General features: G+C 60.4%; 59 protein-coding genes (2 of these 59 cut by a window edge). 23 read left to right on the forward strand and 36 right to left on the reverse strand.

The window, feature by feature from the left end; genetic code table 11:
* The 3 genes from RI101_13540 to RI101_13550 all read right to left on the reverse strand — a co-directional run.
* On the reverse strand, positions 1-261 hold the 5' portion of the coding sequence (locus tag RI101_13540) for an ATP-binding protein (protein MEC4891072.1). Its footprint begins 2,244 nt before the window's first position; the window shows 261 of its 2,505 coding nt (coding positions 1-261); its start codon is at positions 259-261; its stop codon lies off the left edge, out of view.
* 49 nt (positions 262-310) lie between these two features.
* Positions 311-637, reverse strand: a complete 327-nt coding sequence (locus RI101_13545) for a DMT family protein (GenBank protein MEC4891073.1) — start codon at positions 635-637, stop codon at positions 311-313.
* A gap of 224 nt (positions 638-861) precedes the next feature.
* Entirely contained in the window at positions 862-3,456 is a 2,595-nt protein-coding gene (locus RI101_13550) for an ATP-binding cassette domain-containing protein (protein ID MEC4891074.1), read from the reverse strand.
* 71 nt (positions 3,457-3,527) lie between these two features.
* Here RI101_13550 and RI101_13555 point away from each other — a divergent pair, with 71 nt between their 5' ends.
* The 6 genes from RI101_13555 (at position 3,528) to RI101_13580 (ending at position 11,248) form a co-directional block, all read left to right on the forward strand.
* Complete coding sequence (locus RI101_13555; protein ID MEC4891075.1) at positions 3,528-4,292, forward strand: class I SAM-dependent methyltransferase; 765 nt, start codon at positions 3,528-3,530, stop codon at positions 4,290-4,292.
* A gap of 74 nt (positions 4,293-4,366) precedes the next feature.
* Positions 4,367-6,010 carry a radical SAM protein gene (locus tag RI101_13560; protein MEC4891076.1) on the forward strand — a complete coding sequence of 548 codons (1,644 nt, stop codon included), beginning with the start codon at positions 4,367-4,369 and terminating at the stop codon, positions 6,008-6,010.
* A gap of 169 nt (positions 6,011-6,179) precedes the next feature.
* A complete protein-coding gene (locus RI101_13565; GenBank protein ID MEC4891077.1) occupies positions 6,180-8,273 on the forward strand; it encodes a universal stress protein in 2,094 nt (697 codons plus the stop codon).
* Positions 8,273-9,670 carry a radical SAM protein gene (locus RI101_13570; protein ID MEC4891078.1) on the forward strand — a complete coding sequence of 466 codons (1,398 nt, stop codon included), beginning with the start codon at positions 8,273-8,275 and terminating at the stop codon, positions 9,668-9,670. Before RI101_13565 ends, RI101_13570 begins: the two co-directional genes overlap by 1 nt.
* Before the next feature lie 89 nt (positions 9,671-9,759).
* A complete protein-coding gene (locus RI101_13575) occupies positions 9,760-10,269 on the forward strand; it encodes a hypothetical protein (protein MEC4891079.1) in 510 nt (169 codons plus the stop codon).
* A gap of 565 nt (positions 10,270-10,834) precedes the next feature.
* Positions 10,835-11,248, forward strand: coding sequence for a hypothetical protein (locus RI101_13580; GenBank protein MEC4891080.1), 414 nt, complete (start codon positions 10,835-10,837; stop codon positions 11,246-11,248).
* Between the two features lie 86 nt (positions 11,249-11,334).
* Here RI101_13580 and RI101_13585 read toward each other — a convergent pair whose 3' ends face one another.
* From RI101_13585 to larC, 8 genes are all read right to left on the reverse strand, one after another.
* Positions 11,335-12,102 carry a 2OG-Fe(II) oxygenase gene (locus RI101_13585; protein ID MEC4891081.1) on the reverse strand — a complete coding sequence of 256 codons (768 nt, stop codon included), beginning with the start codon at positions 12,100-12,102 and terminating at the stop codon, positions 11,335-11,337.
* A 41-nt stretch (positions 12,103-12,143) separates the two neighbouring features.
* Positions 12,144-12,857: an outer membrane lipoprotein carrier protein LolA gene (locus RI101_13590; GenBank protein MEC4891082.1), complete on the reverse strand. Its 714-nt coding sequence runs from the start codon at positions 12,855-12,857 to the stop codon at positions 12,144-12,146.
* Complete coding sequence (locus RI101_13595; GenBank protein MEC4891083.1) at positions 12,854-15,274, reverse strand: DNA translocase FtsK 4TM domain-containing protein; 2,421 nt, start codon at positions 15,272-15,274, stop codon at positions 12,854-12,856. The genes RI101_13590 and RI101_13595 overlap by 4 nt, the downstream gene beginning before the upstream one ends.
* Positions 15,275-15,350: 76 nt before the next feature.
* Complete coding sequence (gene rsmA / locus RI101_13600) at positions 15,351-16,154, reverse strand: 16S rRNA (adenine(1518)-N(6)/adenine(1519)-N(6))-dimethyltransferase RsmA (GenBank protein ID MEC4891084.1); 804 nt, start codon at positions 16,152-16,154, stop codon at positions 15,351-15,353.
* 3 nt (positions 16,155-16,157) lie between these two features.
* Positions 16,158-16,484, reverse strand: a complete 327-nt coding sequence (locus RI101_13605; protein ID MEC4891085.1) for a hypothetical protein — start codon at positions 16,482-16,484, stop codon at positions 16,158-16,160.
* Positions 16,481-17,548 carry a 4-hydroxythreonine-4-phosphate dehydrogenase PdxA gene (pdxA, locus tag RI101_13610; protein MEC4891086.1) on the reverse strand — a complete coding sequence of 356 codons (1,068 nt, stop codon included), beginning with the start codon at positions 17,546-17,548 and terminating at the stop codon, positions 16,481-16,483. Before pdxA ends, RI101_13605 begins: the two co-directional genes overlap by 4 nt.
* An 11-nt stretch (positions 17,549-17,559) precedes the next feature.
* The gene (locus RI101_13615; GenBank protein ID MEC4891087.1) at positions 17,560-18,567 is read right to left on the reverse strand and encodes a hypothetical protein; all 1,008 of its coding nucleotides are present in this window, start codon (positions 18,565-18,567) and stop codon (positions 17,560-17,562) included.
* Positions 18,564-19,769 (reverse strand): nickel pincer cofactor biosynthesis protein LarC, encoded by a 1,206-nt coding sequence (gene larC / locus RI101_13620; GenBank protein MEC4891088.1) that lies wholly within the window; start codon positions 19,767-19,769, stop codon positions 18,564-18,566. The genes RI101_13615 and larC overlap by 4 nt, the downstream gene beginning before the upstream one ends.
* A 257-nt stretch (positions 19,770-20,026) precedes the next feature.
* Here larC and RI101_13625 point away from each other — a divergent pair, with 257 nt between their 5' ends.
* A complete protein-coding gene (locus tag RI101_13625; protein ID MEC4891089.1) occupies positions 20,027-20,608 on the forward strand; it encodes a hypothetical protein in 582 nt (193 codons plus the stop codon).
* 55 nt (positions 20,609-20,663) lie between these two features.
* Here RI101_13625 and larB read toward each other — a convergent pair whose 3' ends face one another.
* Together larB and RI101_13635 are read right to left on the reverse strand one after the other, a co-directional pair.
* Positions 20,664-21,431: a nickel pincer cofactor biosynthesis protein LarB gene (gene larB, locus RI101_13630; protein MEC4891090.1), complete on the reverse strand. Its 768-nt coding sequence runs from the start codon at positions 21,429-21,431 to the stop codon at positions 20,664-20,666.
* The gene (locus RI101_13635) at positions 21,428-22,447 is read right to left on the reverse strand and encodes an NAD(P)H-dependent glycerol-3-phosphate dehydrogenase (GenBank protein MEC4891091.1); all 1,020 of its coding nucleotides are present in this window, start codon (positions 22,445-22,447) and stop codon (positions 21,428-21,430) included. Before RI101_13635 ends, larB begins: the two co-directional genes overlap by 4 nt.
* 120 nt (positions 22,448-22,567) lie before the next feature.
* On the opposite strand from RI101_13635, the gene RI101_13640 reads away from it, so the two are divergent.
* A complete protein-coding gene (locus RI101_13640) occupies positions 22,568-22,924 on the forward strand; it encodes a hypothetical protein (protein MEC4891092.1) in 357 nt (118 codons plus the stop codon).
* 16 nt (positions 22,925-22,940) lie between these two features.
* Here the strand turns inward: RI101_13640 and RI101_13645 are convergent, their stop codons facing one another.
* From RI101_13645 to RI101_13655, 3 genes are all read right to left on the reverse strand, one after another.
* Entirely contained in the window at positions 22,941-23,741 is an 801-nt protein-coding gene (locus RI101_13645) for an arginine deiminase-related protein (protein ID MEC4891093.1), read from the reverse strand.
* Positions 23,738-24,982 carry a TIGR00300 family protein gene (locus tag RI101_13650; GenBank protein MEC4891094.1) on the reverse strand — a complete coding sequence of 415 codons (1,245 nt, stop codon included), beginning with the start codon at positions 24,980-24,982 and terminating at the stop codon, positions 23,738-23,740. The genes RI101_13645 and RI101_13650 overlap by 4 nt, the downstream gene beginning before the upstream one ends.
* A gap of 111 nt (positions 24,983-25,093) precedes the next feature.
* The gene (locus RI101_13655) at positions 25,094-26,152 is read right to left on the reverse strand and encodes a tRNA pseudouridine(13) synthase TruD (protein MEC4891095.1); all 1,059 of its coding nucleotides are present in this window, start codon (positions 26,150-26,152) and stop codon (positions 25,094-25,096) included.
* Between the two features lie 77 nt (positions 26,153-26,229).
* On the opposite strand from RI101_13655, the gene RI101_13660 reads away from it, so the two are divergent.
* Positions 26,230-26,907, forward strand: coding sequence for a hypothetical protein (locus tag RI101_13660; GenBank protein ID MEC4891096.1), 678 nt, complete (start codon positions 26,230-26,232; stop codon positions 26,905-26,907).
* 14 nt (positions 26,908-26,921) lie between these two features.
* Here the strand turns inward: RI101_13660 and RI101_13665 are convergent, their stop codons facing one another.
* A complete protein-coding gene (locus tag RI101_13665) occupies positions 26,922-27,560 on the reverse strand; it encodes a HEAT repeat domain-containing protein (protein ID MEC4891097.1) in 639 nt (212 codons plus the stop codon).
* Between the two features lie 120 nt (positions 27,561-27,680).
* Here RI101_13665 and RI101_13670 point away from each other — a divergent pair, with 120 nt between their 5' ends.
* Positions 27,681-28,139: a MarR family transcriptional regulator gene (locus RI101_13670; GenBank protein ID MEC4891098.1), complete on the forward strand. Its 459-nt coding sequence runs from the start codon at positions 27,681-27,683 to the stop codon at positions 28,137-28,139.
* Entirely contained in the window at positions 28,139-28,894 is a 756-nt protein-coding gene (locus RI101_13675) for a ribonuclease Z (protein MEC4891099.1), read from the forward strand. Before RI101_13670 ends, RI101_13675 begins: the two co-directional genes overlap by 1 nt.
* 31 nt (positions 28,895-28,925) lie before the next feature.
* Here the strand turns inward: RI101_13675 and RI101_13680 are convergent, their stop codons facing one another.
* Genes RI101_13680 through RI101_13695 form a run of 4 tightly spaced genes read right to left on the reverse strand, consistent with a single transcriptional unit; the run spans position 28,926 to position 32,263 of the window.
* Positions 28,926-29,807, reverse strand: coding sequence for a transglutaminase-like domain-containing protein (locus tag RI101_13680; GenBank protein MEC4891100.1), 882 nt, complete (start codon positions 29,805-29,807; stop codon positions 28,926-28,928).
* Positions 29,808-29,810: 3 nt separating this feature from the next.
* Positions 29,811-30,590: an ABC transporter permease gene (locus RI101_13685; GenBank protein MEC4891101.1), complete on the reverse strand. Its 780-nt coding sequence runs from the start codon at positions 30,588-30,590 to the stop codon at positions 29,811-29,813.
* A gap of 8 nt (positions 30,591-30,598) precedes the next feature.
* Positions 30,599-31,573 carry an ATP-binding cassette domain-containing protein gene (locus RI101_13690; protein ID MEC4891102.1) on the reverse strand — a complete coding sequence of 325 codons (975 nt, stop codon included), beginning with the start codon at positions 31,571-31,573 and terminating at the stop codon, positions 30,599-30,601.
* Positions 31,574-32,263: an LON peptidase substrate-binding domain-containing protein gene (locus RI101_13695; GenBank protein ID MEC4891103.1), complete on the reverse strand. Its 690-nt coding sequence runs from the start codon at positions 32,261-32,263 to the stop codon at positions 31,574-31,576.
* 183 nt (positions 32,264-32,446) lie between these two features.
* Here RI101_13695 and RI101_13700 point away from each other — a divergent pair, with 183 nt between their 5' ends.
* Positions 32,447-33,586, forward strand: coding sequence for a lipocalin-like domain-containing protein (locus RI101_13700; GenBank protein ID MEC4891104.1), 1,140 nt, complete (start codon positions 32,447-32,449; stop codon positions 33,584-33,586).
* A 42-nt stretch (positions 33,587-33,628) separates the two neighbouring features.
* Here RI101_13700 and RI101_13705 read toward each other — a convergent pair whose 3' ends face one another.
* Together RI101_13705 and RI101_13710 are read right to left on the reverse strand one after the other, a co-directional pair.
* On the reverse strand, positions 33,629-33,913 hold the full coding sequence (locus tag RI101_13705) for a HigA family addiction module antitoxin (protein MEC4891105.1): 285 nt from the start codon (positions 33,911-33,913) through the stop codon (positions 33,629-33,631).
* Between the two features lie 12 nt (positions 33,914-33,925).
* On the reverse strand, positions 33,926-34,204 hold the full coding sequence (locus RI101_13710; protein MEC4891106.1) for a type II toxin-antitoxin system RelE/ParE family toxin: 279 nt from the start codon (positions 34,202-34,204) through the stop codon (positions 33,926-33,928).
* Between the two features lie 471 nt (positions 34,205-34,675).
* On the opposite strand from RI101_13710, the gene RI101_13715 reads away from it, so the two are divergent.
* Positions 34,676-35,128, forward strand: a complete 453-nt coding sequence (locus tag RI101_13715) for a phage tail protein (GenBank protein MEC4891107.1) — start codon at positions 34,676-34,678, stop codon at positions 35,126-35,128.
* A 27-nt stretch (positions 35,129-35,155) separates the two neighbouring features.
* On the forward strand, positions 35,156-35,608 hold the full coding sequence (locus tag RI101_13720) for a phage tail protein (protein MEC4891108.1): 453 nt from the start codon (positions 35,156-35,158) through the stop codon (positions 35,606-35,608).
* Positions 35,609-35,655: 47 nt separating this feature from the next.
* Here RI101_13720 and RI101_13725 read toward each other — a convergent pair whose 3' ends face one another.
* The gene (locus RI101_13725) at positions 35,656-36,150 is read right to left on the reverse strand and encodes a DUF4190 domain-containing protein (protein ID MEC4891109.1); all 495 of its coding nucleotides are present in this window, start codon (positions 36,148-36,150) and stop codon (positions 35,656-35,658) included.
* A gap of 647 nt (positions 36,151-36,797) precedes the next feature.
* Here RI101_13725 and RI101_13730 point away from each other — a divergent pair.
* The gene (locus tag RI101_13730) at positions 36,798-37,826 is read left to right on the forward strand and encodes a hypothetical protein (protein ID MEC4891110.1); all 1,029 of its coding nucleotides are present in this window, start codon (positions 36,798-36,800) and stop codon (positions 37,824-37,826) included.
* Here RI101_13730 and RI101_13735 read toward each other — a convergent pair.
* Complete coding sequence (locus tag RI101_13735) at positions 37,823-38,308, reverse strand: hypothetical protein (GenBank protein MEC4891111.1); 486 nt, start codon at positions 38,306-38,308, stop codon at positions 37,823-37,825. The genes RI101_13730 and RI101_13735 overlap by 4 nt on opposite strands.
* Before the next feature lie 89 nt (positions 38,309-38,397).
* Between RI101_13735 and RI101_13740 the strand changes: the two genes are divergently transcribed.
* Positions 38,398-38,742 carry a hypothetical protein gene (locus RI101_13740; protein MEC4891112.1) on the forward strand — a complete coding sequence of 115 codons (345 nt, stop codon included), beginning with the start codon at positions 38,398-38,400 and terminating at the stop codon, positions 38,740-38,742.
* Here the strand turns inward: RI101_13740 and RI101_13745 are convergent.
* Positions 38,732-39,361 (reverse strand): hypothetical protein, encoded by a 630-nt coding sequence (locus RI101_13745; protein ID MEC4891113.1) that lies wholly within the window; start codon positions 39,359-39,361, stop codon positions 38,732-38,734. The two genes, RI101_13740 and RI101_13745, sit on opposite strands and share 11 nt — an antisense overlap.
* Positions 39,362-39,619: 258 nt before the next feature.
* Here RI101_13745 and RI101_13750 point away from each other — a divergent pair, with 258 nt between their 5' ends.
* Positions 39,620-40,339, forward strand: a complete 720-nt coding sequence (locus tag RI101_13750; GenBank protein MEC4891114.1) for a methyltransferase domain-containing protein — start codon at positions 39,620-39,622, stop codon at positions 40,337-40,339.
* Between the two features lie 97 nt (positions 40,340-40,436).
* On the opposite strand, the gene RI101_13755 is transcribed toward RI101_13750, so the two are convergent.
* Positions 40,437-41,255: a hypothetical protein gene (locus tag RI101_13755; GenBank protein ID MEC4891115.1), complete on the reverse strand. Its 819-nt coding sequence runs from the start codon at positions 41,253-41,255 to the stop codon at positions 40,437-40,439.
* Between the two features lie 29 nt (positions 41,256-41,284).
* The gene (locus RI101_13760) at positions 41,285-42,136 is read right to left on the reverse strand and encodes a hypothetical protein (protein MEC4891116.1); all 852 of its coding nucleotides are present in this window, start codon (positions 42,134-42,136) and stop codon (positions 41,285-41,287) included.
* A 185-nt stretch (positions 42,137-42,321) separates the two neighbouring features.
* Here RI101_13760 and RI101_13765 point away from each other — a divergent pair, with 185 nt between their 5' ends.
* The 4 genes from RI101_13765 (at position 42,322) to panC (ending at position 45,774) form a co-directional block, all read left to right on the forward strand.
* Positions 42,322-43,008, forward strand: coding sequence for a type 1 glutamine amidotransferase (locus RI101_13765; GenBank protein MEC4891117.1), 687 nt, complete (start codon positions 42,322-42,324; stop codon positions 43,006-43,008).
* An 82-nt stretch (positions 43,009-43,090) separates the two neighbouring features.
* The gene (locus RI101_13770; GenBank protein MEC4891118.1) at positions 43,091-44,266 is read left to right on the forward strand and encodes an LL-diaminopimelate aminotransferase; all 1,176 of its coding nucleotides are present in this window, start codon (positions 43,091-43,093) and stop codon (positions 44,264-44,266) included.
* 93 nt (positions 44,267-44,359) lie between these two features.
* Complete coding sequence (folK, locus tag RI101_13775) at positions 44,360-44,914, forward strand: 2-amino-4-hydroxy-6-hydroxymethyldihydropteridine diphosphokinase (GenBank protein ID MEC4891119.1); 555 nt, start codon at positions 44,360-44,362, stop codon at positions 44,912-44,914.
* The gene (gene panC, locus RI101_13780; GenBank protein MEC4891120.1) at positions 44,911-45,774 is read left to right on the forward strand and encodes a pantoate--beta-alanine ligase; all 864 of its coding nucleotides are present in this window, start codon (positions 44,911-44,913) and stop codon (positions 45,772-45,774) included. Before folK ends, panC begins: the two co-directional genes overlap by 4 nt.
* 45 nt (positions 45,775-45,819) lie before the next feature.
* On the opposite strand, the gene RI101_13785 is transcribed toward panC, so the two are convergent.
* The 6 genes from RI101_13785 to RI101_13810 all read right to left on the reverse strand — a co-directional run bounded on the left by RI101_13785 (position 45,820) and on the right by RI101_13810 (position 53,335).
* Positions 45,820-46,314, reverse strand: coding sequence for a PilZ domain-containing protein (locus RI101_13785; GenBank protein MEC4891121.1), 495 nt, complete (start codon positions 46,312-46,314; stop codon positions 45,820-45,822).
* Positions 46,311-46,733: a MazG nucleotide pyrophosphohydrolase domain-containing protein gene (locus RI101_13790; protein ID MEC4891122.1), complete on the reverse strand. Its 423-nt coding sequence runs from the start codon at positions 46,731-46,733 to the stop codon at positions 46,311-46,313. The genes RI101_13785 and RI101_13790 overlap by 4 nt, the downstream gene beginning before the upstream one ends.
* A 10-nt stretch (positions 46,734-46,743) precedes the next feature.
* Positions 46,744-48,132 (reverse strand): DNA recombination protein RmuC, encoded by a 1,389-nt coding sequence (rmuC, locus tag RI101_13795; protein MEC4891123.1) that lies wholly within the window; start codon positions 48,130-48,132, stop codon positions 46,744-46,746.
* Between the two features lie 161 nt (positions 48,133-48,293).
* Positions 48,294-50,921: a PEP/pyruvate-binding domain-containing protein gene (locus tag RI101_13800; protein MEC4891124.1), complete on the reverse strand. Its 2,628-nt coding sequence runs from the start codon at positions 50,919-50,921 to the stop codon at positions 48,294-48,296.
* Between the two features lie 14 nt (positions 50,922-50,935).
* Positions 50,936-52,270, reverse strand: a complete 1,335-nt coding sequence (locus RI101_13805) for a glycerate kinase (protein MEC4891125.1) — start codon at positions 52,268-52,270, stop codon at positions 50,936-50,938.
* A 9-nt stretch (positions 52,271-52,279) separates the two neighbouring features.
* A complete protein-coding gene (locus RI101_13810; GenBank protein MEC4891126.1) occupies positions 52,280-53,335 on the reverse strand; it encodes a lytic transglycosylase domain-containing protein in 1,056 nt (351 codons plus the stop codon).
* Between the two features lie 121 nt (positions 53,336-53,456).
* Here RI101_13810 and RI101_13815 point away from each other — a divergent pair, with 121 nt between their 5' ends.
* Entirely contained in the window at positions 53,457-54,206 is a 750-nt protein-coding gene (locus tag RI101_13815) for a uracil-DNA glycosylase (protein ID MEC4891127.1), read from the forward strand.
* On the opposite strand, the gene fsa is transcribed toward RI101_13815, so the two are convergent.
* A complete protein-coding gene (fsa, locus tag RI101_13820) occupies positions 54,163-54,810 on the reverse strand; it encodes a fructose-6-phosphate aldolase (GenBank protein MEC4891128.1) in 648 nt (215 codons plus the stop codon). The two genes, RI101_13815 and fsa, sit on opposite strands and share 44 nt — an antisense overlap.
* A gap of 192 nt (positions 54,811-55,002) precedes the next feature.
* On the opposite strand from fsa, the gene RI101_13825 reads away from it, so the two are divergent.
* Positions 55,003-55,314, forward strand: coding sequence for a hypothetical protein (locus RI101_13825; protein MEC4891129.1), 312 nt, complete (start codon positions 55,003-55,005; stop codon positions 55,312-55,314).
* A gap of 1,130 nt (positions 55,315-56,444) precedes the next feature.
* On the opposite strand, the gene dapB is transcribed toward RI101_13825, so the two are convergent.
* On the reverse strand, positions 56,445-56,663 hold the final stretch of the coding sequence (gene dapB / locus RI101_13830) for a 4-hydroxy-tetrahydrodipicolinate reductase (GenBank protein MEC4891130.1). Its footprint extends 585 nt past the window's final position; 219 of the gene's 804 nt are visible here — the last part of the coding sequence; its start codon lies beyond the right edge, outside the window — the gene reads right to left on this strand; the stop codon is at positions 56,445-56,447.

The following is a 56,663-nucleotide window of genomic DNA, read 5'->3' on the forward strand; positions in this document are numbered from 1 at the left end:
CTTGGGATCGATGATGAGGGCGGGAATCCCGTCAATCGCCGCCTCTTCAAGCAGTGAGAGACAGAGGCCCGTCTTGCCGCTGCCGGTCATACCGACACAAACCGCATGGGTGACCAGATCCTTGGAATCGTAGAGCAGCCAACCCGGCTTCGCCTGTTTCGCCGCCAGATCGTACGGACGGCCAAGATAAAAAACGCCGAGCCCTTCAAAGTCCTGGCTTGCCTGCTGATCCGTCCCCACCGCCTTCTTCGCCTTCGCCATTCTCCCTCTTCCCCCTTGCCTCTAACCCCATGCCCCTAGCCTTGACCTACTACTCCTTAAATATGAGAAAGACCGCGCCGATCATCAGGCCAAACCCAGCCAGATAATTCCACTTCAGCGGCTCTTTCAGGTACAGCACTGAAAAGACACAAAACACGACGAGGGTAATCACCTCTTGAATGGTTTTCAACTGCGCCGCGCTGAACTCATAGTGACCAATCCGATTCGCCGGCACCTGGAAGCAATACTCGAAGAAGGCAATGCCCCAACTCGCCACAATCACGATCCACAAGGGCGAATCCTTGTACTTCAAATGCCCATACCACGCGAAGGTCATGAAGATGTTGGAGATGGTCAGCAGAAGAATAGTGTGCATGGGTCTCCTCTTTACCCTCTTACCTGTTCATTCCCCGCAGTGGGGGGAGGGTGGAGCGTTTGGGAGTCGCCATAGCGGGCGCAGCCAGATGACAGCCACGAGAGTGCCGAGTGCGACGGCATGCGATTCTTATCGCGCCTTAGAGTCGCACGCGGCCAATGGTAAGAGACCAGTAGCAGACTCTATCCCTCGCATCATGGCGACTCCCGAACGCTCCGCCCTTCCTAAATCCCCGCTTCCCTCAACACCTGCCCCGTATACGACCGTTTCGACTTCGCCACTTCGCGGGGCGGACCTTCGACGACGATCTCGCCGCCTCGGTCGCCGCCTTCTGGGCCGAGATCGATGATCCAGTCGGCATTCTTAATGACATCGAGATTATGCTCAATCACAAGGACGGTATTGCCCGCTTCCACTAATCGGTCCAGCACGTCGATCAGCCGCTGCACATCGGCAAAATGAAGCCCGGTCGTCGGCTCGTCCAGGATATACAACGTCCGCCCGGTGGGCCGCTTCGACAGCTCGCGTGACAGCTTCACCCGCTGCGCCTCGCCGCCAGACAACGTGGTGGCCGACTGGCCAAGCTTCACATAGTGCAAGCCAACATCGTGCAGCGTTTCCAGCTTCCGTTTGATGAAGGGGATGTGTTCGAAAAACTCTACGGCGTCGTCCACCGTCATGTTCAACACATCGGCGATGCTCTTGCCCTTGTGATGAATCTCCAGCGTTTCGCGGTTGTACCGCTGGCCCTTGCAGACTTCGCAAGTCACATAGACATCCGGCAGGAAATGCATCTCGATCTTGATGAGCCCGTCACCCTGGCAAGCCTCGCAGCGCCCGCCCTTCACGTTGAAACTGTACCGTCCCGGCTTATAACCCCGCACCCGCGATTCGGGCAGATTCGAGTAGAGATCGCGGATAAAGCTGAAGAGGCCCGTATAGGTCGCAGGGTTGGATCGGGGTGTGCGGCCGATCGGCGATTGATCGATATCGATGACCTTATCGAGCGCCTCGACGCCGAGCAATTCCTTGCACCCATCCAGCTTCACGACTTTCCGCTTCCGAGCCGGCCGGCCTTCCTCCTGCCGCAGGCCGCGTGCCGCCTGACGAGACGGTGGCTGATCGCCCGGCACAGACGCCTCTTTCCCCAGCGTCTGCATGAGCGAATGAAAGAGCACTTCCAACACCAGCGTACTCTTGCCTGAACCGGACACGCCGGTCACACAGGTCATCAGGCCCAAGGGAATTTTGGCCGAGACATTCTTGAGGTTATGCTTGTTCGCTCCCACGACCGAGAGATAGCCCTTGGGCTTGCGGACGCGCTGCGGCAGGGACACGATTTGCGTCCCGCGCAGGTATTGCCCTGTGATGGAGTCGGGATTGCCCATCACCTCCTGCGGCGTGCCCTGCGCAATGACATGCCCGCCATGCGTCCCGGCCCCAGGCCCCATGTCGAGGAGGTGATCCGCCGCCATCATCGTTTCGGCATCGTGCTCCACGACCACGACTGTGTTGCCGAGATCGCGCAGGCGGAGCAACGTCTGCAACAGGCGGCGATTGTCCCGCTGATGGAGTCCGATCGAGGGCTCGTCGAGGATGTAGAGCACCCCGACGAGGCCCGAGCCAATCTGCGTGGCCAGCCTGATGCGCTGTCCCTCGCCGCCCGACAAGGTCGCGGCGGCGCGATCCAAGGTCAAGTAATCGAGGCCGACGTTGACCAAGAAGCCCAGCCGCTCGCGGATCTCCTTCAGAATGCGATGCGCGATGACCAGCTCCCGGTCGGTAAACTTCAGCGAGACAAAAAACTCCGCCGCCGCCCTGATCGACAGACTCGTCACTTCTGCAATGGATTTCTGTTCGAGCTTGATCGCGAGGCTTTCCGGCTTGAGCCTGGCCCCCTGGCAGACTTCACAGGCATCGAGCAGCGTGAAATCTTCGTCCTCGGGACAGCCGGGCGTCACCTGATAGCCGATGCCGTCACAGGCCGGGCAGGCTCCATGCGGACTATTGAACGAAAAGATCCGGGGCTCGACTTCCGGATAGCTCACGCCGCACTTGATGCAGGCCAGCTTGTCGCTATAGAGCCGGGTCTTGCCATCGTCGGTCAGGACCGCGACCAGCCCCCCGGTCAGCTTCAGCGAGGTCTCGACGGAATCGGCGAGGCGCCGCATCAGCGCCTCGCCCGCCTTCATCACCAGGCGATCGACGATGATCTCAATGGTGTGCTTTTTCTGTTTATCAAGGACGATGTCTTCGCCGAGATCGACCATCTCGCCGTTCACGCGTGCCCGCACATACCCGGCCCGGCGCATCTCCAGCAGCTCTTTGCGATATTCCCCTTTGCGCCCCCGGGCAATCGGCGCCAAGATCTGAAATTTGCTGCCCTCAGGAAGTCCCGCGATCGCATCGACCATCTGTTGGACGGTCTGGGCGGCGATTTCTTCTCCGCACTGAAAACAGTAGGGCCGCCCGACTCGCGCGAACAGCAGCCTCAGGTAGTCGTAAATCTCCGTCACCGTGCCGACCGTGGACCGGGGATTATGGCTGGTGCTCTTCTGTTCGATGGAAATGGCCGGCGAGAGGCCTTCAATAGAATCGACGTCCGGCTTGCCCATCTGTTCGAGGAACTGCCGGGCATAGGCCGAGAGGGATTCAACATACCGCCGCTGGCCTTCGGCGTAGATCGTGTCGAACGCCAACGACGATTTCCCTGATCCGCTCAAGCCCGTAATGACGACCAGCTTGTCACGCGGAATGGTGACGTCAATGTTCTTGAGATTGTGCTCGCGTGCGCCCTTGATGATGATCGAATGGCTCATAGGGGCGGGATTATACCATGTGCAGCCGGTTACCTTGACAAAGGCGGAAAGCAGGTGCTACCACGACTGCCATGGTACAAGCGGAACAGACGACGACTTCCCCCGCTCCCCAGGCGGTCTCTACCTGGACCGGGTCCGCGCGCGAACAGGCTGTGCAGCGGATGTTCACGGCCATCGCCGGGGTCTACGATCTTAATAACACGCTACTCAGCTTCGGGCTCCATTACCGTTGGAAGAAAATCACCGCTTCATTGGTCCCAAAAGTCGAGCAGGGGACTGCGCTTGACGTGGGAGCTGGCACAGCCGACCTGGCCCTGCTCGTGGAGCCCCGCATGGGTGCCAATGGTCGTGTGGTCGCCTCCGATCTCAATCACGCCATGCTCGCCGAAGGCCTGAGAAAGGTTGCAGGCAAGGGACTCGCGGGAAAAATTACTTGTTTGCAAGCCAACGCGGAACACTTGGGATTTGCGGATAACACGTTTGACGCGGTGACCACCGGCTTTTGCATGCGCAATGTCGGGAATCTGCCGCAAGCGGTCGGCGAGATCCGCCGGGTGATGAAGCCGGGCGGGACCTTTGTCTGCCTGGAGTTCTCCCGGCCGGTCTTCGGCTGGCTGCGGGCGCTCTATGATTGGTATTCATTTAAATTACTGCCCTGGATTGGGACGAAAGTCGCGCGGGACACCACCGGCGTCTATGAATATCTGCCCGCTTCGATCCGCACGTTCCCCGATCAGGAACGGCTCTGCCAGGTGCTGCGCGACGTCGGCTTCCGCCAGGTGTCCTATAAGAACCTGACGGGCGGAATCGTGGCGATCCATGTGGCAACAAAATAGGCGAGAGACGCGAGGCTAGAGGCGATGGGCACGCGATTCCCTTTCTTACCTCTCGCCACTTGCCCAGAATTAACATGAATTCTATCTTATACGTCTTTCTGCCCTGCAAAAAGGTCTATCCGATCGGGATCACCTATCTGGCCGACTTCATTCATCGCCGGAGGCCGGAGGTGCGCCAGCAGATCCTGGATCTCTCGCTCTTTCCCGCGTCCCAGCGCAGCCAGGCCCTCCGGGATGCGGCGACGGCCTTCAAGCCGGACTTGGTCTGTTTCTCCTGGCGCGATATCCAGATCTTCTCGCCCCATGAAGGCGACTCGTCGCTGGAACATGCGTTCAATTTTTATTTTGCGAGCAACCCGATCAAGCGGGTCGCCGCCTCGTTCGCGGGATTGAAGCAGCTCTACCGCTATTACAGCCACATCTACACGATCCTGTCGTACCCCTGGCTGATGCGAAAAGAGTTTCCCAAGACGCAGATCATGATCGGCGGCGGGGCGTTTACGGCCTTTGCCGATCAGCTGATTGAGAAGCTCCCCGAAGGCACGATCGGGATTCTCGGCGAGGGCGAAGACGCCATCCTAAAAATGGTCGAAGGCCAGTCGCTTGAGGGGGAACGCTATATCGTCCGGGAAGGGAAGAATATCCGCAAAGGCCAGCAGGGCACGATGGCCTTGCTCGACGCCCTCACTGTGGATCTCCCCTATCTAACCTCCATCTTCCCTCAGTACCGGGAATTCCAGAACGAGTCCATCGGGGTACAGACGAAGCGCGGCTGCCCCTACGACTGCGCTTTTTGCCTCTACCCCTATATTGAAGGCAAGCGGGTCCGGTACCGTCCCCCTTCCATGGTCGTGAAGGACATTTCCCAGCACTACCATCAGTGGGGAGCGCGGCGGTTCTGGTTTACCGATGCGCAATTCATTACCGGGAAAGAGGCCTATCCTCAATGCACGGAAATTCTCGAACGGATCATCAGTGAAAAGCTGGAGATCGAGTGGTCGGGCTATATTCGCACCTCGCTCATTACCCCCGAGTTGGCCAAGTTAATGGTCCGGTCGGGGGTCGGCGATCTTGAAGTCGCCATCACGTCAGGCTCTCAGGAGGTCTTAAACAACCTCCACATGGGCTTCAAGCTGGAGCGGCTCTACGATGGATGCCGCTACCTGGCGGAAGCAGGCTTCAAGGGAAAGGTGATCCTGAACTACTCGCTCAATTCCCCCAAGGAGACGGAAGAGTCCCTCTTACAGAGCGTGGAGTCCTATAAAATGGTCGCCTCCATCCTGGGAGAAGAACGGGTCTTCCCCTTGATGTTCTTCCTGGGCATTCAGCCCAATACCGATCTCGAACAGCGGCTTCTTGAAGAGGGCTACCTCTCCGCCGGGTATAATCCGCTGATGCTGACGCCCACCAGCATCCGAAAGCTGCTCTATAACCCCGCGCCACTGAACAAGATTATCGCCAAAGCCTGTTTGAAAGCCTGGGAACGAAAAGCCGGCAGCCGGGACCCCAGAAAATGGACCGGCTCCCTCTCTCAGACGGCCACTCCCACGACAACCGCTCAACCAGCTCAGTATGCCGACAAGAGCTTGTCCAAAGGAATCGAAGGGAATTCGGGGCGGGATGCCCTCCTGACTCTTGAGGAGATCCTTCGCTCTCGAAAAGCTCCACCCACGGCAGTATCGTCAGACTCAAAATCAGTGGCGCCCCCGACTTCCTAACCTTGCCCGGCAAGGCAACCCGTGAGCCTCATAGTCGCCTTGCAATCCAGTTCAGGCTAGTGCTATCATCCGTCCTCTTTTATGCTGGGGATCATAGGCAACTGTTTGGTTTTTCTGACAATTATCAGAATCACCCCCGGCGGTTAGCGGGCCTAGAGGAGGCGTGTTCATGTATAAGACGATCTACGTCCCGGTCGATAATTCCGACCATTCCAATACAGCCGTCGATGTCGGCGTCGAGTTCGCGAAAACCTTTGGCTCCAAGATTGTCGGCAGCCACGTCTACGCGGCGAAGATGCACGACAAGCGCTTCAAGCAAATGGAAGCGGGATTGCCCGAGGAATACCATGATGAGAAGGAACTGGACCGCCAGCGGCAGATCCACGACTCGCTGATTACGCGCGGGTTGCAGATCATCACGGACTCGTACCTCGACTATGTCGACAAGAAGTGCAACGAAGCCAACCTCCCGGTCGAGCGCCGCTCTCTTGAGGGCCGCAACTGGAAGGCGCTGGTCGAAGACATCAATACCAACGCCTACGATCTGGTGATCATGGGCGCGCTGGGCGTCGGCGCGGTGAAGGATAGCGTGATCGGCAGCAATACCGAGCGCGTGATCCGCCGGATCCGCAACTCGGACATGTTCATCATCAAGAACACCGAGCCGATGAACAACGGCAAAATCGTCGTCGCCGTGGACGGCAGCCCCTACTCGTTCGGCGGTCTCATGACCGGCCTCGCGCTGGGCAAAGCCTTCAACCGCCCGGTCGAAGCCATCTCCGCGTTTGACCCTTATTTCCATTACGCCGCGTTTCATAGCATCTCCGGCGTCCTGAACGAAGAAGCCGGGAAGGTCTTCCGCTTCAAAGAACAGGAAAAGCTGCACGAAGAAATCATCGACAGCGGCCTCGCCAAGATTTACCAGTCCCATCTGGATATCTCCCGCGAGATTGCCCAGGCCGAAGAATCCGATATCAAGACGACCCTGCTCGACGGCAAAGCCTTTGAAAAGATCATTCAATATGTCCGCAAGGACGTGCCCTGGCTCCTGATCGTCGGCCGCATCGGCGTCCATAGCGATGAGGACATGGACATCGGCAGCAACACCGAGAACCTCTTGCGGAGCGCGCCCTGCAACGTGCTGGTGTCGAACCGCAAGTATGTGCCGCCGATCGATACCCAAGCCGAGTACACGATCGCCTGGACGGAAGAAGCGCTGCGGCGCATGGAAAAGATTCCGGTCTTCGCCCGTGGCGTCGCCAAGACGGCGATCCACCGGTACGCGATCGAAAAGGGGCATACGATCATCAGCAATACCGTCGTGGATTCGGCCGTCGGCCACATCCTCCCCAAAGGCGCCATGGATGCCATGCGCGCGCTGGGCGGCAACCTGGACGCCGCCGGGATCGACCGGGACAAAATGCAGGCGGACGACTCAGTGGCGAAAGACCTCATGGGCAACACCCTCAGCGGGATGATGACCCAGGTCGTCGAGGAAAAGCCTACGAACAGCCCGTCCACGCAAGCATATCTCGACCGGATGAGCCAGAACTACTTCGTCTGCGACGGCTGCGGCTACATCGGCAAGGGCGAAACGCCGGTCAAGTGCCCGGTCTGCGCGGCGGAAGGCAACCGCTTCAAACAAGTCGACAAGACGATCTTCGACGCCGCGGCGAAAACCGAAGGCGAACTGGAAACCGACCTCGCCTACGACGATGTGCCAATGCAGTGGACGAAGGATGCGAAGGAAGCGATTCGCGCCGTCCCGGCGGGATTCCAACGCCGCCGTGCGAAAGCCAAGATCGAAAAGACCGCCCGGAAGCTCGGCATGACGACCATTACGCTCGAATACGCCGCGCCCATGATCAAGGAAGCGGCGGATGAAGATTATCAGCCGATCTTTGCGAACAAGGACGCCGGCACGTCGCAGGAAGCGGAAGAAACGCTCGCGGCCGTCACCAATGGCACAAACGGAAACGGCCAGGGGAATGGAAACGGCCATGTTGAAGCCGCCTCTCCCTACACCTGGACCGCCGACGCGCAAGCCCGTCTGGAGCGCGCCCCCGAAGGATTCATGCGGGAGTGCACGAAGGCGTTGATCGAGAAGCATGCGGAAAAGATCGGCGCGACCCTGATCACCATCGAAGTGGCCACCGAAGGCATTGAGCAGGCCAAAGGGTATATGGCGGATGCCATGAAAACCGGCAATTTGAAAGACATGATTGCCAACCTGACTGGGCCAAAGTCCGGGGCCAGCCACTAATGGGAAAATCGCTTCCGATCCTCAATATTCCGTCCATGACGGGATCGTTGGGGGCATTCCAACAACAGATTACGCAGTTCTTCACCCCTGGCCCCAAAGGCCAAGGGGTGAACGACGGGCGGACCGTTGACGACTTCAAGCCCTACCTTGTCGCGCTGAACCTCACCAAGCGCTGCAATCTGAAATGCGACCATTGCTACCTCGACGCCACCACCAAAGCGGCGGGCGGGGACGACGAACTGAGCACGGAAGAGTGCTACAAGCTCATCGATCAGATTGCCGAGGTGAACAAAGGCTGTCTCCTGGTCATCACGGGCGGTGAACCGCTGGTGCGGCCTGATATTCTGGACATTGCCCGGCATGCGGTGAAGCTCGGCTTCATGGTGGTCTTCGGCACCAACGGCATGCTCATCAACGATCAGATGGCCAAGACCTTGGTCGAGATCGGTGTGATGGGTGTGGGCATCAGCATCGATTCACTGGATGCGGCGAAACACAACCAGTTCCGCGGAGTCCCCGGGGCCTGGGAAGCGGCGGTCGCAGGCATCGAAGCCTCCAAACGCAATGGGCTGCAGTTCCAAGTCCATTTCAGCGCCCAGCCCATGAACTATCAAGAATTGCCCGCGGTCCTTGAATGGTCTCACAACCTCGGCGCCCGTGTCTTGAACGTCTTCTTCATGGTCTGTACCGGCCGTGGCGAGGAACTCACCGATATCACACCGGCTCAATATGAAGAAGTCCTGGGCTATCTGATCGACTGCCAGGACAATTACAAAGGCATGCTGGTCCGCGCCCGTTGCGCCCCCCATTTCAAGCGGCTGGCCTACGAGAAGGATCCCAACTCGCCGATTACCAAAGCGACCGGCTACATGGGCGGAGGCTGCCTCGCTGGAACCAATTATGCCCGCGTGACACCGAATGGCGAACTGACCCCCTGCCCCTACATGCCGCTGTCGGCCGGCAATATCCGCGAGAAGAGCTTCGTCGACCTCTGGGAAAAATCCGATGTCTTCAACTCATTCCGCTACCCGCAACTGAAGGGGAAATGCGGCGACTGTGAATACACCGACATCTGCGGAGGCTGTCGGGCCCGTCCCTATGTGGATCATGGCGATTGGCTGGACGAAGACGAATGGTGCCTCTACACCCCCAAGGGTGGCGAAAAGATCAAAGTGGCCTTTAACACCCCGGAAGAATCGGAAGTCGCCTGGGATGAGGCCTCCTCACTCAGACTCAGCCGCATCCCCTATTTCCTCCGGGCGATGGTCAAGAAGGGCGTCGACAAGCATGCCCGCGAGAATAATGTCCCGCTGGTCACCATCGAATTGATGGAAGAATTGCGGAAGAAACGCTTTGGCAATGACGCGCCGGTCTTCAAATTCGACCGTGAGACGTAATACGTGAAACGTAAGCTGATCACAATCCAAGACTCTTGGATAGCTCCTTGCGTTTCACTTTTCACCTTTCACGCTTCACGAGCCTAAACATGGACGCCCTCCAAAGTTTTTTCGTCGATCTCAATACGCTGATCCCGATCATCAATCACTGGTTTCACCTCTTGTCCGCCGTGATTTGGATCGGAGGGCTCGCGTTTCTCGTCATGGCCGTGACGCCAGGACTGAAAAAAACCGTCGCAAAGGACCAGATCAAGCCCATTACGGATGTCTTCTATCAGCACTATAAGAAAGTGGCCGGCATTCTCCTGGTCGTGCTGTTGTTTACAGGAGGCGTCAACCTCCACTATGTGAATCAGGTCATGACATCCCAGACCCAACTGGGCATCCAGCACAATGCCAAGTACCTGACCATATTCTTTATTAAGCTCGGCCTCGTCCTGTGCCTCTTGACCCTCTTCCTCTACACCGTGATCTTCAAGTCAGATGAGGATGACGACGAAGAAGTCGAGTACGAGGCCATTCCCTACCAGCGCGCCGCCCTCTGGATGGGCTTCTTCATCATTCTGTGCGCATCCGCCCTGAAGCATCTGCATCAATAGAGCTATCCCCACTCCCTCGCTCGCCCTTCTCAGTCGCTTCGCCTGTATCTAACAAGATACCTGGCGTACCATTTTGGATACGCCGCATAACGCCATTTCCATTTCTCTTTTTCCGCTCCGTTCTCCATCTATTACACGCATTATTGAAATCAACCACTTAGATATTTGTGATAGCTATTGACCATTTCGAAATACTGGTATGACCATTGCTGAAGAGCAAGGACAGCATTAACGTATGTCTTACCAATAATTTGTATTTGGATATGGCTTTGCTGCAAGAGCTCCCGACAGAAGCATCCCCTTCTCCCAACTCACTATGGCATGGACTGAAGCCGTCGGCCTTCCATCATGATCTTGAGGGTTCCCCTCTACATGATGCTGTCGCTGCGAGATTGTGCCCATCTCACAACGCACTGACGCCTTTACCCATGGCCATGAGCGCCGTGCCTCCACCAGGAGGCACGGCCTGCTTCCGCCATTCACAGCTTTGGACGGCGATGCCAGAGCCACGCGTTCCTCTCCCTCAACTCATCGTGATCATGCGCCAGCATGCGAAAGGACTCTCATGTTGATCGGCGAATCACCCAGACAAAAGACCGTCAATCCGACAAAACGGTTGCGCCAGCGTGCAGTCGCGCCACAAGCGAAAACGACCAGGCTCACCATTACGCTCCCTTCCCATCTGGTCGAGCAATTGCGGGATGTCGTGTATTGGAACCCGCAGACGACCTTGGCCTGGCTCGTCGAAGGCGCCCTGCTGGCGGAAATCAAAAAGATGGAGCACGCAAACAAGGGGCCGTTCCCTCGCCGAACCGCCGAATTAAAATCGGGCCGTCCACGGATCAGCAACAGTTCTGTACGCAACCCTGCTTCGATGATCCTGCCCGCGGCTGCGCTGCAACCGCCGGAACAATCAGGAACGCCGCACCGATTGATTATTTCGACACCGCTCGAGGCCAACACGGAATGCGAGCATTAGCGATACCCCGCCTCGGTACCACTCTCCGTCCCCCGAGGACAGAGTCATCGATCAAGGGCGAACCGCTAGAGTTCTGTGGCAGAAGGTCAGGAAGAGGACCGGCCGGAAAAGGCCCGCTTAAAAACGGTCTTCAAGCCGAAGTAGGCAAACGAGTCTTTGAGATTTGAGTAGAGCCGCTTGAATCGGCCCATCTCGGGATTCGTAACATATTCCATAGTTAGGACAATGCGCTCCTCTCCCTCTCCCAAGGGAGTCACGGCATGCCAGAGCTTATCCCCGTTGAAGATCACCATATCGCCTGGCTCGGTAATCAGTTCGAGATGCCGGGTTTCTTTTGTCGGATCGTCCTTGAATAGATCACACACGAGTTTGCACTGCGCCGACCGATCGACCAGCCCCAACAAGATCGTATAGCGCGCCCCCTTGTAGTACGACGTATCGTAGTGGAACCCGATATGATCTCCCGGCTCTGTATAGTAGTAGAGCGCGCAGGAATGCGGATCGTTGTCTGGGCAGAGCAACAGATCGGCGTGCACCAGCCGATTGAGGAAGCCGCGATAGGACGCCGACCGATAGAGATCGAGAAAGAGCGCGGACTGTTCGAGCACCGTATAGTAGCTGACGCTGCCGCCCTTTTTGTGCCCTGGGATATAGTTCCGGTTCAGACTGGGCTGCAGCCCGTGGGCCTGCGGCACCAACACCTCTTCCACAAACGACCGCGGGAGAAATTGCTTGATGACGAGAAATTCGTTTTGCGCCCAGTACGTTTTGTGCGCCTGCTCGAAATCGATCGCCGCCACCGCTTGATCGATCCTGTCACTCACGACACGCTTCTGTTCAGCTTGCATGCTCATCGCTCACCTGCGTTGCGCTTCCTCTTACCCCTATTCCGGCGTTAATTCAGCACCGGGGCCTTGACCACCTCAACATCAGGCGGCGTTTTGAAATCGAAGACCTCGTTTCCCAGCCCGACATTCGGCTTCAGCGACGAAAACTCAAATGTCGCCACATTCCCATTCACCTCATAGAGCCAAACCGTTCGGATGAAATAGGTCTTGGGGAACACCTCCACCACAATCCGCTGCACTGGACGAGCGGGGTCGCCTTCCTGTCCTTTCGGCGTGAGGCTCAGCAACCGCAGCCCCCCCACCCCCCGGTCCTTTTTCCCCGTTGCCGGAGCCACCTCGAACGACTCTTCCAGCTTGGCCGCGCCCTGCAAGAGTTCGAGCGGCGCTTGCGAAGCCGCCATGCGCGTCAGCTTCCCCACCAGCACTTGCTTGTGTTCCGGCACATACACTTTCACATCGTCCTGGTTCACGTAGATCTGCTCGGTCGCCGGTTCGAGGTAATCCCATCGCAACCGGCCTGGTTTCTTGATGTAGACCTTGCCGGACGATGTCACCGGCCGCTCAAACCCTTCGATCCTGGTCTGTTGGGTAAAGTCCGCTTGAAGATCTTTCGTTTTCTCGTATCGGGCCTGAAGCTGTTTCACGATGTCCTGCACTTCCACCAGCGCCTTGTCGTCGATGGCGAAATCACCCGCCCACGCGGTTCCCGCCAGAACCATGCAACCGGCACAGACAACCGCCCGCATCAGTCTCACCATCATGCTTCAGCCGCTCCCACCGGCCCTCGACGGCCCAACACTTCCCGCCGGCCGTCACGGCCCGCGGCGCCCACAATCCCGTCCGCCTCCATCTGCTCGATCATGCGCGCGGCACGGGGATAGCCCACCCGCAACCGCCGTTGAATCAACGACGCCGACGCCTGCCCGGTCGACAGCACCAAGTCCTTGGCCTGTTCGTACACCTCGTCCTTGGCCTCCTCCTCTGCCGCGTCCTCCTGCTTGAGCGATTGCAGCTCGGGATCGTACTTCGGCAGCGCCTGCTTCTTCACAAACTCCACAACCCGCCGCACATCGTCATCGGAGACAAACGATCCATGCAAACGAGCAAGCCGGCCGGTCCCGGAGGCGAGATACAGCATATCCCCGCGCCCGAGAAGCGCCTCGGCGCCGTTGGCATCGAGAATCGTGCGCGAATCGGTTTTCGACGACACTTGGAAGGCAATGCGTGCCGGAAAGTTGGCCTTGATGAGTCCGGTCAGCACATCCACCGACGGCCGCTGCGTGGCCAGCACCAGATGGATGCCGGAGGCTCTGGCCATTTGCGCCAACCGCGCGATCTTATCCTCTACATCCTTGGGGGCCACCATCATGAGATCCGCCAACTCGTCGATCATCACGACAATGTACGGAAGCGGTTCCGGCGGAGTCGGCCGGTCACGCGGGCCAGGATTCACCTCGGGGTCGGTGGACTCGCCGGCGGCCAAACGCGCTTCCTCGGTCAAAAACTGCATGGGCAATTCAGGCTGATTGGCCGCCGCCGTCTCTTCCGCAAAGGCTTCATGCAGCCCGGCCACCTTGCGATTGTACGCATCGATGTTCCGGACACCCGCTTCCGAAAGCAGTTTGTAGCGGCGCTCCATCTCGGCTACCACCCATCCCAACCCACGCGCCGCAGACTTTGCATCGGTGATGACCGGCCGCAGCAAGTGAGGGATGCCGTCGTAGGCCGAAAACTCCAGCATCTTCGGATCGATCAAGAGGAGCTTGACCTCGCTCGGCCGCGCAGAAAAGAGAATGCTCAACAACATCGTGTTGAGCCCGACGCTCTTGCCGGCCCCGGTCGCGCCGGCCACCAGCAAATGCGGCATGGTTTTGAGATCCGCCGTCGCCGGGGCGCCGAAGATATCCTTGCCCAGCGCCAGCGTGAGCTTCGAGCGGGCCTTCGTAAAGATCTCGCTCATCACGACTTCTTTCATCGACACCGTCTCGCGAGCCAGGTTGGGCACTTCGATCCCGACCACCGACTTCCCCGGGATCGGCGCAACAATGCGCAAGCTCGTCGCCTTCAGCCCAAGCGCCAGGTCATCGGCCAAGTTGACGATCCTCGCGACTTTGGTGCCGGGCGACGGCTCAAACTCATACATCGTCACGACCGGGCCCGGCCGCACCTCCGTCACCTTCCCCTCGATGCCAAAGCTCGTCAAGGCCCGCATCAACACATCCGACTGCGCTTTCAACTCGTCATCCGACATGCGGGTGACCGGACCGCTGGGATCGGTCAACAGCTCATCCGGATCGGGCAGCTGATAGTCGCCCGCATCGACGGATACCGGAGCAATCTCCGGCTCCGACTCCGTAGCGTCCGCAGAAGAGGTCACCGCCTGCAAAGGCGGCTGGATGACCGGCCATTCGGTCGGTGGATTGGGAACCGCCTCTTCCGCAGAAATGGCAGCCACATCAACGCTCTCCTGAGAAACAGCCGGCTTGGCGGCTTTCCCTCTCTGTCTCCGATTCGCCGTGTCCGCAACGGCCGGTTCGGCCCGTTCAGGCAGCACCGCCGCCAATCGTTCGCGCAGCGCCGCCCAGCGGGCGGGAACCGCATGAATGAACTCGGTGAGGGAAAGCGGCGTCGTAAACAGCAGCGATACGAGAAATCCGGCGATAATCAATATGTGCGCGCCCGTGCTGGCAAACCATGCCCGCAGCCCCTCGGCCACCATCTGGCCGCACAGCCCTCCGGCAACCCCGCGATAGACCAAGCCGCTGGTGAAGGTCGGCACGGCGGTCGCTTCCAGATGCAGAAAGGCGCTGAGAAAGAGCACCGCGGCGAGGGAACTCCCCGCCGTGCGCAAGCGGATGCTGACAGGACTCTGCGAAAAGCAGCGCAGGCCCACCCGCCCGAGTAATAGGGGGAAGAGATAGGCTGCGCCGCCGATGAGATAAAAGAATCCGCCGGCGAGCACCGCGCCGAATGATCCAATGAGATTGCGTGGAGGATTCGCCGCCGGCGCCCCCGCCGCGACCGTCTTGGCCTCACCCGGCACGAACGAGAGCAGGCTGAGCAGCGTGAGCAGGCTCAACGCGATCAGCACCACCCCAATCACTTCACGCTGGATGTGGGAAGGAGGAGACGGGGCCCGGCGGGCTTCGCCCCGCTTCGAGGACGTAGTAGCTCCCATGGGCGGATGCTAACACAGGGGCGACATCGTTTCAAACGATGGACCGGAAGATGCCGGTGATCAGCCCCACACCGCCTCAACCGCGAGAAGCGATGGCCCTTGTCAACTGTATCAACTGGTCGAGCGTGAGCACTTCGGCCCGGACAGCAGCGGGAAGGTTCAGCTGATCGACCGCTCCGGCAATGCGCACCTGATCGTAGCCTTCGTCTTTGAGCGAATTCATGAGCGTCTTGCGCCGATGGGCAAAAGCGGCTTTCACCAACGAAGCAAATTTCGGCTCCTCCTCCCGGCTCAGTTCCCTCTGCGGCCTGGTGCGTAATAACACCACGGCGGAGCCGACTTCCGGCCTGGGCCTGAAACACTGGGCGGACACACGGAAGGCCTTCGTGATGTCCGCGGCGTACTGCGCCATCACGGAGAGCACGCCGTAATCCGCTGTGCCGGGTTTCGCCACGAGCCGGTCGGCCACTTCGTTCTGCAGCATGAGCACCATGCGTGGAATCCGGTCGCGGTGCTCCAGCAATCTGAATAGCAGGGGCGTGGAAATGTAATACGGCAGGTTGGCGACCACGACCGTACCGGTCGGCAGCGCTTCGAAGGAATAGGTCAGCGCATCGCCTAACACGAGGGTGAGATTCGGAAACTCGGCCTGGCGGCCGGCGATATAGGCGTGCAGCCGGGGATCGATCTCCACCGCGGTGACCTGCCCCGCGGCCTTGCACAGGGCCTCCGTCAGGATGCCACGCCCCGGTCCGATTTCGAGCGCATGCGTCTCCTGCCTCACTTCAGCCAGAGCGACGATCTTGCGAACGATATTGGGATCGATGAGAAAATTCTGGCCGAGACGCTTATTGGCTGGGGGAAGCTCGGGGAACGTCACCAGCTATGTCCCACTGGGTGGACGAGGCGCGGCTTGGGCCAGCTGCTTGGCGAGCGTCGTCAGCGGCGTCCGGTAGGCCTCAATCAGATCGGTGAATTCCTCGACCAGATCGTTCGTAAACGACGGGCCCGGATGCAGCGCGGCAAAATTCTGGATCGGCTGGGCGCCCAGCGCCTCCGTGAGCAGCGCCACGGTGCGCGCTTTCCACTTGGCCACCCGCTCGGTCCCGGCCACGGTATTGAGATCCTCCATGGTCTGTTTGGCAATGGCGTCCAGCTCTTTCACCTGCTGCTGGACAATGGCGAGTCCCCGATTCGCTTGCTCTGTCATCGTTGCCTCGCTGTAGGACGCATCGAACGTTTTACCCGTCGTTTGACGGCCAGGGTCGCCGCAAGTGTCACGGCTTCGAGCAAACTGCCGGGATCGGCAATGCCCTTCCCGACGATGTCGAAGGCCGTGCCATGATCCACCGAAGTGCGAATGATCGGCAGTCCCACCGTGACATTCACACAGGTGCCGAATGCGACCAGCTTCAGCGGGATCAACCCCTGATCATGATACATCGCCACGATGCCGTCGTATTGTCCTTTGACGGCCTTTCCGAACAGCGTATCGGCCGGCTGAGGGTCGCTGGCCAAAATCCCCCGCGCCTGCGCCGCGCGAGCGGCGGGAAGAATCACGCGGGCCTCCTCATTGCCGAACAGCCCGTGCTCGCCGGCATGCGGATTCAACGCCGCCACGCCGATGCGGGGCTTCTTGATGCCATAGAGGTCCGTCAGCGCCTGATGGGCCAGGCGAATCCCCTTTTCGATCTTGGCCTTCGTCAGAAGCTTCGGCAAATCCTTGATCGCCACATGCGTCGTCACAAACATGATGCGCAGCGGGCCGCCCACGATCATCATGCCGGATTCCTGCGTCTTCGTCAGATCCGCGAGCAATTCCGTATGACCGGGATAATGGCAGCCCGCCATGTTGATGGCTTCTTTATTGATCGGCGCCGTCACAATGCCGTCGATGCACCCCAGCTCCGCCAGATGCACGGCCTTTTTGATGAACGCCACGGACGCCGCGCCGGTCTCCTTCGCCGCCACGCCGGGCTGAAACTTCTTGAGCGGCCGCGCCAAAGGATCCAGCACGACCACCGTCTGTCCCTTGGCCGAAGCCGGGTCATAGTCATCGGCCCGCACGACCTTCGCTTTCAGCCGCAAGGCTTTGACCGTCTGGGCCATCACCGGATACGATCCGATGACCAGCGGGAGGCACAGCCGGTCGAGCTGGCCGCCGGCCAAGGCTTTGGCAATTACCTCCGGGCCGATCCCGGCAGGATCGCCCATCGTAATCCCCAACAGCGGCATTTCATCCAATTCGATCTTCGCCTGCTTCACGTTCAGCACCCCTCACTCACTCACCCGCCGACATAGAGATACACCGTGTACCCTATATAAAGGATGGCACCAGCACTCAGCAACCAGGGTTGCCAGCGCCCGCGCACCAGAATCTGGAGCAGACAGAGCCCGGCTCCGACGACGGCCAGCACCATGGCGAGCAATGCGGACGGCGCCAGAGCCCATTCCGTGCCGATCAAGCCCACAGAAACCGGGAAGGTGCCCTGGAACACCATCGCACCAGTCACATTCCCGACCGCCAAACGGTCTTTCTTGCGATAGAGCCAGAGAAAGCTGTTGGACATCTCCGGCAACTCCGTCGCCAGCGGGGCGATGAGCAACGCCAGGACCAATGGAGAAATGGCCAGCGCCGTCGCCATGGTCTCCGCCGCCGTCACGAACAGATGGGCGCCGAGAATCAATCCACCAAGCCCTGTCCCCGCTTGCAACCCGATCATGCCATAGGACGGCGTCTGCGCCTGCTTCGCGAACAGCAGCGGTTCGAGCGAGCCCTCGCCGCCCTCTTCATCCTCGGCGCTAAACTTGATCTTCATGTAGTAGATGTACAGGCTGATGAGGCTGGCCGCCGCGACCAGATGCACCGTGCGCGACGGCACGAACACGCAACCCAGCGCCACTATATAGCTGATACAGAAGAAGGTCAGGTCCGTCCGGACTTCGCCGTAGTTGAGGTGAAACTGCGCCGTCCGCTTGCCCGCCCGCGCATAGAGCACGAGCAGGGCCGCGAGGATCGGCAAGACCAGCGTGTTGAGCATGAAGGGCGCGCCGAGGATCGCGCCCAACCCCACCTCGGCCTCTTGGCGGCTGGTTCCGAAAAAGATGGCAATGACGGGAATCGACGTTTCCGGCAACGTCGTGCCGATCGCCGCAAAGATGCTGCCGACCGCGCCTTCGGAAATTCCCAGGCGCTTGCCCAGCCATTCAATGGCATTGGTAAACAGCCCGCACCCGCCCAGTGTGACGGCGACGGACACAATGAAAAGAAGCACGTAGAGAAGAATGGTCACGCGCGTACCCGGCCTTTGCGAGTGCTCACCTGCGAGTAGGCCTGCCGCGCGTCATCCAAGACATCCTTGAGCGGGCGGCCGGTCCGAACGGCAATCTGTTTACAATCGGCATATTCCGGGGCCGCCTTTTCCCATCCCGCGCCGATTTCCGCGACTTTCATCTGCACCGTCCCTCCCGGCACCTTCACGGCCACAAATCGTCGAGCCAGCACCTGCCTCGCCACTTCTTGCATCCGCACCCCCAGCGCCGTCGTCTCCAAAAACAGCACCTCCAGCACGGCATCCAGCTGATCCGGCGCGGCCAGACAACTCACCACCACGCCGGGCCGGCTGCGTTTCATGATGACCGGGGTGAGGGTGACATCCAACGCGCCGACGGCAAACAACTGCTCCATCACATGTTCATAGGCCTGAGGCGTCAGATCGTCCAGATTGGTTTCGATCTGCATCACCCGATCGGTGGGACGCAGGCTCGATGTGGCCTCCTCGGAGAGGAACACGCGCAAGACATTCGGCCAGCCCTCGGGATCGGCATCGCCTGCGCCACAGCCCATCTGGCTGACCGTCATCGCCGGCATCGGCCCAAACGACGACGCCAGGGTGCGCAACAGCGCCACGCCCGTCGGAGTGGCCAGCTCGCATCGCGGCCCGTCCGAGTAGATGGGAATGCCCTGTGCCAGCGCCGCGACCGCCGGACCGGGCACCGGCAACAGGCCATGCGCCGTCTGAATGGTTCCCGCGCCGGCATTGATCGGAGAAGACGTGACCTGCGTCACCCCGAGCAAGTGACAACCCAACACGCCCCCCACCACATCGATGAACGAATCGATCACGCCCACTTCATGAAAATGCACATCTTTTTTGGCCACGCGATGGGCCAGCCCTTCGGCTTCGGCCAGCCGGTCGAACACGGCCCGGCTCTGTTCTTTCACCACTGGCGGCAGCGTGCTGGCTGACAGCACCCGATGGATGCGCGCCAGTGTCAGCGGCCGATCGAACCCGCGTTTGATCACCACATTGATCTTGGTCGCGTGCAGAGCCCCGCGATGGACCTGCCGCTGCTCCAGCCGATACCCGCTCAACTTCAGCCGTTTCAGTTCCTTGGCCAATGTGGCCAATGAGAGCCCGGCATCGACCAGCGCACCAAGCACCATGTCGCCGCTCACACCGGAGAAACAATCAAAATGCAGCTGTCGTCCCAAGGCCATTCCTCGTTCGTCTCAATTTGAAAGGCCGCCCATCTTACCCAACGTGGCCCACAACGGCAATCGCTTCAGCGGGCTTCGACAGCAGGAGGCTCAAAAAGTCAGTCCAGCAAGGCCGCAGCGAGCGAAGAGGCGAGTCGTACGCTTCAGTACGTCGAGCCTCTGAGCGATGCGAGAACGCCGCTGGCTGGCTTTTTCAGCATCCTGTTAGCTCTTTCGTTGACAGCCTGGGAGGGCTGTGTTATCCCCCCTATATGACACACACCTATCATGAAGCGGCAACGATCGTCTCAGGCCACGTGATTACCGCCAGCCAGCGCGAGAGACGTTCCCCCGGACGCCTTCCAGTCATCGGGCTCCTGCTGGGATGCGCACTCAGCCTGATCGGGTTCCTCCCCGCTGACGGATTCGCCAAAACCAAAGCCCCGCGGGCTCCCCGGCCTGAACCGGAACTCAAAATCCTGGATTTGGCCATTTCGCCGACGCCCTTCGTCGTATCGAACGGATCGCTGGAATTTTCCGTCACGATCCAGCTTCCTAAAGAATTGGACAGCGCGACCGTGCTCGAAGTCTCCTCGCTGATCAGCTCGCCATCGAAAACATCCCTGCGATTTCTCTCCCAGCGAAAAGAGGTCCAGCCGCAACCGTCGCCAAACGGCGGACGACAAACCGTTTCCCTCCGCCTGACCTGGGACGGACAAGATCAGAGCAAACAGCAAGCCCCGGCCGGCACCTATTCGTATGAAGTCCGTACGAAGTTACTGACCAACGGGGAGAAGGGCCTGCGCACCTCAATGGTCGCCTGGCCCAAACGCGGAACCTTGGAAGTGAAATAACTTTGCCAATGGCACTAGGCGAGGGGCGAGAGGCAAGGGGTATGTCTCTTGTCCTCTAGCCTCTAGCCTCAGCCCTCGTGCCCAGCATATTAATCCGGTGCGCCAGGCATCCGGCGCCAAATCCATTGTCGATATTCATCACCCCGACACCGGCCGCGCAGGAATTCAGCATCGTCAAGAGCGCGGCCAGCCCGCCGAAGCTCGCGCCATAGCCTCTGCTGGTCGGCACCGCCACCACGGGGCAATCGACCAACCCGCCGACAACACTCGGCAACACCCCATCCATCCCGGCCACCACAATCGCCACACGGGCTTCGAACAGCCGATCCTTGCGCCCCAAGAGGCGATGCAGTCCAGCCACGCCCACGTCGTAGAGCGTTTCGACCCGGCTCCCCATCACCTCCGCCGTCACACGGGCCTCTTCGGCCACCGGCACATCGGCGGTGCCCGCCGTCAGGACCAGCACATGCCCCGCGCGGCGCGGGCGCGCGGCCTCGATCGACACGATGCGCGCGGCCTCATGATACCGGGCCCGCCGGTCAAGCTTGGTGATCGCCTTGGCCACGGCCGGCTCGGCTCTCGTGGCAAGAAAGGGCCCGCCCTTCTTGATCAAGGCCCGGGCAATCGCCAGCACCTGTTTCGTGGTCTTGCCTTCGCACAACAATACTTCCGGAAAGCCCTGGCGAAGCGACCGGTGGTGGTCGAGCGAGGCAAATCCGAGGTCTTCAAACGGCATCGTCCGCAGCCGCTGCACCGCTTGGGAAACAGGCAGGCGCCCGTCCTTCACCTCGTTCAACAGCTGTGCGAGTCCTTCGGGGCTCATGCCCGTCCTTTCTCCAGCTTGGCATCCCGTTCCATGAGATCGCTCACCGCCTTGCGGCAGGATTTTCCGTCGAACAGCACGGCATTGATTTCCTGGGTAATCGGCATCTCCACCCCATGACGGCGCGCGAGACCCAGCGCCGCCCGCGCCGTGCGCACCCCTTCCGCCACCGCCTGCATGCCGCCCAAAATCGTGTCGAGCCTGTCCCCCTGGCCCAGCCGCACGCCCACCGTATGATTCCGGCTGAGCGAGCCCGTGCAGGTCAAGACCAGATCGCCAACCCCGGAGAGTCCATAGAACGTGCGCGGATCCGCCCCCATCGCGACACCCAGACGGACGATCTCCGCCAACCCTCTGGTGATCAAGGCCGCGCGCGCATTAAAACCGAGCCCCAATCCATCGACCACTCCGGCGGCCAAGGCCATCACGTTCTTCAGCGCCCCGCCCAACTGCACGCCAATGAGGTCGCTATCCGCATAGACCCGGAATGAGGGCGTCATCAACGCGGCCTGAAACCGCCCCACCAGCTCAGGGTCCCGGCCGGCCAGGCAGACCGCCGTCGGCTTGCCGGCACTCAACTCGCTCGCGAAACTCGGGCCGGATAAGGCCATGAGGTACCGCTCCATCGACTCCGGCAGCACCTCATCCATGACCTGGGTCATCAGCTTGGAGCTGTCCTCTTCGACGCCCTTGGTCGCACTGATGAAGGGAACCGGACGTGAGAGGCAGGGCGCCAGATTGCGCAGCACCTGCCGGGTGACATGCGAGGGGACCACAAAGAGAATGCCGTCAGCCTGCTCAACCGCGTCCGTCAACGACGAGGTCGCTGTCAGCGTGCGCGGCAGGGCGACACCGGGGAGAAATACCTTATTTTCATGTGCCGTATTGACGGACTCGACCACATCATGTTCATAGGCCCAGAGGCGCACCTCCAGCCCTTTCTCGGCCAGATGTTTGGCCAGCGCCGTACCCCAGGCCCCGGCACCGATTACGCCTAGTTTTTTGACATCCTGCATAAAAGGAACTTCCATCCTGTGGGAGGGCAACTCATGGAACGGCGCGGATTATAGCCTGCTCCGTCCAGATCTGCCAATCGGCGTTGCCTCTGCCGGCACATCCACCGTATGATGGCCGCCATGCAACTCTGCCCATCCTGCCGCCGGTCACAGCCGGAGATTCATCGGTTCTGCACCCAATGCGGCCAGCGCCTCGACACACAAGGCTCCGCGCAGCACCGCACACCCGCGCCCCCCTCGACACCAGAACAACTGAGCCTCAACGTCCTGTATGGCATGGTGGCGGCGCTGATCGTCGCGGTCCTGTTTCCGCCCTGGGAAACCCCTCCGTCCCAGCCGCCGGAATTTCTTGGCATCCATTTCTTCCTGTCCCCGCCGGCGCCCGACGCCATCGTGAGCCGCATGCTGCTCACCATCGAACTCACGACCATCACCATTGGCGGGCTCTATGCCGCCTTCTTTTTTCGAAAGCGATAACTCATAGGCGTTGCGGTTAATCCAGTGCCAGCGTCAGACACTTCGCCGATCCGCCGGACTTCATGAACTCATCCAACGGGACCGGATGGACCTGATAGCCTCGTTCCTGGAGCAATGCCATCGTGGCCGGACAGCCCTCGGGCAGCGCGACATGCACTCCCACACAGACCGCATTACAGGCAAACTTCAGCGCCTCCGCTTCCGGAACCGCCAGCCGCCGTCCTTCATCTACCCGCTCCCTGATCGCGCTCTGTCCATAGGAGTCGAACGCCGGGGGATAATACAGCAGTTCCCCTCCCGACAAGGGGCACAAACAGGTATCGAGGTGATAGAACCGCCCGTCCACTAACTCCAGCGGAATGATCTCGCGCGCGAACCGCTCGCCCAGGAGCGGAAACATGCGAATGTCCGACCGCTGCCGGTAGCCTCCAAACCAGTACTCGGGAAATCCCAGCAGATCTCCCGCCCCTTCGAAGAAAAACTCCTGATCGAAAGTCACAACCTCATAGCCGGCGGCGCGAAACCACTGCTCAAAATGCGCCTCTTCCCGTTGACGTTCGGCATAGCGAAAACGGCTGACCACGGCTTGCCGCCCAACAGCCACTCCTGCATTCGCCGTAAATACGAGGTCGGGCAATCCCGGCACCGGACGCATGCGCTCCAGCACGGCCCCCATGTCCCGCTCAAGCACCTCCATGAGACGATGCCATTGCGTAACCGCACGCTCGTGATCGACGATATTCGATCTCCGCATCCATGGATTGATTTCATACTCGATGGCAAAGTAATCCGGCGGGCACACGAGCAGGCGGCTCACACAGGCCTCCCCAGAGAGCGGGCGAGTTCACTCAGGAATGACGCCGCGTCCATCACCAGCCCGACGGCCTGGAAGCTCCCCCGGTCGGCGAGCTTCGTCGGAACGGCGGCATTGATGTCCACACAGACGGTCGGCACCGCGGCGGGCAACAAATTGCCGGTGGCCACCGCATGCAGCGTCGAGGCGACGAGCAGGGCCAGCCCAACCCCGGGGATCGCCTGGCGCATGGCGGCCTGCGCCCGCATCGAATCCGTGATCACGCCGGGCAAGGGCCCGTCATCTCTGATCGTCCCCGCCATCACCACCTGAACGCCGCGTCTGACACAAGCGGCCATGATGCCGGTCTTGATCACGCCGGACTCAACGGCAGCCCGAATGCTGCCGATCGCGCGAATCCGGTTGATGGTCCGCAGATGATGGGCATGCCCGTGCGGAACCGCCTGGCCGGCCGTGAGGGCGTAGCCTAAGGAGGTGCCGTACAGATCGGCTTCCATGTCATGCGCGGCCAAGGCATTCCCGCAGAACAACACCTGGATGAACCCTTCCTCGATCAGCCAGGCCAGCGCATCCCGCCCGCCGGCATGGATGATGGCGGGCCCTCCGGCCAGCAGAACGTTGGAGGGGGCTCCTCCCGCACGAGACTCGTCGCGCAGCATGCGCATCCGCCGGGCAATATCGGCGATAACGTGGCTGTGCGGCCGTTCAGCGGAAACCTTCGACTCCATGAACGCAAAGACATCGCGTTCGCGCGGGCGCTGCAGCGGTCTGACGCGCACACCCGCCTGCCCGGTCACGATGAGATCGCCCTGACGGACGTCGGCCATCGGCACCGTGCGGGCCGCGGCTCGCTGGCTATCCACCGTGATGCCCAGATCCATCTCCACCCCTTGGACTTCAACCCATGTCTCGTTCAGACGGACTTCGGTCGGCAAGTGGGTGGTGGAGTAGAATTCATCCGGAAACACGCCATCGGCAGGAGCCGGCTGCAGCACGCAATCGGAATCCCGCTCGACCACCGCGCCATGCGGCTGAATCGCGCGCAGGATGTGGCTTAACGCGGTGAGCGTGGGGGCCCGCACGACAATGCGCGCGCGCGACTGGTCCTCTCTGGTGCGGCCGATCTCCACCTGGTCGAGATCGAACGACCCGCCCATCGTCAGAATCAGATCCAGCACCTTCGCGAGAATCAGCGAATCGATAATGTGGCCGCGAAGGATGATCGTTTCTTGGGCCTGAGTCACAGCGCCCTCCCGATAGGCAAGGGGTCAGAGGCTAGAGGCTAGGGGGAAGCCCCGGGTGCCCCAGATCATTGCTCATGAAAATAATAGCGCGCATTCACCAAACAAGACCCTCTAGCCCCGCGCCTCTAGCCCCGGGCCAGTTTTCATGATCTCTCGCAGCACACTCGTCGCATAGGCACCTGGAGGCAAGGCAAAGGACACCGTCAGGACAGTACCGTCCAGCGACCAATCCAGTTCCGTCAAAGGCACTCGCAGGGGCCGGCGTTCGCCGCGAAACCCGCAGACCTTCGCCGCCGCCACCAGCGCCTCCTGCGTCGCCCCCGCCTCGGTGATCACCGCCTGCTCAATCGCGCCCGGCTCGCCGCTCGCCCAGGAGACTCTGGAACCGAATAACACTCCCGTCGGGCTGATCTCGAACCGATCGGCCCGCGCCTGCTCCACGTCCGCATCCTCAACGAGAAAACAGGCGCCATTCTCGGACTTGGCCGCCCAGTCGCCGGCGAAGACACGATCGATCGTGTGGATACGCCGGGCCAGGATGCGATTGAAGAGATAGGACTGATAGGCATTGAGGTACCACATCCGTTTATTTCGGCTCATCCTGTCGCGCCGTTTGTCGTCCGTGAGCAAAATTGCGCCCAGCTGATAATTGTCGCCGTCTTTCCCCTGCCGCTGAGGGCCGAAATAATTCGGCACCCCCCGCCGGCTGAGCTGGTCGAGAATGCCCGGCACCACCTCGGCCGCGTGCGGGGCAATGTCGCGAATCACCAGGCGAAACCGGTTGCCTGCATGGTGGCCGGTTCGCAGCCGATTGCGGTGCCTGCCCAGGATCTCCACCTTCAGGATCTGCTCATCGGCCGGCAGGCTCGCCATCCGGTCTGCCTGAATCCCCTGCACCGAAACCATTTGCGTCGTCACCGCCCGCGCGTCTTTCAATCCCGCAATGCCGATGGCCAGCGCCTTGACGCCCAGCACCGACGACAGCCGCTTCACCAAATCGGGAGTCGAGAGCCCGCGCTTCGTAATCCGCAGATACAGATGCTCCCCCTCGCCGCACGGCAGATACAGCGGCCGTTCGTCGACCTGAAAATCCTCCGGCGTTGTGCGCATGCGCCCGCCAATGCCGGGCAGGCTGTCAGTCAGAAACGGCTCGATCTGTCCGGTTGTCATGCCCCACCTTGTTGTTGCGTCATGAGAAAAATTCGGTCCTTTCTTCGGCCCGTTCGATGGGCATGGTATACTGCGCCATGTTGCATCATACCAAGAGGCGGACAGACCACTCGGCCGGATATGCCCCTTCACTGAAGCACACAGCCTCCGGCCTCCTCTTCCTGCTGTGCGCGGCGCTCTCTCACGGAACATCGGCCAATGCGGCCTGGCCGGTCACACGCCCCGACGTCTACCAAGACTTTACTCAGCATATTCAGCGGCAAATTGAAACCGACAAAGCCGCCTTCGCCCTAGCCAGCACTTGTACGAACTGGTTTTACCAGCAGGAGAAGCACAAACCCGCGCCCACTGTGGTGCAGCCGATCCGTTGGGATCCGGTATCCCAGTCGCCCAGCCGCGAAGACTGCCTCCGGATCTATCCGGGCGGCCTCGAAGCAGTCCGGGAGGATTTTCACCGCACCCAGACGGCCCTCTCCGTCAGCCTGACCTTCTACGAGTTCGCCCTGGTCAGCGACCGCAACGACGATAACCGGTACAGCCGCGAGGAATTGCGCGATCTGTTCCTCTCCCTCACCCTTGCGTATGACCCCCGGCAGACACCGGGCACCCAGGCGGAGGCCCTGACCACTCGCTTCGATACCTGGTATCGCGCAAAAAACCTCGAACAACTGATGAACAGTATGGCGCAGCTCTATGAGAAGGGCTATCGGGTCTCCGCCGCAGACCGTGCCGAACTGGAGCGCGTTTCAAAATAACGCGGCCCGGCCGGTTACGGCACAGGAATCCGCTCCAGGGCTTCTTTCGCGCGGCTCCGCACGGTCTGGTCCCAGTCTTCCTTCATCGCATATTCCAGCTTGGCCCTGGCCTCCGGCGCGCGCAGCCGGCCCAACCCCAATGCCGCACAAGACCGCACGTAGGCATGATCGTCTTCCAGCGCCGCCAAGAGCAACGGCACGACGGACCGGTCATTCAAGATGCCCAAATGGCTGGCGGCCATGCCCCGGATCCGATGCTGTTTGTCGCCCAGCGCCCGTCGGAGCGTCGTCACCCAGAGATCCTTGAGCGCCGGCGCCGCCGATTCGATTCCGTCCACCCGATACTCGTTAACCTCAGCCAAGGCAAATGCCAGCTCGAGCTGTTTGTCCCGCACCGTTTCCCGCTGAAACGCCGCAAGCAACCGGTTACGCTCCTGCTTCCGATGCACGCGGGCCCTGATCTTCTTCACCACAACCAGCAGCAGCACGACCATCCCGAGCACCGCGGCGGCGAGCGGAATGGCCTGATCGATCACATATTCTTGCGTGTCGGTGGACAGCCGCTTCCAGACCCACACGGCACTGATGATCAGTCCGACGAGGATCACGATGGCGGTCAGATTGGCCTGGCCCTGCTCAGTACGGCGCATCATGGGAAGGGGATCATACGGGCGCATCCCTCACCCCGTCAATGAATCCCGGCCGGGCCGCATGGTGCCGCCGGTGCCCTGCGCCCGCTTGACCCTGTTCACCGAGCAGACTATCCTCGCCCGATGGACCTGCCGCACCTCAAAGACGACCCCTATCTCAAGCTGGTCCGCCCCTTGGTGGAGACCTATCAAGCGTTTTGGCTGGCCGGCAGCCGCCACATCCGCTCCCTGCGATTGACCCCGGCACAATTCGACATCATTGCGACATTGGGAGATACCGGCGGCATGACCTGCGCAGAGCTGTCCGCCACGACCCTCGTCACCAAAGGGACTCTGACCGGTGTGCTTGACCGCCTGGTGGCGAAAGGCCTGATCCGGCGGGAAGCCGTCGAGAGCGATCGGCGGCGGGTCAATGTCCGTCTGACGGACAAAGGCACCGCGGTCTTTCGAAAAGCCTTCGCCGCGCACATCGCCTTCCTCAGGCCGTTTTTTCAGCGGGCCATGAGCGAGAAGGAGATCGAGCAGACCTGCATGCTGCTCTTGCGCCTGCGCGACAGCTTCAATCGGCCGGTGGCGGACTGATGCGCCTCACCGTCCTCGGCTCCGGCACCAATGTTCATCCGACCAGGGCCGCGGCCGGCTATCTCGTCATCACCGACCAGACCTTGTTGCTCGACTTCGGTCCCCGCACCCTCTCGAATCTGATCATGACCGGTGTGAATCGGCATGACGTGACCCATATCCTCTTTTCGCATTTTCACGCCGACCATTTTTCGGACTTCATCACCTTCTTCTTCGATGCCCTCATCTACACCAAACACGGCGGAGGCTGGCGGCCCGATTTGACCCTGATCGGCCCGCGCGGCACCAAGCCCCTGCTGGAAAGCATCATGGCGACCTTCCCCAGCTTTGCCTCACCGCCCTTCCGCGTCCGGATCAAGGAAGTGACGACCCGGCCCTTTCACATCGGCGACACCCTGATTACGCCACGCCCGGTCGTGCATGTGCCGGATCTGCATTGCGTCGGCTATCGGATCGAATACCAGAAGAAGACGCTGGTGTATTCGGGCGATGCCCAGTATTGCGACAGCCTTGTGCGCCTCTGCCACGAGGCCGACGTGGCGGTCTTGGATTGTTCGTTCCCGGCCACCAAACCAGGTCCGGTCCATATGCATGCGGGAGAATGCGGACAAGTCGCGCAGGAGGCCGGCGTCGGCCGTCTGGTCCTCTCACACTTCTATCCGGTCGCGGAGCGGTACGATGTGAAGGCGCAGGCAGCGGAACACTTCAGCGGGAAGATTACGAAGGGGAAAGACCGGCTGACGATCAGACTCTAGCAGGGGAGAGACCATCCGCGCTGAGGCGAGGCTATACACTATCTTCGCGTGATTCGCCGCCCAGGATCTCGATAAACCTGGTAAACCGGGCGGTCTTCACCGGCTCATCCAGCTTGGAATAGATGGCCAGGAGATTCTTGACCATGCGGGAGAGAATGGCGCGGGTCGGGCTTTTCTGCAGATACTTCTCATCGAATCCATACCCCGCCTCCGTCAGGAACCGCGCGCAGTTTTTCTCCGTGAGCAGCGCCCCGCCGTTGAAACAATCGATGAAGATCTTGTAGCGCTTGGAGTCGTACTTTACCAGGAAATGCCCCGGCATCCCGATGCCCAGCAGCGGGAGCCCGAGCCGCTGGCCGATCAGCAAATACACCACCGACAAACTGATCGGAATCCCGACGCGCCGATCGATGACACGATTGAGGTAGCTGTTTTCGATTTCGTAATAGTTCTTGGTGTTGCCCTTGAAGCCCTGTTCCGTAAAGAAATACCGGTTCAGCGCCGTCACCGTTTCTTCTCCGGACGCCCGCTCCCCGATACACGCCCGAACCTCCTGCGCCATGGTATCGAGCTGCTGCCGATAGGCCGCCACATCCAGCGTCGGATAGGCATAGCGCGCGATCAGAAAGGCGCCCTCTTCCAGGCTCATCGCCTCGTCAGGCAGGAGCGCCATCGCCCGCAACTCGTCTTCAAGCTTGCCGCCACGGATTTCCTCGAGGATAGCCGCGATCCGATCCGCCATTTCCGGCTGTTCGATTTCCGCTTGCTGGAGGAGGGGGACGGCTGAAGGCCCGATATCGATCAGCTTGTCGCTGATCGTTTCGACAATGCGGTCGTTCTCATCGGACAAGAGCCGAATCAACGCGCGAATCTGGCTTTCAGGAATGACCATCATGCCGGTAGAAGTGGCCACTGGTTAGCCCATGGCCCGGCGGAACGCCTTCGCGCCGCCATACAAGCAGAGGGCGTCGAAGACCACCATCACCACGATCGCCATGCCCACATGCGGCAGGGCATCGCTCCATCCCGTAAGGATCAGCGGCCGCACGGCATCGATCGCCCAGGTCATGGGATTGAACTGCGCCAGAAAACTCATCCAGCCCGGCATGGCCGCCAACGGCACCAGCGCGGAGCTGAGGAAAATCATCGGCAGGGAGAGAAAGCCGAGCACCGAAAAGAAGTCGCCGTGGCTCTTCACGGAAAACGCCATGGCCATCGAGATGGCCGTGAGCCCCACGCCGAAGAGCATGCCGATCAAGAGAATCATGCCCACGCCCGGCAAACCGGTCGCGGGATGCACGCCGAAGAGAAACGCAATGCCGAGGATCACCAGCACTTGAAGCGACGTGATCGTCATCACAAAAATGAACCGGCTGAGGATCACCGAACTCCGGTGGATCGGGGCGGACATCAGCCGCTCCAGAAATCCGTTCTCTTTATCGAACAGCAGATCCACGCCGCCGGCGAGCCCATTGTTCAAGACCGTCATGACCACCACCCCGGCGGCCAGGAAGCTGATGTAATTGGGCGCCTGGGTCACTTGCGCATCCGCCGCCCGCTGGAACAGGTTCCCGAAAAAGATGAGCCAGAACAGCATGGGCTGCACCAGCGTGAAGAGCATGCTGAACTTTTCCCGGCTCAGACGACGCACCCATCGCATCGTCAGGGCCCCGATCTCTTGCCAATAATGCGCCATAATGTTCCCTATTCCCCTGTCTCGGCCGACGGCGCCGCATCCCGCAAAGACCGGCCCGTGTGCGCGATGAAGACGTCGTCCAGACGGGGGCGGTGATAATCGATAAAATCGAGGCGGCACTCCAGCTTGTTCGCCGCCTCTAAGATGGCCGGCAGCGCCTTTTCGGCGGACTCCACCCGGATATCCAAGCCATTCTCGGTCGTGTTGACGGTCCGGATCGCCGCTTGCCCCTTGAGAGCCGAGGCCAATGCCCCGAGGCGGGATGTTTCCTTCACGGTCAGCGAGACGATGTCTCCGCCGAGCGCCACCTTTAACTCCGCCGGTGACCCGATCGTTTTGACCTTTCCGCCGTCGATGATCGCGAGGCGGTCGCACAACTGATCGGCTTCGTCCAGATAGTTCGTCGTCATGACCACCGTCATGCCGCGCGCTTTCAACATCCGGACATAGTCCCAGATGCGCATCCGGCTCGGCACATCCAATCCCAGCGTCGGTTCGTCCAGAAAGAGGATCTTCGGATCGGGCAACAGGCCGCAGGCGATGTCGAGCTTTCGCTTCATGCCGCCCGAATAGGTCTTGGCCGGCCGGTCGGCATGCGCCTCCAGCTCCACCAGCTTCAGCAGCTCGGCGATCCGCTTGTTCGCTTCCTCTTTGGTCAGGTGATAGAGGGCCCCGAGCAGTTCAAGATGTTCGCGACCGGTGAGGAACCGGTCGATCGCCCGTTCTTGCGGCACGTAGCCGAAGAGCGTGCGCACCTTGTCCGCCTCCTTCACTGTATCGTGCCCGAGGATCGACGCGGTGCCGGATGTCGGATGGAGCAGCGTGATCAGCGTGCGCAGCGTAGTGCTCTTGCCGGCGCCGTTCGGCCCCAGCAAGCCGAAAATCTCCCCCGCGTAGACCTGAAAAGAGAGATCATCGACCGCCTTGTGGTTCTCGTAGGTTTTACAAAGATGACTGACGTCAATCGCAATAGTCCGGTCCATTTACCCCCAGCCCTTCGCGCCGTGCTGATCGTGAATCATGAATTGTATGAGGTCGTTCAGCCGGCGCGCCCGCTGGTGGAGACCCTCAGCTTCTAAGAGAAATTGTTTTTCCAATGGTGTGCAATCCAGATAGGTCGAGAGCGTGTTCACCAGAATCTCGTCACTGACATCGTTCCGGAACATGCCCTCCCAGGTCGCCGCTTCTTCGCGGGCCCGGAGATATTGCTCCAACACCGCCATCAGCGCCTGCCGCACCTCGGGAGCCAGCGACGGCTCGGCGCCTGAACCCAGCACGGAGACTGTGGCTTCCCGGTAGGGCCGCTCAAAGAACTCCCGACGGATTTCGCAGCGTTCCAGCCCTTGCAGCAAAATATTCGACCGCCCATCCGCCATCGGCTGTACGCTCACCAAGCGGCCGATGCAGCCGATGGAATAGATCGGCGGATTGCCGTAATACTCCTCTTCCCAGCCTTCTTTCAGCAGCGCCATGGCGATGCACTGTCCGCCGGCTGAGGCGTCGATGACCATCTGGCGGTACCGCGGCTCAAAAATATGGAGCGGAAGATACGTGCGCGGAAAGAACACCACATTCGGCAACGCGAACACCGGCATCCGTTCAGGAATCTGAAAGGGCGCCTGCTGTTCGTGGGGATCGCGGTGCGGCTGTTCACGCTCGTGGCCAATGTGCATCACTCACGATAGCCGAGAGTTGTGAAAATTGTCAACGCTGATGGACAGTGCCTTTCCCGCATCACACAGGCCGAAACGCCCCTTCAATACAGGGGATTTGTGAACGCGCCGATCCGCATGCTATAAGGCCCTAGCGAAATTATTTCCACGCCGCGCAGTCTGTTCCCCCTGGCTGTTCGTGAGATGACTCCTACAACGACCACCGTCATCCGGCTCCTCCTGGCCCTGGCTTGGCTGGTCAATGCCGCCCCCGCCACGCAGGCCGCCGACAGCTCTGATACCTCATTTCGGTTCGCCCAAGAGGGCTACCGCTATGAATTTCCGCGCGACCACGGGGCCCACGAAGCCTTCCGCACAGAATGGTGGTACTACACGGGCCATCTGGAGACGGTGGAGGGCCGGCGATTCGGATTCGAGCTCACCTTTTTCCGGCGCGGCATTCCGCCGGATCAGATCCACACCCGCCCCTCACGCTGGTCGGTGGATCAATTGTATCTCGCGCATGTGGCCATTACCGATGTGTCCAAAGAACAATTCCATTTTCGTGATCGAGTCAGCCGGGGCGGATTGGGCAAGGCAGGCGCCGACTCCGGCCACCTACGCGTCTGGCTGGACCAATGGCGCGCCGAAGCCTCTGAGCAGCCAGGTGACCAGCAGACCCTTGAGGCGCGAGCCGATGGGATGGCGCTGACTCTCACGCTGGCTCCCCTCAAACCACTCGTCATTCATGGCGAGCAGGGCATCAGCAAAAAAGGATCGGCAGAAGGCCAGGCCTCGCACTACTATTCCTTCACCCGCCTCAAGACCGCCGGCACCCTCACCCTCGGCACGCAGACCTACACAGTGACCGGCACCAGTTGGATGGACCACGAATTCGGCTCGGCGGACCTGAGCGCGAATCTCGTCGGGTGGGATTGGTTCAGCGTGCAACTCGCCGACAACCGGGAACTGATGATCTATCGCCTGCGCCGGGCCGATGGCTCGTCCGACCCAGCCTCCAGCGGCACACTCGTCTTCCCGGATGGCCATACCCAACACCTGTCAAACTCGGACATCCAACTGACGCCTCTCGATACCTGGACCAGCCCGGCCAGCAAAGCCACCTACCCCCACCGCTGGCAAGTCTCCATTCCCTCGCTCGGGCTGTCGTTGAAACTGACCCCACTCCTAGCCGATCAGGAATTACGCACAAGCCGCAGCACGCAAGTGACGTATTGGGAAGGAGCTGTCGCGGTGGAGGGAACCGAAAAAGGCCAAACCATCAAAGGCCAGGGCTATGTGGAACTGACCGGCTATGCGGAGCGGATTGAGAAGAAGCTATAGCAGGCTGTTGAAAATGTCTACCAGCGGCGTTCACTGTTGCCTCTATACCGCAAGCTTGGCGACGCGAAGCTCTTTGCGGTGTTGCTCGGCATGCCATAAGTCATATTGTGTTTGCTGATTGAGCCAGCTCTCAGACGACGTGCCAAACGCCATCGATAGGCGAACCGCCATCTCAGGGCTAATCCCCGCCCGACCATTCAAAATAGCAGAGAGGGTTTTCCTGCTAACACCCAAGGCCTGAGCAGCCTGCGTGACACTCAAACTGAGCGGCTCCAAACAGAGATGCTTGATGATGGTCCCAGGGTGAGGGGGATTGTGCATGCGCATGGAGTAACCTCGTCAGTGATAATCCTCGTAATCGACAACTTCTGCATCTTTGCCGACGAACCGAAAGGTGATCCGCCAATTCCCGCTGACCGACACTGCCCAGGTGCCTTTTCGATCTCCCTTGAGCGGATGAAGACCTAACCCCGGCAGCGCCATGTCCTGTGGCGAGGTGGCCGCATTCAATTGGGCTAAAATCAGGCGCCCCCGCTCTGCATGTTGAGCCTGGATGCCTGATTTACTTCCGGCCTCAAAGAACCGGCCTAAGCCCTTATGCTTGAAGCTTCGGATCACACGGCACACTGTAACCTATTACGTTACGCCAGGCAAGTCGCTGGAAGAGTACCCTACTACGAGCTGGCACCGGCCATACCGTCAACGCATCTCGCGCATGCAGGATGGGGAGAAGAGGGGAGCACGCCACCCGTATCGTTCCTATGCTCCCGGAGTGCGCACGCGGGATCAATCAAAGTGTGAAATCAAGGACGGTGCTCCCTCCATGGGCGCAGTAGGAACGACACAGGTGCTATTCCCCTAAGAGCACACCCCAATAAGGGGTCCGACCCCTTATTCCCCACGTTGTGTCAGATTGTTAGACCTGACCCCCTATAGTTGTTCGCCGTAGCACCGGAGGTCATTGTCTTGGACACGATGGGTGTACTGTCGATCTCATGACAGGCAAGAATCTCCTCATGTATACTTACTGATATGAACCGCTGAGAATACGCCGCGCGGATCACACCGTTATTCAACAAGGAGAGCATCATGGCGACGTTGCGCGATCGGCCCTATACCAACTTCAATTTTCTCGTCGACCTGGGCGACGGCAACAGCGAAGGACCGCGAGCAGGATTCCAGGAAGTCAGCGGCCTGGGGACGGAGATCGACGTGATCGAGTACCGCAACGGGAACTCGAAGGAAAACTCCGTCATGAAAATCACGGGGCTGAACAAAGCCAGCAACGTCACGCTCAAACGCGGGATCATCGGCTCGCTCAACCTTTATCAGTGGCTCGACCAGATTCGCAACGGCGATCAGAACGCATTGCGTACCGTGACAGTGCAACTGCAAAGCGAGGATCGCACAACCATCGTGCAAACCTGGAAACTGCTGCGTGCACGCATCATCAAGCACATCAGTGGACCGCTCAACGGAAAAGGCACCGACGTGGCCATGGAAGAAATCGTGCTGGCCTGCGAACGTCTCGAAATGGAATGAAGCTCCGGCTCTGCAAGGGAATGCCCCATGGCCATATTGCGTGATCGCCCATACAGCAATTGCAACTTTCTAGTCGATTTTGACGACGGGAAAGCGTGGCATACTACCGGCGGATTCAGCGAAGTGATCTTTCCACCGTTCGTGATTGCGGCCGGGGCGCGACGCGCGACGTCACGCAGTAAAAAGACGCCACCGGTTTTGCCTCCGGCACCATACAACCCGCACCTTATTCTCCGGCGCGGCGTGATCGGCTCACTGGATTTGTACACGTGGTGGAACAAGGCTCGTCAGGGTAAAGCCCCGGCGCGCCGCGCCGCGCGCATCCACTTGCTGGGAGACGACCATCGCACCACCGTGATGTCATGGCATTTCAGCAACGTGCGGCCGGTCCTCCTCGCCTATTCGCCGCTGCAAGCGAACGAACCCGGCGTGTTGATCGAAACGCTGGAGATCGCCTTCGACCGAATGGAGATGCAGTAGCAGCCTGGCAGCGCTAACGGCCGAATCAAAGCAAAGGGGTCTGCCCCTTAATTTGTTCCAGCAATAAACGACACGGCGCCGACGACATAGGCGGAGTATGCGAGGCCCAAGTAACTAATGATGAGTCCGCTTAAGGCTGCTCCTGATCCGGCCAGCTGCGGATTGGCCCTGCATCTTCGGCGGGCCAGATGGCCAAACACGATGCCGGGAATGCTACCGACCAGCGGAATCAAGAAGCTTGCGCCCGAAAGAACCAGAGAAGCGACAGCCAAGCCTGAAACGCGGCGAGCAGCAACGTCTCGAGCCAAAGCTCGAGCGTGTAGTGGGCGAAGCACGGGATTCAGGAGGAAGAAGCAAAGCGCAAAATAAGGAGGGAAGACTAGAAAAATAGCGCCATGTGCCATGGCCCAACCATGAAAGAATGGCAGATGGTATTTGTCCGCGGCATCGGCTCCTACGTAGACGAGCACGCAGGCACCGAAGAAGGCCAATACAAGCTGCAGTGCCGTCACGGCACGCGACTGTGGGACAGCTTCATTCATGGCAGCTAACAAGGTTTAGGCCGATCCGCATAAGAGCCGAATTTGTCATTTTCCGTCCGTATAACACGCCACTTTTGCCCGTGAATAATACGCAGTAATCGACGCTCGTTCAATGAGTTGCGCCCGATTGACCATTTGTCACGGATTCCTATGTAGATCTGAATAACACCACTCATGTAATAGATCCAATAAAAACAAAGGCTGCCCCCCTTCCCGCCTGCTGTTTTCAGTGAGGCGGCTGGCGGAGTCTCACCTGCGCGCGTCGAACGGGATCTGGTTCATCTGGTCTATCTCGTCTATTTGGTTTGTCTGGTTGATCGGACTGAACATTCATCCAGCAGAACCAGACAGACCAGAAAGACCGACTGACTAGACAGACAAACCCGCGCGCGTTCCGCGAGCACAGAGACTTGCCGACCGGCTCGCCCCGACTCCCCCCATCGCGTTACTCCCTTTGTCATCATTTAGAGGCGTGGCTTGGGTGGTCTCCCACTGCGCGCATGAACCGAGCACCGCCCCTAATTTGATACTTCGACTGATCCCGCGTGCGCGGGGCGCGAGCAAGGGAGATCACCCAAGCCGCGCCTCCCTCCCCTCCCCTTCTTCTTGACTCAACAACAACCCCTATGATTAGGTCCAGGCCTGTTATGCTGACTCGTACTGCCACCGCGCTTGCCTCGCTCGTTCTCCTCCTCTTCAGCCTCGGCTGCGAGAAAGAGAGCGAGTCGATTGTGTCGATCGCGCTGCATCCGACCAATACGCAAATCCTCTACGTCGCCACGAACGATGCCGTGTACAAATCCCGCGATAGCGGGACCTCCTGGGAGCGGTTCCCGAGTTTCAGCGCGCGCCGCGTGACGACGCTGGCGATCGATCCGCAGCTTCCGGCCACGGTCTATGCCGGCACCATGGCCGATGCCGTCTACAAGAGCCCGGACGGCGGGCAGCATTGGCTCCCCCACAATGTCGGGCTCAAGGAACACGTGTCGTTCATCAATCAATTCGTATTCGATTCCACGAATAACGAGCAGATCTATATCGCGACCACCGTAGGCGTCTTCTCCACGAAAGACGGCGGGCGTGAATGGGACGAGCGGATGGCGGGGATGAAAGAAGTGCACATCGTCGTGTCGATCGCCATTCACCCGACGAATCCCCGCATCCTCTATGCGGGCACCACCGGGGGCGTCTACCGGTCGGACGACGGCGCGGCCTCGTGGAAGAAGATCAATACCGGCCTCATCCCCGAGACGGAGCTGATGGGGGCCATGGCACTGGGGGTGAATGCGATTGCCATCGATCCGGTGACGCCGGACGTGGTCTATGCCGGGACGACCAAAGGCCTCTTCCGCACCGCCAACGGGGGGCACTCATGGGAACGGATCGGCCTAGGGCTGCACGATCCCTTTGTCAGCAGCCTGCTGATCGACCCGGCACAGCCGGCACGGCTGTATCTTGGCGGACCGGGCGGAGTCTGGAAGAGCGCCGATAGTGGGACCACCTGGCAGGCGATGAATGCGGGGCTCACGTCGTTGAACATCCGTTCGCTGGCCATGAGCCCCAAGAATCCCCAAGACCTCTTTGTCGGCACGAACGGCAGCGGCCTCTACCACTCGACCGACGGCGGCACGAGCTGGACGCCCATGCCGCTCAAAGCCGCGCCGGCGAAGAACTAATATCCCGTCTTCGGACCTTCGCTCCCGTGCTGATAGCGGCTGCTGTACGACAGCATTTTATCGGACAGCGCCTTCCACTCGTCGGCCGTCATCAGATCTTTCATCTTGAAGCGCAGCCCGAGAATCTTCGACGAGGTGCCCATGCGCTGGTTGTTGGCCTCGTCCATCACCTTGGTGAACTCTTCCGGCGTCGCCGCGTAATTGGCATTGAGCGCGTAGAGCTGCCGATGCGCCGTGCGTTCCCGCTCGCGGCCCGCCTTCAGTTCCGCGACGATCTCGCCCACGATGGCGTTCACTTGCTTCGCCTTCTCCGGATCTTTCACCGTGCGGTCGATCAAGCCGGCCATGTCCTGCTGGCCCTTCTGCCAATAGGCATCGCTCTTGCCGCCTTCCATCATCCCGTGGTGATGGTGATGGCCCGAGCAGCCGCTTACGACCAACAAACTCGCGAACGAGAGTGCCACCCATTGCATGCGTCTCATACAGACCTCCTTGCGTAGAATAATGCCGATGATGCCCACCCGCCTGTTGTCAGATCGCGTTATCATGCCGTATCATTCGCGTCAGCACAATGTCTGAACCGATTTCATCATCAGCCACGCAACTGCACGACCTGCGCGAAGAGTTTCGGGCGCACCTCGAAACATTTTACGCGCAGCTGAAGCTCGCCCCGCCCTACGAAAGCGTGGAAAAGGCGATTCGCGCCTTGACGACCGCCGTCCATGCCCTCCCGAAAGACGAGCAGGCCCGGATCGCAGCTGATTCGGCTGCGAAATGGCAGCAGTTCCGCGCGGCGTTTGACACCTCCGGACTCTGCAAGAAGCATCGCGGCATCATTGCCGGTCTGGCCCGCAATCGGGCCGCCATCGCCCTGCCCGCCGAGTACGACCACTTTTTAGGATTGTTTACCGCGTAGCCGACGAAGCCGCCGCCGTGCCGGTCAGGGCCTCGACCAGTTCCTGGGAGACGCGCGCCAGCCGGCTGTTCTCCATCCGGTAGGCCATCACCACCGTCACCAGGCCGGAAAAAAAGAAGAACGCGCCCAGGGTGAAAATCCCCGCGCCCATCAGCACGCCGCCCGAGCTGGACAAGCCCCCCTCGATCCCATAACTGATCAGCGTCGCGATGGTACCGATCCCCACGATGGCGAACCAGGCACCGGTCAGGATCGCCGAGCACCAGGGCATGCGTTTCGTAGACGACAGCACGACCGCGCCGCCCTCCGTGCGGAGATCGATCGTCACCTTCATCGGCCAGATCCAGAGAAAGGCCCAGAGGGTCGGATAGCGCGGACGCACCAGAATCCGCTGGGCATCGGCAAAGAGGCGGGCGACCCCGTTGTGCAGCGCGAGAATGCCGAGCGCATCGAACCGGGCCTGGATCTGCGCCGGAGTCAGCGACTCCAGCCGATGCTCCCCGCGCCCCACCCGGCACCCGTACCGGCTCGCCTCGAGCGAGAGCGTGCGAAAATACAGCCGGTCCCCGATCAGGAGGCCGAGAAATAACGCGCCGGCAAACAATCCCGCCAAGATCATGATGCGTACCTATCCCACAGGAATCAGCCGTGAATCAAGCCGTGCCTGCGCCACCCCAAGGGGCTCCGCACCAGGGTAAGAAGAAGTTGACTGAGCCTGGGGACTTGGCTACAGTAGCCTCGTTTTGGAATCCGGGCGGGCATCTCACCTCGTGTCGTGCTTCCGCCTTCTGTATTTCCCCACTGGCGCGTCATCACTCTACGCAGGCCTGCCTCAACAGGCTACGAGGAGTCTGAGCCCTGAGGGGTCGGAGGACACATGGATTTAAAGAAAGTCGAACGGGTGTACACCTCGTACGCCGGCGTCTACGATCAAATTTTCGGCAAAGTATTTCACGAAGGGCGCGAATCCGCCATTCGCAACTTGAATGTGCAGCCTGACGAACGCATTCTCGAAGTGGGCGTGGGCACCGGCCTGGCTCTCCCCATGTATCCGCGCCATTGCCGGATCGTCGGGATCGATCTGTCAGAAGGCATGCTGGAACAGGCCAAGGTCAAGGCCGAACGCCACCAGATGACCCACGTCCAGCTGCACCGGATGGATGCCGGCGCCATGGAGTTTGCCGACAACAGCTTCGACACGGTCGTCGCGGCCTATGTCGTCACCGCCGTGCCGGACCATCGCAAAGTCGTGAACGAAATGATCCGCGTCTGCCGCCCCGGCGGCCGCATCATCATGCTCAACCACTTCAGCAACGGCAATAAGATCATCGCGGCGATGGAGAAAGTCATCTCCCCGCTCACCAAGCATCTCGGCTGGCGGACGGATCTGTCTCTTAATACCGTCTTAGAGGGGACGTCGCTGCACGTGGCCCGCAAGCAGAGCGTGAACCCGCTGCGGTTCTGGGCGCTGGTGGAATGTGTGAATGCGAAGAACGGCCATGTCGTGAAAAACGGCACCGGCGCCTATGTCAACGGCCACGCCGCCGAGCACCATACCAACGGGAACGGCCATTTTGCTAACGGCCATTCCCACTAATCTGGTCCGTTTCGTCTATCTGGTCTCGTTGGTCTATCCGGTCCAGAGCGACACGACAGACCGAACAGACCAGACAGACGGCAAGGGCCGCATCCTGCTATTCTGATGCACGCCCGTTTCTGGCCCGCCAATATTCCCACTCCCGTCCAGGAATCATCGTCGTCCCGACCAGACAGGTGCCGGAATAGCGCTGCGTAATGCGATCGGCCAGCACCGCCAGCACCTGGCTCACGTGGCGGTTCTGCTCGCCCAGCGCCCGCAAGACGATCCCAAATCCCTCTCCATCCTGTGCGCCATACGCCATCACACGCACCGCGTGAAGCTGATCGTCATCGGCATCGCTGTCGGGCGTCAAATCGCCCTCCCACCGCATCAAGGAATCGCTGACCCGCCGCTTCTTCGCCGCCACCCAGGAACAGGGCACCCCGGCTTGCTCCAGCTCCGTCAGCAGCCAGGAGATCGTCGGCCCGTCGGGAGACTGGCCTTGAAACGTCCATCGGGCCAGCTCCGGCAGCGGATGCACCGGCACCAGCGGAGCCGCCACTTCTTCAAAGTGCGCCTCTTCGCAGACCGCATACAGCTCACCCTGCGGATCGAACCAGAACCGCAACCGCCCGGCGGTGCATTCCGCCTGAATGATGCTGAGCGACGAACAGTCGGCGCCTTCCTGCTCAAAAATAGAAAAATCCGTCACCCCGTTCATCACCAGCTTGGCCACCCGCACCATCCCGCGCAGCTGATAGCGAATGGTGATCGTCACGGTCGTGTCGGCCAGCACATCCCGCCCGGTTTCTTCGTCGAACAGGCGGCGCTTGCTCATCTGCACATCCGTGACATAGCCCGAGCGAAACCCGCCCGTATGGGCCATGAGCCACCGAAGATCTTCAATCGTCTTGATACCGTGTTGCATAGCCATGGATTGTATCGCAGGGCCGCGCGAATCCGCTAGCAGCGGCTCCAACACGAAATAATGGGCGGCAGCGGCCGAGCCCGCAGGGGTGTGCGCACCTCCGTCGAATGGCGGAACACCAGCCCCGCCTTACGGCAGAAGCTGGCGGCGCAGGCGGCTTCCTTCGGCCCCTGATTGATCATCACGAAGAGGCCGCTCGGATTCAGATTCGACGCGATGCGGGAAAAGAGCGCCTGCGGCGCAAAGACCCTCAAGGGCACGCGCCAGGCCAAGACCGGATCCGGCGTCACGAAGGGATAGCAGGAGACGATTGTATCCGCCGGTTGAACATACTCCGCGTAGTCGGCCACGACAAACTTCGTGCGCGGCAGGTTCCGTATATAGCCCTGAGCATAGTCCCACCGGCTATAGCCGTTGGCGTAGATCCGATAGCCCTCCACCTCGATACCCGTCAAGGTCGTCGGCCGGAAGAACGCGTGGTGCGCGCGGGCATACCAAAAATTCGAGGCCCCGACATCATGCAACACGCCACCGGCCGGCCGGGACATCCCCCAGTCGGTCCAGGTTTGCGCGAGCAGATCGAGGTACTCGTAGTTCTTGAGCGCCGTCAGCGCGTGACAGTGCCGCTCGAACTCAACCCCAAATTGGCGGCGCAGCACCGCCACCCTCGTCCGCTGACTATTGCTCAGCTCGGTTAACAACTGGCCGGCCGGTTGCTCGCGGTAGATTCCGCGCGACCAGCGCAACTGCTCGCCCAGGCGGTACCACAGGGCGTGGTAGCCGGACCGCAGCCGCTGGCTCACCGTATATCGAGGAGGACCAGAAGGCCTCACGCCGGATAACGCGTGCTCAAATCCAGAAACCGAATAGAGACTCTCGGTTGTCATACCTTACTTTTCGGCAGATGGGGCGGGAAGCTGAAGAGGAGACGGAGAAGATTTATGCGGGCAGAGGGAGGAAAGCCACGGTGCCCCCAGGCCTGCTTGCCGACTGAATCAGAGACAGTGTATGTATCCCTCCTGTGAAATTCTAGGTTGAGGACTCTTTCTCCACAATCCACGCACAGGCCATCATGCCCCACGCCATCTGTCTCCAACATGTGCCCTTTGAAGGCCCCGGTGCCTTCGCGACGGCGCTGAGAAATCGCGGCGTGGACCTCGATTCCTATCTCGTGCCGCAAGCCGGACTGCCACGGGACGCGGGGGACTTGCTCATCGTGATGGGCGGGCCGATGTCGGTGAACGATTCGGATAGATGGATCGCGGAGGAAACCGCCTTCATTCGCTCCGCACTGCTGGCAGGGACGCCGGTGGTCGGCGTGTGCCTCGGCAGCCAGTTCATGGCGAAAGCCTTGGGCGCCAGGGTGCGCGCCGGGAAGGCGCTGGAGATCGGCATGACGCCGATCAGCCTTACGCCCGAGGCGAAGCAAGATCCCGTCTTCAGCGCTCTGCCCGATTCCTTCGACGTCTTCGAATGGCACGGTGAAATCTTCGACCTGCCGAACGATTGTATCCCGCTGGCCGGTTCAGAGATTGCCCCGCTCCAGGCCTTTCGCTTCGGGGCGCGCGCTTATGGCCTCCTCTTTCATCTGGAGATGGAGGAACAGGGCCTCGACGCCCTCTGCCGGGAATGTGCGTCCGACCTGACAAAAGCTCAGCTGACCGCTCCAGCCATTATATCCGCCGCCCTCCCCAAGCTCCCGCACCTCCACCGGATCGCCGATCGGCTGATCGGACATCTGCTCCAAGCCAAGCATTGATTACCGGCTCATTCCTGAAGTAGCCTAGGAGCTTCGATTCGGCTCTTCCAGAGCCTCATTCTAGAAAAGGAGCGCATCGGACATGGCTGGTTTCCCTATCGAAGTTGCAACCCGCATCAAGACCTTGCCCCCCTATCTGTTCGCCGCCATCGATAAGATGAAGCAAGAGGCGATCGCCAAGGGCGTCGATATCATCAACCTCGGCATCGGCGATCCCGATTTGCCGACTCCGGCTCCGATCATCGAGAGCCTCGCGCAGGCCGCCAAGAATCCCAAGCACCATCAATATCCCTCGTACGAAGGCATGCTGTCGTTCCGGAAGGCCGTGGCGGACTGGTATCTGCGGCGGTTCAACGTGACGCTGAACCCGGCCGATGAAGTGCTGACCTTGATCGGGTCGAAAGAAGGGATCGGCCACATCCACCTGGCGTTCATCGATCCGGGCGATGTCGTGCTGGTGCCGAGCCCCGGCTATCCGGTCTATCCGGTCGGCACGAGTTTCTGCGGCGGCGTCTCGCATATCATGCCGCTCACGAAGGCCAACGGCTTCCTGCCGGACCTCACGGCGATCCCCAAGGACGTGGCGAAGAAGGCCAAGCTGATGTGGCTGAATTCGCCGAACAACCCCACCTCCGTCATCATGACGAAGGACTACTTCAAGCGGGCCATCGAGTTCGCGCAGGAACATCAGATCATCATCTGCCACGACGCGGCCTACTCGGAAATTTATTACGATGGAAAGCGCCCGGCGAGCTTTATGGAAGTCGAAGGCGCCAAGGACGTCGGCGTGGAGTTCCACTCGCTCTCCAAGACCTACAACATGACCGGCTGGCGGCTCGGGTTTGTGGTCGGCAACAAGACGGTCTTGGCCGCGCTGGGCAAGGTGAAGAGCCAGCTGGACTCGGGCGTGTTCGAGGCGGTGCAGGCCGCCGGCATCACGGCGCTGGGCTTGAACGATTCCGTCACCGACGGCATCCGGAAGATCTACCAGGAACGCCGCGATACGCTCATTCCCGGGCTCAAGCAGCTCGGATTGGAAGTGGATGCGCCGCCCGCCGCTTTCTACATCTGGGTGACGGTGCCGAAGGGCTACACCTCGGCGTCCTTCACCGCCCACTTGCTGGAAAAAGCCGGGATCGTCACGACGCCGGGCAACGGGTTCGGGGCGCCGGGCGAGGGCTATATCCGCATGACCGTCTGCACGACCAAGGAGCGCCTGGCGGAAGCGGTGGAACGGATCAAGAAAGTGGGATTCTGATACCGTAAAACGTAACAGGTGAGACGTGAACGGTGGCGGGATCAGAGTACGTGACGACATCGTTTCACCTTTCACGTTTCACGAGATACGCTCATGAGAGAGACCGTTTTCATCGGCTTCGGGTCCAACGTCGGCGACCGCCTCGACTTCTGCGACCGGGCGGTCACGCTCCTGAGCCTGCTCCCGCATTCGCAGGTCACCGCCGTCTCGCTGCTCTACGAAACCGAGCCGGTGAACGACCACGCTCAGCCAGGCAACGGCTGGTTTCTGAACGGCGTGGTGCAGTTGGAGACCGATATCACGCCGCGCAGCCTGCTGATGGTCCTGCGCGAGATCGAACGCTCGTTGGGGCGGGATGAGGACAATCGTTCCGGCCCCAGAACGCTCGATCTGGACATCCTGTTCTATGGCCAGCGCATCATCGATGAGCCGGATCTCGTGGTGCCTCACCCCCGGCTGCATCAGCGGCGCTTCGTCCTCATGCCCTTGAACGAACTCGATCCCCTCTTGGTCCACCCCGTCTTGCAGCGAACGGTCAGCCAATTGCTGAGCGAGGCCGGGAAACAATCGGAAGTGCGCCTGCTCTTTCCCCAACCCTCCACCCGCTACGGCTCACGCCCGGCCTGCAGCCTGCCGCCCGGATCATGAAGATTCTTCGCTCCCCCAAGGCCATGACGGCCTGGAGTCACGGACTGCGGCGCGAGGGCGTCACCATCGGCTTCGTCCCGACGATGGGCGCGCTGCATGACGGCCATCGGGCCCTGATCCGCGCGGCGCGCTTGCAATGCGACGCGCTCGTGGTCAGCATTTTCGTGAACCCCACACAGTTCGGCCCGGCCGAAGACCTGTCGAAATATCCGCGTCCCATCGCCAAAGACCGGGCGCTGTGCCGACAAGAGGGCGTGGACATCTGCTTCGAACCTACGGCGGCCAGCATGTACCCCGAGGGCTTTCAAACAGCCGTCACGGTCCCCAGCCTTGCGAGCCGTTGGGAAGGCGCCGTCAGACCCCATCACTTTGCCGGCGTGGCCACCGTCGTGACCAAGCTCTTCTGCATGGTCCGGCCGGATCTCGCCCTGTTTGGACAGAAGGACTTTCAGCAAGCGGCGCTCGTTCGCCGGATGATCGACGATCTGAACCTTGGGGTTACATTGATCGTGCACCCGACCGTGCGCGAACAGGACGGGCTGGCGATGAGTTCCCGCAATGTGTATTTGTCCGCGGAGCAACGGTCGGTGGCGCCGGTCCTCTATAAGAGTTTGCAAGCCGGGGTGGCCGCGATTCGGGGAGGCATGAAAGATGGAGCGCGGATTCAATCCCTGATGACAGAGACGCTCCGGCAGCAGGCCGATGCAACCATCGACTACCTCGCCGTCTGCGATCCGCACACATTAGACCCGCTCCAGACCGTCGCCTCACGGGCCGTGCTGCTCGGCGCCATCCGCATCGGGTCCGTGCGGCTCATCGACAATGTGCTGGTATCCGCTCCCGCAAAGAAAACGCGATAACGGCAGGGAGGCTCCCTACGGAAAAGAGACACGTCCTAATGGGATTTAGATGAGATTCTGTCCGACCAAGAGGCCCAGCACGACCTGGCTTAACCGGTGTTGGGCATCGGGACGGAGCTCCAGAAACCGCACCCCCACCGCATCCGGCCTGACGGAACAGACCATGGCCGCCTTAATATGAATGTCATCCGCCTCGGACGCCGGCTTCAGCCTCAGCTCCAGGAACGACCCTTTGGGTAGACTGACGCCCGAGAGTGCGCACCCGCCCATTGAAATATCGGACACCCGTTTCGTGCCGGTCACCTCGCTACTGCCGAGGACGTGCGCTTCCATCGATGTGGCCAGCCGCGTGAACTGACGCCGATCCTTCTCCGCTTGTTTCCGCCCCGCCCCGAGCGACGCGGCGCGAAACTCATGGGTACAGAGCTGGCAGCGGAACGGATCGATGCTGAACCAGCTCAAGACGTAATCCAGCCCGCGCGACGGCGCGACGACCCGGACAAACGGCGTTCCGCAATTCGGGCAATGCCGATCCCTCATGCCGGTTTCGCAACCTCCGTAAGCTCTCCCGGGGCCGCGATTGCGCCCCCTGCTTGCGCGGCCAGAATCGGTGCAACCTGGGCCGGTGAATAGGTCGGCGGCTTCACCCATTTGCCGTCGGCCCGCTTATACCCGCCGACCTTGCTCAGGTTCGAACGATGCACCTCGCGAAACACGGGGTCCATATCGATGCCATAGGACACGGCGGTGCCATAGACTACATACAGCAAATCGGCCATCTCCTTGGCGACCGCCGCCAAATCTCCGGCGGCCATCGATTCTTTCAGTTCATCGAACTCTTCCTGAATCAGACGGATACGGAGGCCTTTCGTGGCGTCACTCATCTCGGTGGGAGCCGCCTGAATGGCGATCTCGAACTTGCGGTGAAACTCCTCAACCATCGCCTGCTCATCGGTCATGGACGCTCCTTTACTCCGTCTCAAACGGCAACGACTTTCGGGGAAGCAGCTCGGCCGGCTCCAAGACCGGAATCTCTTTCTCCGACGAAATCCCCAGCTCCTTGAACCGGCGGGCCGCCGGCAAGATGCGCGTTTCCAGAGACCCCACCGCGCGATTGTACGCGGAGACGCTCTTGCCCAGCGCATGCCCGACATCATTCAGATGCTCGGTCAGGACCGCCATCCGCTCATAGAGATCCTTGCCCAATCTCCCGGCCTCTTCCGCATGCGCCGTCAACTGCTCTTGCCGCCACCCATAGGCCACCGCACGCAAGAGCGCGATCAATGTGGCCGGCGTGGCCAGCACCACACCGCGCGCAAAGCCTTCTTCCATGAGGCGCGGATCCTGATCCAGGGCCGCGCCGAGAAATTGCTCGCCGGGGAGAAAGAGCACGACAAACTCGGGCGCGCGGTCGAACTGGTTCCAATAGGCTTTCAGCGACAGCTCGTCCATCCGGCTCCGCACCTGCTCCGCGTGACGGCGCAAGGCTTCGGCCCGGACGGCGTCATCTTGCGCCTCATGGGCGTCGAGATAGGCCGCCAGGACCGTCTTGGCATCCACGATGATCTGGCGCCCGCCCGGCAGCTGCACGACCATATCAGGCCGAAACCGCCCTTCCTCGCCGGTCACGGTTTCCTGCTCGACAAAGTCGCAATGATCGACCATGCCCGCGAGTTCCGCGACCCGCTTCAACGTGATCTCCCCCCACTGCCCGCGGACAGTCGGGGCACGGAGGGCCTTGACCAGGTTGCCCGTCTCCTGCTGCAACCGCTGATGCGATTCCGCCAGGGATTTCAAATGCTGGTCCAGTCCGCCATAGGCCGACTGCCGCGATTGTTCCAGCAAGCGCATTTGCTCATCGTACCGCTGCAACGACTCGTGCAGCGGCTTGACCAGGCTATCGATGGCCTGCTGGCGCTGCGACAAATCGCCTTCGGCTTTCGCTTGCAGGGTTTCAAACGACACGCGGGCGAGATTTAAAAAAGCCTGATTGTTTTGCTTGAGGGCTTCATTGGAGAGGGCTTGAAACGACTCCAGCAGCTGCTGGCGGGCCTGATCCAGCAACTGTTTTTGTTCGGCCACGTGCCGCTGCGCTTCTTCGACTCTGGTATCGGAAGAAGCCCGCGCCTGTTGGGCCTGCGCCAGATCGGCTCGGAGCCGCTCCCCTTCCAGGCGATCCTGCTCGGCTTGACGCCGCAACTCGGCTGCGAGCGACTCCGCCCGTTCGGCACGCCCGAGTTGTTCCATTGAATGCTGTTGAAATTGCCGGGAGGCTCGGCTGGACACCAGGAACCAACTGGTCATCGTGCCAAGAAGCAGGCCGACCAGAATTCCCAGTAATAAGGCGCCGACATCCATAGAGCACTCCGCGTGACTCAGGGGAACCCACCTGCCCCACACGCGAAAAAACGTTTCAGTGTCAATCTGTTTGGGGATAAACCTGAATGAGGGTACGGAAAATGCTGTGAAAGATCAACTCTGAAAATGCACCAGTGTCATTTGGCCCTAGCCAACATTATTCATGAGGGGGAGCGCTCAGGCCGCCACACGTCACCGGTGGTCGCATTCATTTCTACCCTCTCGCCATCTTGTAACAAGACTGTCACACCGGGAATGTTGGCCACGGCCGGCAACCCATACTCCCGGGCGATGATGGCGCCATGTGATAAGGTGCCGCCCATCTCCACGACCAATCCGGCCGCAATTCCGAAGAGCGGCGCCATCCCAGGGTCGATCACGGGGGCCACCAGAATATCGCCCTGCCGCACCTTTTTCCAATCCGCGCTTGTTCGGACAATCCGCGCCGGGCCTGTTGCACGGCCCGCGCTGATCGGAATGCCCCGCCAGAGCCCCCCCGTCGCAAGAGGGGCCTCACGCTGAGACTCGCTTCCTTCGTCCATCACACGATCCGGCACCGTGAGGCGGACATTCGCGCCGTGCTCCTCTTTGCGCGACTGCACCAAGGCCCGCCAATCACGCGCGGTGGGCCGCAACAGATCGAGCTGTTCTTCCACCCGGATGAAAAAGACATCCTCGCGCTGGTTAAGCACACCCTGTTGCACGAGCAACGCGCCGGCCCGCAGCAAGAGTTGCCGCAACGCACCGGCGTAATACATCAGATGATGCCGGTTCGCCTCCCGCAGCGCGAAGAACCGGCAGAGCCGCCGATACCACCAGGAGAAGACCGCCCACCGATGCACCCGCCAGCCGCAACGAGACCGGATCTCTGCGAGGGCGCGCTCCCGCACGGCCAGCTGCCGCGCCGCAATCTCGGCCGGCGAGTGGGCCGCCACGGCCAGCACCTGATGCCGCAGGACCTCCAGCACCAATTCAGGCTGATCGGCAAAACGCGGCGACATGATGTCGGATTCGCCCACGCCCCGCTGGCCATAGTCCTCCAGATACTCGTCGAACAACCGGCGGAATTCTGTGCCTGCCAGCGCCGCTCCCCCTACCAACGCCTCCCACTCAGACTCCGCAAACAGGCGGCGCACGAGCTCGTCGCGCCGTGCCACCTCGGCCAATGCCGCCAGCCTGATAATCTGCTGCGCACTGATCGCCTGGGCTCGCCCTTGCAGCGCCGCGTTCAACAGCTCGCGCCAATCGGCTCCCAGCCAGCGCGGCAGCAGATACCCCAGCGCTTGCAGACATTGCGTCACACCGCCGGCAATGCCGAACGTCATTTCCCGCGCCGCAAACTCGTCGTTGCATGCGCGCACCCGCCCACGCACGTCTTCCAGTGTGAGTGCTTGCACCCGATCGGGACGATACGCCATCGCCATCTGCTTCATATCGGCAAACCAACGCGACGAACCACGCGTGGCCTGGCCAATCCACCAGGTAATCAAGAGGCCGGCGCGCAGCATCGCCCAGAATCCCAAGGGGTGGACTGGCAGCGGCCTGGTGACCGTTTGCCCGCCCATATGTTCCGCCAAAATCGAGGGATCGCCGTGCAGCTGCTCGATCAACGCATGCATCAGGCTCACGTTGAGATAGGGCCGGCCATGATGCACCCGCACAGGGGACAGGCCTGGAGGAATGTGGCAGCCCAGCTTCCGGTAGGGCCCCATCAAAAACAGATCCATAAATTGTTCAAGAAACGAGAGGCCAAGCGGACTGGGCACGTCCGGCAGGGTTTCTTTAAAATTGGTGCGCGACCATTCGCAAGCTTGTGTCGGCTGCGGCGCTCGCGCGGCCACGACGGTCACCGACCTGGCCTGCAGGAGCCAGATTCCCCGCTCGTCCATCGCCCATTCGACATCGACCGGATGCCCCCACACCGTTTCGACCTGCTTCGCGAGCTGCGCGAGCGCCACGACGTCCTCATCTGCCAGCGACGGACATTCCCGTTGAACCTGATCGATCGGTTCGGTCCGCATTCCGCCGGCGCCCGCCAGCATCATGGACTGCTTCGAGGCAATAATCCGTTCACGCACGGCAGCACGGGAGGCGGATGAGTCCCACCGCAGCACGAACTGGTCCGGCGGCATCGTGCCCTCGACCAGCCCTTGCGCAAGGCCCGGCACGGCGTTCACGACGACCGCATCGGCCTGGCCGGTGACAGGATGGATGGTATAGGCCACCCCTGCCGCCCGCGCCCGGATCACGGGCTGAATCACGACCGCCATCGCCGGCATTGATCCCGCACCGCCGATTCGCTTGTGATACTCCAGGACACGGTCTTCCCACAGCGACGCCCAGCAGGCTTGGACGCTCGCACCGATCTGCTCTCGCCTCACGGCCAAGGATGTGCGGTAGAGGCCGGCAAAACTGGCATCGGCGGAATCTTCGTTGGTCGCGGATGACCGCACAGCCCACAGCTGGTCGGGGGGCTGCTGCAACGCATCGAGCCGCTGCGTGAGGGCGCTCAGAATCTGGTCCGGCAAGGCGGCCTGCAGAAGGCGATCGCGGACCGCCGCAAGCCGCTTCCGGCCTGTCTCCCCGTCCGCCTGAATCGCCTCCAGCCACAAGGCCTCCGCATCGATCTTCTGACCTTGCAAGAACCGGCGATAGCTATCCGTGGTGACACAGACTCCCGGCGGAACGGGAAACCCTTCCGCCAGGAGACAAGCCAATCCCCAGGCTTTTCCACCGGCCAACAATCGGTCGCTACAGGATTCTAGGGGAATCACGAACTGAATAGTCATGGACAAGAATACTGCTACAAGGCGAGCAAGATGTACAGGTCGTTCACATTGGTTCCTGTGGGGCCGGTCACGATGTGGCTCTTGAGCGACTTCAGCGCGCGATAGGTGTCGTGCGCCAGGAGGGCGCGCCGCAGGCTGATTCCTTTTTCTTTCGCCTGCTCCAGCGTGCCTCCGGATACCACGGCCCCGGCCACATCGGTCGGACCGTCGGTCCCATCGGTCCCCACAGCGGCAATCCAAATGTTGGGAAGGCCTCCAATCTTACGCGCCGCCGCCACGGCGAATTCTTGCGCGCGGCCACCCTTGCCATGCCCTGTGACCGTCACCGTCGGTTCTCCGCCAGCCACCACACAACAAGGCCGCCGAAGCATGCCCTTTCCTGACGCCAGACGCTCGGCCAACGCAGCAAAATCTTCTCCCTCCTGAGCCGCCTCGCCGACGAGCGCAGTCGAGAAGAGCACCGTGCGAAGTCCGGCCTGCCTCGCTGCTGCCTCAATGGCCGCCAACGCCTGTGCGTTGTTTCCAATAATCTCGTGCTGCACGCGCCGGAATCGTGCACCCGGCTTGGGTGTCTCGCGCACCACACCCTGCCGCCCCCGCGCCAGGTATTCGCGAATCGAGTCCGGCGCAGTGGCCCAGAGGCGATAGCGTTTCAGCACGGCAATGGCATCCTGGAAGCTGGAAGGGTCAGGCATCGTCGGCCCTGATCCGATGGAAGCAAGGTCATCCCCAATTACGTCAGACAGGATGAGCGTGACCATTGTAGCCGTGGTGGATTCGGCAAGCCGCCCGCCCTTGATGGCGGACAGATGCTTCCGGACAATATTGATGTCGTGAATTGTGGCGCCGCTGCGAAGAAGCAGCTCCGTCATTCTCCGCTTGTCGGCCAGATGCACCCCTGGAACGGGAGCAGGGATCAGACTGGAGGCTCCTCCGGAAATGACCACAAACAGGAGATCGCGTGCGCCACAGCTGGCCACGTGCTTGCGCAGCTCCACCGCCGCCTTGAGCCCTGCACGATCGGGAATAGGATGCCCCGCCTCCATGACAGTCACCCGCCTGGTCGGCACGCGATGGCCTTTCTTGACCACGACGAGCCCGCCTTCCAAGCGCGGCCCCACCACACGTTCAAGCGCTTGCACCATACGAGCGGCGGCTTTCCCGGCGCCGACCACCACCACGCGATCAAACGACCGCAGGTCGTAGCGGCGGCGTCCGACATGGAGGATGTGGCCCTCTCGGCGGACTATGCGAGGAAGCACGAGGGCAGGATCCGAGGCCTCTAGGCCCGCCCGGATCAACCGAGCAATGACCGATCGAGCGGGGGAAGCCGGAATCTGAAGACGCATGGGAGTCGATTAGGGTGTCTTGTCCTGCTTAAAACACCGGTTCGGGCACGTCTGTCGAGGCACCTTAATCTGGTACGTGCCTTTGGGCAGCACATCTTTCTTGAACTCCGGATTGAGCATCTTGAGTTCGAGGAAATAGGTGCCAAACTCTTCGGCAATGGAGGTGAGGTTCCGTTGCGCCTCCTTCACATTCACCGTCACGGTTTCGACCTCGACCGGCATGTAGAGATCTTTCTTCGTCAATCCCAGATACTTTTCCGGCTGTGAATAAATCTCCTTGGCCGCAATGATCCGCGGGACATAGCGCATCGTCTCGCGCGGTCCATGCATCTTCCAATAGTCGGTAATCTTCTGCTCTTTCAGGAGTTTCCGGACTCGCTCTTCCCCCGCATTGTAGGAGGCCATGGCCAGAAACCAGTCGTTCTGCTGAAAGTCTTTCAAATACTTGAGGTACTTGATCGCCGCTTCGGTGGACATCTCCAAGCTCCGCCGCTCGTCCAGCACCGCGTCACTTTTCAAATGATACCGCCGGCCCGTCGAAGGGATAAATTGCCAGGGACCGGACGCCTTGGCTTTGGAATAGGCCGCCGCGATGCACTTGCTCTCGACCAGCAGCATGTACTTGAGATCATCCGGCAACCCGTTGTCCGCCAACTGTTTTTCCGCCGGGGGGAAACAGCGGCCGGTGCGCTTCGCCAGAATGATGCTTTCACCCTGATCTTCCAAAAATTGATAGAACTCGTACTCGATGCGCTCACGCACTTGCCAATTATCGAGCGGGATGGTCTGGCCGGCAAACGTCAGTTTATCCGGCAATTTGAAGGAGCTGAGAAAGTAGCGTTCGCCCTCGCGCTTGATCTCGGGCAGAATGACCAGGCGATCTTCGGGTTCCGCCTGCCCTTCCAGCGGCTCAGGAAGAACGAGGTCTCGGAGCCCCGTCTCCGACTTGGCTGCCTCCTTGACGTCCGACGGATCTGCGCCGGCTTGCGCCATGACCGGACCTGCGCCACAGGAGAGAAGAACCGTCAGGATCCAATACCCCACTCGTGCATGACTCCCTGCCATCCGTGCGACTCCTCTTATTCAGACGAAGAATAAATGCGGGATGATTGTCGCCATGCTAACAGCAAGGGGAAGACCCGGCAAGTACGAATCACATTCTCTGTCATGCTACACTGCGCATTCTATGCGTTCGCTCTCGGTTCTGAATCGACACATCATCTGCTGCACCGCCTGCCCGCGTCTTGTTGCCTATCGGGAATCCATCGCCAGCACGAAACGCCGTCAATTCATGGAACAGACCTACTGGGGGCGCCCGATCCCGGGATTCGGCGATCCACAGGCTCGGCTCTATGTGCTGGGCCTCGCCCCCGCTGCTCATGGAGGCAACCGCACAGGCCGTGTCTTTACCGGCGATCGCAGTGGCGATTGGCTGTATGACGCGCTGCACCGATTCGGCTTCGCCAGCCAAGCGGCCTCAACGCACCGCGACGACGGCATGGTGCTGACTGATTGCTATATCGGCGCGACTGTGCGCTGTGCCCCGCCGGACAATAAGCCACTGCCGGAGGAATTTGCCCATTGCCAGGGCTTCCTGCTGGATGAATTGAGACTGCTCACACAGATGAGGGTAGTGGTGGCGCTGGGCAAGATCGCCTTCGATCACTATCTCAAAGCCTGCCAGGCCGGCGGCCTCACGAAACCATCCCCCGCGCCGAAGTTCGGCCACGGTGCGGCCTATATCCTTCCCTGGGGGATCACGCTGCTCGGGTCTTATCACCCGAGCCAGCAAAATACCTTCACCGGGAAACTGACGCGGCCGATGTTCCACTCCGTATTTGCGAGGGCACGAGGCGAGCTGGAGAAGCCGCCCGCGCCCCCGCGCACCACGTTTATTTCTTCGCCTGGGCGTCCCAATCGGCCAAAAACTTCTTGAGACCGATATCGGTCAAGGGATGCTTCACCAGCTGCTGGAAGATTGAGTAGGGCATGGTGCAGATGTGCCCGCCGGCCAAGGCCGCTTCCACCACATGCTGCGGATGACGGACGCTCGCGACCAAGACATAGGTCTTATAGTCATAGTTTTTGTAGATGGTGATGATCTGCCGGATGAGTTCCATTCCGTTCGAACTGATATCGTCGAGACGGCCGATGAAGGGCGAGACGCACCAGGCCCCGGCTTTGGCTGCGAGCAGCGCCTGCGTCGGAGAGAAACAGAGCGTCACGTTCACCTTGATCCCCTCGGCCGCCATGCGCTTCGTCGCTTTCAGCCCTTCCGGAATGAGCGGGACTTTGACCACGATGTTCTTGTGAATCTTGGCCAGCTCTTTTCCCTCTTTCACCATCGCATCGGCTTCGACACTGACGACTTCGGCGCTGATGGGGCCATCCACAATGTTGCAGATTTCGACCAGCATCTCCTTGAAGCTGCGGCCTTCCTTGGCCACGAGGGATGGATTCGTCGTCACGCCATCGAGCAGCCCCAAGCTGGCGGCTTCCTGAATTTCCTTCACGTTGGCGGTATCAAGATAGAATTTCATGTGCTGATCCTTTCGTATCTGAATGAAGAGGCGCTCAACGAATGCGCTGGAGTTTTGTATTGTAAGGAGAACCGTCGCGTCCCGCAACGGCTGGCGGTTGTTTGACAGGCCTCCGACCCATGGTTAGAATCCGAGCGTCAACGAATTCCTGTCTGATGCGTTTCGGGACCCATGCGACGGAGGAGATGTCTTATGCGCCGATCTGTCTGGCTGCTCGTTGGTTGCTTGGCCCTGACCGCTTGCGGCGGCGGCAATCCTTATCTCGAAGCCTCGCTCAAGCCGGCCGAACTCCAGGGGAAAGACAAAGCCTGGTTTGAAAAAAACTGGGGCACCCCGGACGGGAAGGCGCCCAGATTTTTTGGCGGCGAAACCTGGACCTATTACCGCATCGCCGGCGGGAAATCGGGTCCCCCGTTATTCAACTTCTCTCCCAACCAATGTCAGATTATCCTCAAGTTCGACAAAGAAGAGAAGTTATCGGATTACAGTTATTCCGGTTGCTAATTCCGTGGCTGTTTCTGAAACTCGTCCGCACAAGTCTGACTACAGAAACAATGTGTCACCGCGCCTATCTGCCGAACAATCGCTGACCCTCTTGGGATAAAGACCTTGCAGACAGGATCCTGCACCATCTGATCTCCCTGTAGGGGATATCTACCTTCTTTTCTCTTTGTCCCCCAAAACACATTCCTCAATAAGTAAATGAGGATGAGTAATAGGGAAACGACCAGCAATAATCTATACATAGTGGGTACGCTCCAGGAAGCCCACAATCCTATGGAATGGGCTGTAGCCTGTCAAGGTAAAGCCTTCGTACGTGTCCACCGCTCAACATTAGAAAAATGGACAAAGGACCTATATGCATCACGAAAGTAGGGCCTCTTGGCCTCGGCATCCAGTACTTCAGAAGTATATCCATCCATTATTGGAAGTGTTACAGTTTACTCATTATGAAGACATGCGATAAGTGCCGCGGATCAATGTTGCCGGAACGGGCTGTGGATTTGGACGCAGGACTTGCGATCACAGTGTTTGCGTGCTTAAATTGTGGTCGTAGGAAAGCAGCGGACCAGGAACCTCGACCCATCACGGCCAGACATTGATCGCACGATGGCAGAACCAAAACCGCTAACGTACGATGAGCAGAAGGCGGCCGAAGCCGCCTTTATCGGAGCTCCGTCAAACCCCGAGTGGACGGAGGCCGCCCAATTGCTCTACGCTCGGCTTTCAGCCGCCAAGGAGGCTCGCTCCAAGGAAGGCGTGGGGGTTGGTGCGACTCGCCCTGGTTCTACCGGGACAACCCGGTGAAGCCCATGGTCACAAAGCTTGTGACCATCCCCAAGATCACAGTCCTCTGCTGTCCATCCTGCTACAAATTGATCAGTTACTCCAGAGATCAACTCATCATTTCCTGCGCCCTGTGCGGACATTCGTTTTCGAATACCACGCTTTCCTCGAATTGACGCCCTCTTGTATCACTGGATAATTCCAGCTCCACTGAACTTGCCGCGAACGCTCGAAAGGCCAGGCGACGCCCAGTCAGATTTACCGCGGCTTTCAATGAGAAGAAAAGAGAGGGCGCTCCCGGACAGCGTCCCGTGTTTCTGCCAAGAGGAGGAAAATCTCGAGCGGAGTTACCGTAGCCCCAACACATCCATCATGTCATAGAGCCCGGGCGGCTGGCGCACGACCCACTGGGCCGCTCGCAGCGCCCCACCGGCAAAGGTGTCCCGGCTACTGGCGCGATGCGTGACTTCGATGCGCTCGCCCATGCCGCCAAAGAGAATCGTATGGTCGCCGACAATGTCGCCGGCGCGAATCGTTTGAATGCCAATTTCCTGCTTCGTGCGCTC

This window comes from Nitrospira sp. (assembly GCA_035968315.1).
Classification (GTDB): domain Bacteria; phylum Nitrospirota; class Nitrospiria; order Nitrospirales; family Nitrospiraceae; genus Nitrospira_D.

Coding starts and splice junctions, on each gene's coding strand:
- RI101_13735 (MEC4891111.1), bottom strand. CDS start 38,308: ATGAGACGCATGCAATGGGTGGCACTCTCGTTCGCGAGTTTGTTGGTC.
- RI101_13715 (MEC4891107.1), top strand. CDS start 34,676: ATGGCGACGTTGCGCGATCGGCCCTATACCAACTTCAATTTTCTCGTC.
- RI101_13765 (MEC4891117.1), top strand. CDS start 42,322: ATGCCCCACGCCATCTGTCTCCAACATGTGCCCTTTGAAGGCCCCGGT.
- RI101_13595 (MEC4891083.1), bottom strand. CDS start 15,274: ATGGGAGCTACTACGTCCTCGAAGCGGGGCGAAGCCCGCCGGGCCCCG.
- RI101_13555 (MEC4891075.1), top strand. CDS start 3,528: ATGGTACAAGCGGAACAGACGACGACTTCCCCCGCTCCCCAGGCGGTC.
- RI101_13730 (MEC4891110.1), top strand. CDS start 36,798: ATGCTGACTCGTACTGCCACCGCGCTTGCCTCGCTCGTTCTCCTCCTC.
- larB (MEC4891090.1), bottom strand. CDS start 21,431: ATGAGCCCCGAAGGACTCGCACAGCTGTTGAACGAGGTGAAGGACGGG.
- rmuC (MEC4891123.1), bottom strand. CDS start 48,132: ATGGATGTCGGCGCCTTATTACTGGGAATTCTGGTCGGCCTGCTTCTT.
- RI101_13745 (MEC4891113.1), bottom strand. CDS start 39,361: ATGATCTTGGCGGGATTGTTTGCCGGCGCGTTATTTCTCGGCCTCCTG.
- RI101_13670 (MEC4891098.1), top strand. CDS start 27,681: ATGGACCTGCCGCACCTCAAAGACGACCCCTATCTCAAGCTGGTCCGC.
- RI101_13740 (MEC4891112.1), top strand. CDS start 38,398: ATGTCTGAACCGATTTCATCATCAGCCACGCAACTGCACGACCTGCGC.
- RI101_13545 (MEC4891073.1), bottom strand. CDS start 637: ATGCACACTATTCTTCTGCTGACCATCTCCAACATCTTCATGACCTTC.
- RI101_13685 (MEC4891101.1), bottom strand. CDS start 30,590: ATGGCGCATTATTGGCAAGAGATCGGGGCCCTGACGATGCGATGGGTG.
- RI101_13625 (MEC4891089.1), top strand. CDS start 20,027: ATGACACACACCTATCATGAAGCGGCAACGATCGTCTCAGGCCACGTG.
- folK (MEC4891119.1), top strand. CDS start 44,360: ATGAGAGAGACCGTTTTCATCGGCTTCGGGTCCAACGTCGGCGACCGC.
- RI101_13560 (MEC4891076.1), top strand. CDS start 4,367: ATGAATTCTATCTTATACGTCTTTCTGCCCTGCAAAAAGGTCTATCCG.
- RI101_13695 (MEC4891103.1), bottom strand. CDS start 32,263: ATGCACATTGGCCACGAGCGTGAACAGCCGCACCGCGATCCCCACGAA.
- RI101_13640 (MEC4891092.1), top strand. CDS start 22,568: ATGCAACTCTGCCCATCCTGCCGCCGGTCACAGCCGGAGATTCATCGG.
- RI101_13675 (MEC4891099.1), top strand. CDS start 28,139: ATGCGCCTCACCGTCCTCGGCTCCGGCACCAATGTTCATCCGACCAGG.
- RI101_13750 (MEC4891114.1), top strand. CDS start 39,620: ATGGATTTAAAGAAAGTCGAACGGGTGTACACCTCGTACGCCGGCGTC.
- RI101_13805 (MEC4891125.1), bottom strand. CDS start 52,270: ATGCGTCTTCAGATTCCGGCTTCCCCCGCTCGATCGGTCATTGCTCGG.
- RI101_13755 (MEC4891115.1), bottom strand. CDS start 41,255: ATGGCTATGCAACACGGTATCAAGACGATTGAAGATCTTCGGTGGCTC.
- RI101_13725 (MEC4891109.1), bottom strand. CDS start 36,150: ATGAATGAAGCTGTCCCACAGTCGCGTGCCGTGACGGCACTGCAGCTT.
- RI101_13800 (MEC4891124.1), bottom strand. CDS start 50,921: ATGACTATTCAGTTCGTGATTCCCCTAGAATCCTGTAGCGACCGATTG.
- RI101_13700 (MEC4891104.1), top strand. CDS start 32,447: ATGACTCCTACAACGACCACCGTCATCCGGCTCCTCCTGGCCCTGGCT.
- RI101_13605 (MEC4891085.1), bottom strand. CDS start 16,484: ATGACAGAGCAAGCGAATCGGGGACTCGCCATTGTCCAGCAGCAGGTG.
- RI101_13550 (MEC4891074.1), bottom strand. CDS start 3,456: ATGAGCCATTCGATCATCATCAAGGGCGCACGCGAGCACAATCTCAAG.
- RI101_13705 (MEC4891105.1), bottom strand. CDS start 33,913: ATGCGCATGCACAATCCCCCTCACCCTGGGACCATCATCAAGCATCTC.
- RI101_13665 (MEC4891097.1), bottom strand. CDS start 27,560: ATGATGCGCCGTACTGAGCAGGGCCAGGCCAATCTGACCGCCATCGTG.
- RI101_13720 (MEC4891108.1), top strand. CDS start 35,156: ATGGCCATATTGCGTGATCGCCCATACAGCAATTGCAACTTTCTAGTC.
- RI101_13785 (MEC4891121.1), bottom strand. CDS start 46,314: ATGAGGGATCGGCATTGCCCGAATTGCGGAACGCCGTTTGTCCGGGTC.
- RI101_13635 (MEC4891091.1), bottom strand. CDS start 22,447: ATGCAGGATGTCAAAAAACTAGGCGTAATCGGTGCCGGGGCCTGGGGT.
- RI101_13585 (MEC4891081.1), bottom strand. CDS start 12,102: ATGAGCATGCAAGCTGAACAGAAGCGTGTCGTGAGTGACAGGATCGAT.
- RI101_13590 (MEC4891082.1), bottom strand. CDS start 12,857: ATGATGGTGAGACTGATGCGGGCGGTTGTCTGTGCCGGTTGCATGGTT.
- RI101_13660 (MEC4891096.1), top strand. CDS start 26,230: ATGTTGCATCATACCAAGAGGCGGACAGACCACTCGGCCGGATATGCC.
- RI101_13655 (MEC4891095.1), bottom strand. CDS start 26,152: ATGACAACCGGACAGATCGAGCCGTTTCTGACTGACAGCCTGCCCGGC.
- RI101_13575 (MEC4891079.1), top strand. CDS start 9,760: ATGGACGCCCTCCAAAGTTTTTTCGTCGATCTCAATACGCTGATCCCG.
- RI101_13815 (MEC4891127.1), top strand. CDS start 53,457: ATGCGTTCGCTCTCGGTTCTGAATCGACACATCATCTGCTGCACCGCC.
- RI101_13760 (MEC4891116.1), bottom strand. CDS start 42,136: ATGACAACCGAGAGTCTCTATTCGGTTTCTGGATTTGAGCACGCGTTA.
- RI101_13690 (MEC4891102.1), bottom strand. CDS start 31,573: ATGGACCGGACTATTGCGATTGACGTCAGTCATCTTTGTAAAACCTAC.
- fsa (MEC4891128.1), bottom strand. CDS start 54,810: ATGAAATTCTATCTTGATACCGCCAACGTGAAGGAAATTCAGGAAGCC.
- RI101_13810 (MEC4891126.1), bottom strand. CDS start 53,335: ATGGCAGGGAGTCATGCACGAGTGGGGTATTGGATCCTGACGGTTCTT.
- RI101_13825 (MEC4891129.1), top strand. CDS start 55,003: ATGCGCCGATCTGTCTGGCTGCTCGTTGGTTGCTTGGCCCTGACCGCT.
- RI101_13770 (MEC4891118.1), top strand. CDS start 43,091: ATGGCTGGTTTCCCTATCGAAGTTGCAACCCGCATCAAGACCTTGCCC.
- RI101_13790 (MEC4891122.1), bottom strand. CDS start 46,733: ATGACCGATGAGCAGGCGATGGTTGAGGAGTTTCACCGCAAGTTCGAG.
- RI101_13565 (MEC4891077.1), top strand. CDS start 6,180: ATGTATAAGACGATCTACGTCCCGGTCGATAATTCCGACCATTCCAAT.
- RI101_13570 (MEC4891078.1), top strand. CDS start 8,273: ATGGGAAAATCGCTTCCGATCCTCAATATTCCGTCCATGACGGGATCG.
- RI101_13580 (MEC4891080.1), top strand. CDS start 10,835: ATGTTGATCGGCGAATCACCCAGACAAAAGACCGTCAATCCGACAAAA.
- panC (MEC4891120.1), top strand. CDS start 44,911: ATGAAGATTCTTCGCTCCCCCAAGGCCATGACGGCCTGGAGTCACGGA.